This is a genomic window from Burkholderia sp. BC1 (genome assembly GCF_052683555.1).
In genome coordinates, this window is sequence record NZ_JBQYLP010000003.1 from 1 (window position 1) to 56,650 (window position 56,650).

Genomic DNA, 56,650 nt, shown 5'->3' on the forward strand with positions numbered 1-56,650 from the left:
AGCCATCTCGCCTGCAACTTCGGAAGTTGGTCCATTGATCAGCGTTTCCCTAGGCGGCGCTTCACGCAGGGCATGCATGGGTGACGGCAGCACGCGGCGCAGCAGCACGCCGCAGCGACGGCAGGATGAAGCGCACGACGCGCGCGCCGACGAGCAGTTCGATCTGTTCGGCGCGCTGCCGTCGTCGGACGATGCGCACGCGTCGTCACACGACGCAGCCGATACCGACGACGCACGGGCGCACGCGAGGCGTGCGCCGCGTGCGCCGAAGCCTGCCCGATCGAGCACCGCAGCCGACGCAGGCAGCGCCGCACGCCACGACGAAGCGGCCGCACCGCCGTCTACCGGCATGCTGTGGGACGATCCCGCGCCGCCGCCCGAACCGCGCAAGCGCGCGCGGCGACGCGGCGTGCCGCCTGCACCGGTCACGCCCGAAGTCGCCGCCGCGGCCGCCGCTTTGCCGCCGAACGTGCGGCTCGGCACGTCGTCGTGGTACTTCCCCGGCTGGAACGGCATCGTCTTCGACGGCGATTTCGCGCAGACGAAGCTGTCGCGCGAAGGGCTCGAAGCGTACGGCGCGCATCCGCTGCTGAAAAGCGTGAGCCTCGACCGGTCGTTCTACGCGCCGCTGTCCGTCGCCGACTATCTGCGCTACGCGCAGCAGGTGCCCGAGGATTTCCGCTTCGTCGTGAAGGCGCCCGCGTCGGTCACCGATGCGGTCGTGCGCGGCCATCGCGGCGAGCCGTCCGGACCGAATCCGACCTTCCTCGACGCGTCGCTCGCCACCGACGAGTTCGTGCGTCCGTGCCTCGAAGGACTCGGCAAGAAGGCGGGCGTGCTCGTGTTCCAGTTCTCGCCGCTGCCCGACCGGCTGCTGGCCGAGCCGGCCGCGCTGATCGAGCGGTTGTCGGCGTTCTTCGCGGCGCTGCCGCCGTTGCCGACCGAGGCCGACGGTCCGCGCTACGCGATCGAGATTCGCGACGCGAGCCTGCTCACGCCGCGCTTCATCCGCACGCTCGCCGCGCACGGCGTGCGCTACTGCGTGGGCCTGCACGCGCGGATGCCCGATCCGCTGCGCCAGGCAGCGGCGCTCGCGCTGCTCGACGGCGACGCGCCGGGGCCGCTGATCGTGCGCTGGAGCCTGCACGGCGGCTTCAAGTACGAACAGGCGAAAGCGAAGTACGAACCGTTCGACAAGCTCGTCGACGAAGATCCGGCCACGCGGACCGCGCTCGCCGAACTGGCCGCCCGCTATGCGCTCGCCGGGCAGCCGGTGATCATCACGATCAACAACAAGGCCGAAGGCTCCGCGCCGCTGTCGTGCATCGCGCTCGCGCGCGAGATCGCGGCATCCTGCGCGCGCTGGCGCAGCGAAGCCGCGTAGCGCGAGCGCGCCGCGCGACAGCGAGCGCAACGCCGCTTACGCGCCGCGCTGCGACTTCAGCCGATGCGCGAACTTCTGGCGGAACTTCGCGAGCTTCGGCCCGATCACGACCGCGCAATAGCCCTGCCCCGGATTGCGCGCGTAATAGTTCTGGTGATAGTCCTCGGCCGGCCAGTAGTTGCCGTCGAGCGGCACGACCTCGGTGACGATCGGCTGCCCGAACACCTGCTCGCGCTCGAGCTCGCGGATCACGTCGAGCGCGGTGTCGCGCTGCGCGTCCGAATGCGTGAACACGACCGAGCGGTACTGCGTACCGACGTCGTTGCCCTGCCGGTTCAGCTGCGTCGGATCGTGCGTCGCGAAGAAGATTTCCAGAATCTCGCGATAGCCGATACGCGACGGGTCGAACGTCACGTTGACGACTTCCGCGTGACCCGTGTCGCCGTCGCAGACGTCGCGATAGCCGGGATTGCGCGTATGACCGCCCGCATAACCGGACTGCACGGCCGTCACGCCGTCCACGTCGAGAAACACGGCCTCCGTGCACCAGAAGCACCCGCCTCCGAGCGTCGCCGTTTCAAGCATCTCGTTCGCCATCGAATCCACTCCTGTCAGTGAACGCAACCGGCATGCGCGCCGGCTCGTCCGATCGGTTTCGCCGTTCCGGACCCTTTCCGTCCGCAACGGCCGCTGCGGCAAGTATCGCACTCGCACGCGAAGCCGGCACGCCGCCGCGCGCCCGGCTCGCCGCGCGTTTCTCGACTACACTTAGGCACGCGTCGTCATCGCGCCCGGTGCAGCCATGCAGGCGTGCGCGACGATACGTTCGACGTCTGCCCGAACATCGTTCCGTCTGCGTGCGCAGCAGCCGGCCGCGATCGCGCGATTGCCTGCCGAAGCGCCGAATTGCCGAATTGCCGCGCCGACGCGCGCGCATCACCGAGGGGGCTTCTCATGAACATGCGGCCTGACCCGACGTTTCACGCATCGCCCGAGCTCGCGATGCAGGCACCGCCCGAAGCATTCGCCTATACGTTGTTGCTGAGTCCCGATTTTTCCAGACCCGACGCGCTCGCCGTGATCGACGTGCAGCGCGGCTCGCCGACCTACGGCAAGATCGTGCATACGGTCACGATGCCGAACACCGGCGACGAGTTTCACCACTTCGGCTGGAATGCGTGCTCGTCCGCGCTGTCGCCGCTCACGGGCCATGCGTTTCTCGAGCGCCGCTATCTGATCATCCCGGGCCTGCGTTCGTCGCGCGTCTACGTGATCGACACGAAGCCGCATCCGACGCAGGCGCGCATCCACAAGATCGTCGAGCCCGACGAGATCTTTCGCAAGACCGGCTATTCGCGCCCGCATACCGTGCATTGCGGCCCGGAAGGCATCTACGTCAGCACGCTCGGCGGCGCGGGCAAGGACGGCACCGACGGCGCGCCCGGCATCTTCATCATGGACTGCGAGACGTTCGACGTGCTCGGCCGCTGGGAGATCGATCGCGGGCCGCAGGACAAGCATTACGACTTCTGGTGGAACCTGCCGCGCGACTACATGGTGTCGAGCGAATGGGCGCTGCCGCCGCAGTTCGAGAACGGCATCGTGCCCGACGACCTGCTCGCGAACCGGTACGGGCACCGGCTGCATTTCTGGGATCTGCGCGCGCGGCGCAACGTGCAGACGATCGATCTCGGCGCGCATCATCAGATGGCGCTCGAAGTGCGGCCCGCGCACGATCCGGTGCGCGAATACGGGTTCGTCGGCGTCGTGATCGACACGACCAATCTCGAAGGCTCGATCTGGACGTGGTGGCGCGAAGGCGGCACGTTCCACGCGAAAAAGACCGCGACGATCGCACCCGAGCCGGCCGCGGCCGACGAATTGCCGCCGCTGCTGAAGCCGTTCGGCGCGGTGCCGCCGCTCGTCACCGACATCGATCTGTCGCTCGACGACCGCTTTCTCTACGTGTCGTGCTGGGGCACCGGCGAGATGCGTCAGTACGACGTATCCGATCCGCACCATCCGAGGCTCGCGGGCTCGGTACGGATCGGCGGCATCGCGCGCCGCGCGCCGCATCCGAACGGCCGCCCGTTCGCGGGCGGCCCGCAGATGGTCGAGATCAGCCGCGACGGCCGGCGCGTGTACTGGACCAACTCGCTCTACTCGACGTGGGACGACCAGTTCTATCCGGACGGCGTGCCGGCCGCGCAGGTGCTCGCCCACGCAGGCCCGGACGGCGGGCTGACGCTGGCCGACGACTTCTGGGTCGAATTCCCCGACGGCTATCGCGCGCATCAGATCCGGCTCGAAGGCGGCGACTGCTCGACCGACTCGTTCTGCTATCCGTCGGTCGGACGTTGAGCGGCGCGCTCGATCCGCACGCCGCGCCCCAGCTCGCGCTGTGGGCGGCCGTCGCTGCAAGCGGCGTCTATCACGGGCTCAATCCCGCGATGGGCTGGCCGCTCGCCGTCTCGAATGCGCTGATGGCGCGTCGCGCCGGCGCGCTCGTCGCGGCGCTCGGCTACCTCGCACTGGGGCATGCGCTCGCCGTCTTCGCGGTGATGCTGCCGTTCGGACTGCTTGCCGCGCTGCTCGCCTGGCAGGCGACGATCCGCATCGGCGCGAGCGCCGTCGTGATCGGCTTCGGCATCGCGCTGCTGATGCGGCGGCGCCACCCGCGAGCGCTCGCGCGGATCGCGCCGGCGCGGCTCGGCTTATGGTCGTTCGCCATCGCGATCGCGCATGGCGCCGGGCTGATGCTCGTGCCGATCTACCTCGGACTCTGCGGGCTCGATGACGATCCCGGTCATCGAGCGGCCGCCGCGCTCGCGGCGCTGCACGTCGGGATGGCGCTCACGGTGGCGGCAGTCCACGCGGCCGCGATGATCGCCACCGGCGGCGCGCTCGCGTGGCTCGTGTACCGCTACGTCGGGCTCGCGTTCGTGTCGAAGAGCTGGTTCAATCTCGACGCGGTATGGGCGTCGAGCCTGATCGTGATCGGCGCGCTGTCGCTCGGGTTTGCGGCGACGCAGTAAGGCGACGGCGGCCCGCGCCGCGCGCCCGCTTGCTGTGTTCGCTACGTCACGCTCGCGCCGCGACGCACGGCCGGACGCGGCCCGCCGGTCGCGATTCCGCTAAAATCGCGGCATGCGCACCACTTCCCATGCCACCGCCTCGCCGCCTTTCGTCCGTCGCGCCCGCCGCCGTTGCCGCGCGACGCATCCGTCCGCTTCGTCCGGAAGGGTGGCGCGATGAGCCGGGCCAATCCGCCGGACTTCGATTCGGCCGCCTTCCGCCAGGCGCTCGGCCAGTTCGCGACCGGCGTGACCGTCATCACGACGCGCGCGCCGTCCGGCCAGCTGATCGGCATCACCGCAAGCTCGTTCAATTCGGTGTCGCTCGACCCGCCGCTCGTGTTGTGGAGCCTCGCGCACAAATCGGCATCGATGCCGGTGTTCCGCAACAACAGCCATTACGTCGTGAACGTGCTCGCGGCCGCGCAGCTCGACCTATGCATGCGCTTTTCGAGCTACAAGGGCGACCGCTTCGAAGGCATCGCGCACGCGGCCGGCAACTCCGGCATGCCCGTGCTCGACGGTGCGCTCGCCTGGTTCGAATGCCACAACCGCAGCCGCTATGACGAAGGCGACCACGTGATCTTCGTCGGCGAAGTCGAACGCTGCGGCGTACGCACGCCGCAAAACGCGACACCGCCGCTCGTGTTCCACGGCGGCGGCTTCCACGGTCTCACACCGCTCTGATCGGGCCGGTGCGCGCGAGCCCGACCGGCGCACCCGCTTCATCCTTCAGCGTCTGCAGCACGATGTTCGAACGGATGTCCATCACGCCCGGCGCCTTGTAGAGCCGGTTCAGCACGAAATCGGAATAGTGCTTCAGGTTGTGCGCGAGCACGCGCAGCAGATAGTGGCTCTCGCCCGTCACGACGAACGCGCCGACCACCTCCGGCCATTCGCGCAACGCCTCCGCGAACCGTTCGTGCCACTGGTTCTCCTCGTTGCGCATCGACACCTGCACGAACGCCTCGAGCTCGAAGCCGAGCTTCTCGCGGCTCAGGCACGCGCGGTAGCGCTCGATGACGCCCTGCTCCTCGAGCAGCCGCATCCGTCGCAGGCACGCGGACGGCGACAGCGAAATCCGTTCCGCGAGATCGAGATTGCTGATTCTGCCCTCTTCCTGCAGCACGGCCAGGATCCGGCAGTCGGTAGCGTCCAGCGTGATCGCGTGCATTTTTGGTCCCCCTTTTCCCTCTGATTCGAATTATCTGCCGATCGGGCGGATTGTCCATGTTTATTTCGCAAGCACTTTCTGCAAGCGTCCGCCTATCATTCGAAGGATCGATTCATCGCTTCGTCATGCCATGGACATACTCTGGGACATCTCCCCGCCCATCAGTGCCGCCACGCCCGTGTGGCCGGGCGACACGCCGGTGTCGGTCGAGCGCGTCTGGCGGATCGAGGCCGGCTCGCCGGTCAACGTCGCGCGGCTGACGCTGTCGCCGCATACCGGCGCGCACTGCGACGCGCCGCTGCACTACGATGCCGACGGCGCGGCGATCGGCGCCGTGCCGCTCGACACCTATGTCGGCCCGTGCCGCGTGATCCACTGCATCGGCGCGTCGCCGCTCGTGCGGCCGGCCGATGTCGCGGCCGCGCTCGACGGCGTACCGCCGCGCGTGCTGCTGCGCACGTACGCGAATGCGCCGACCGCGCACTGGGACAGCGCGTTCTGCGCAGTCGCACCGGACACCGTCGATCTGCTTGCCGCGCACGGCGTGAAGCTGATCGGCATCGACACGCCGTCGCTCGATCCGCAGGAATCGAAGACGATGGACGCACACCACCGCGTGCGTGCGCACCGGATGGCGATCCTCGAAGGCATCGTGCTCGACGAGGTGCCGCCCGGCGACTATGAACTGATCGCCCTGCCGCTCAAATTCGCGACGCTCGACGCAAGCCCCGTGCGCGCCGTCCTGCGCGCGCTGCCCGCGCGCGCCGCCTGATTCTTTCGACCGACGAACCCACCATGATGATCAAGACCCGTGAAGATGCGCTCGCGCTCGATCGCGACGATCCGCTTGCCCCGTTGCGCACCCAGTTCGCGCTGCCCGACGGCGTGATCTACCTCGACGGCAACTCGCTCGGCGCGCAGCCTCGCGCGTCGGCCGCGCGTGCGCAACAGGTGATCGGCGCCGAATGGGGCGAAGGCCTGATCCGCAGCTGGAACACCGCAGGCTGGTTCGCGCTGCCGCGCCGCCTCGGCGACAAGCTCGCGACGCTGATCGGCGGCGCGCCCGGCGAAACGGTCGTGACCGACACGATTTCGATCAACCTGTTCAAGCTGCTGTCGGCGATGCTGCGCCATCAGGCCGAACGCGCGCCCGAGCGCCGCGTGATCGTGTCGGAGCGCTCGAACTTCCCGACCGACCTCTATATCGCGCAGGGGCTCATCGAGCAGCTCGGCGGCGACTACGAACTGCGCCTGATCGACGATCCCGCCGAGCTGCCCGACGCGCTCGGCCCGGACACCGCCGTCGCGATGATCACGCACGTGAACTACCGCACCGGCTACATGCACGACATGGCCGCCGTCACGCAGCTCGCGCACGATGCGGGCGCGCTGATGCTCTGGGATCTCGCGCACTCGGCCGGCGCAGTGCCGGTCGACCTGAACGGCGCGCATGCGGACGGCGCGGTCGGCTGCACGTACAAATATCTGAACGGCGGCCCCGGCTCGCCGGCGTTCGTGTGGGTGCCGCAGCGCCACCACGCGCATTTCTCGCAGCCGCTGTCCGGCTGGTGGGGCCATCGCGCGCCGTTCGCGATGCAGCCCGGCTTCGCGCCCGACGCCGGCATCGCGCGTTTCCTGTGCGGCACGCAGCCGATCGTGTCGATGTCGATGGTCGAATGCGGGCTCGACGTGTTCCTGCAGACCGACATGCACGCGATCCGCCGCAAGTCGCTCGCGCTGACCGACGCGTTCATCGCGCTCGTCGAGGCGCGCTGCGCGGGCCGCTCGCTGAAGCTCATCACGCCGCGCGCACACCATCAGCGCGGTTCGCAGGCGAGCTTCGAGCATCCGCACGGCTATGAAGTGATGCAGGCGCTGATCGCGCGCGGCGTGATCGGCGACTACCGCGAGCCGTACGTGCTGCGCTTCGGCTTTACGCCGCTCTATACGCGCTTCGTCGACGTGTGGGATGCCGTCGAAACGCTGCGCGAGATTCTGGACACCGACGCGTGGAAGGCGCCCGAGTACGCCGAGCGCGGCGCGGTGACCTGATCGCCGGCCGCCGCGGCGCGCGAGCAGCGCGCGCCGCGCCCCGTCATTCAATCCTGGAGACAGTCGTGAATTCTGGTCATATGCAGCCGCCCGGCAACGATGCGCCGGCGGGCTGCCCGTTCTCGGGCGCACGCGCGCAAGGTACGCAAGCCGCGCACGAAGCGCCGCACGTGCCGGGCGACGCCGGCGAGCAAGCCGGCTGGCACAACGCGCAGCTCGATTTCTCGAAGTCGATGAGCTACGGCGACTACCTGTCGCTGAATGCGATCCTGAATGCGCAGCACCCGCTGTCGCCCGATCACAACGAGATGCTGTTCATCATCCAGCATCAGACGAGCGAGCTGTGGATGAAGCTCGCGCTGTTCGAACTGCGCGGCGCGCTCGATGCGGTGCGCAGCGATGCGCTGCCGCCCGCGTTCAAGATGCTCGCACGCGTCTCGCGGATCCTCGAGCAGCTCGTGCAGGCGTGGAACGTGCTGTCGACGATGACGCCGTCCGAATATTCGGCGATGCGGCCGTATCTCGGCCAGTCGTCGGGCTTCCAGTCGTACCAGTACCGGCAGCTCGAATTCCTGCTCGGCAACAAGAACGCGCAGATGCTGCAGCCGCACGCGCACCGCCCCGACATCCTCGAACAGGTGCGCGCGACACTCGACGCGCCGTCGTTCTACGACGAGGTCGTGCGTCTGCTCGCGCGGCGCGGGTTCCCGATCGCGCCGTCGCGGCTCGACCGCGACTGGCGACAGCCGACGCAGCACGACGAAACCGTCGAGGCCGCGTGGCTCGAGGTGTACCGGCATCCGCAGCAGCACTGGGAGCTGTACGAGATGGCCGAGGAACTCGTCGATCTCGAGGACGCGTTCCGCCAGTGGCGCTTCCGGCACGTGACGACGGTCGAGCGCATCATCGGCTTCAAGCAGGGCACCGGCGGCACGAGCGGCGCGCCGTATCTGCGCAAGATGCTCGACGTCGTGCTGTTCCCCGAGCTCTGGCACGTGCGCACGACGCTGTAACGCGTCAAGCGCGCGCCGCCCGGCGGCACCCTGCGGCATCGGGCAAGCAGCGCGAATGCGTAGTGCGCATGCGCGCTGCGCGCCGTCACGACGACGTGCGGACCATCTCCTCGCGCTCGCGCGGCTGCGCCGGCTCGCGCGACAGCTTAGGGATATGCCGCCGCACGACCAGCAGCGCGACGCAGACGATGCCCATCGCGGCCGCCAGCATCGTCAGATACGCGGTCGCGCCGCCCGTCGTGATCACGAACGCACCGGCGAACGCGCTGAGGATCGCACCGAGCCGGCCGAACGCGAGCGCGCTCGCGGTGCCGGTCGCGCGCACCGCCGTCGGATAGATGTACGCGCACAGCGCATACATCGTCGACTGCACCGCGTTGACGAACAGGCCGTGCGCGCCGAGCCCGACGATCAGCCAGCGCGTATGGCTGCCCGCATCGACACTCATCAGCCACAGCGCGCTCGCCGCGCCGCCGACGCTGCACAGCACGAGCGGCCAGCGCGAACCGACACGTGAGATCGTCCATGCGCACAGCAGCGCGCCGATCACGCCGCCGAGGTTGTATGCGGTGAGCCCCGCGCCTGCGACCGACACGCTGAGCCCGCTCGCGGCGAGCATCGTCGGCAGCCAGCTGAAGGCCGCATACACGGCGAGCAGACACATGAAGAACGCGCACCACAGCGCGATCGTGTCGCGCGCCTGGCCGCCCGCGAACAGCGAGCGGAACCCGCCGCTGCCGCCCTGCGCCTGCGCGTCCTTCAGATCGGTGAACACTGTGCCCGGCGCGACCGGACGCTTCATGCGCGCCAGCAGCGCGCCGAGCTCGGCCCAGCGTGCGGGACGCCGCGCGAGGTAGCGCGGCGATTCGGGCAACGCCGCCGCCAGCACGAAGCCGAGCACGAGCGGCAGCGCGCCGCCTGCGAAGAACAGCGTGCGCCACCCGTAGCGCGGCAGCACCTCGTGCGCGAACAGGCCGGCGAGCATGCCGCCGAGCGGCACGCAGACGATCGTCGCGGTGACCATCATCGTGCGGCGCCGCGCGGGCGTGTATTCGGCGGTCATCGTGGTCGCGGTCGGCAATGCGCCGCCGATGCCGAGACCGGCGACGAAGCGCAGCGCGGCGATCGTCTCGACGTTGTGCGCGAGTCCGATCGCGCAGGTCGCCGCGCCGAACAGGAACACGCTGCCCAGCACCGCGCCGCGCCGGCCGAAACGGTCGGCGACGAGCCCCGCGCAGGCGCTGCCGATCCCCATCCCGATCAGCCCGGCCGCGACGGCCGGCGCGAAGGCGCCGCGCGTGATGCCCCATTCCTTGATCAGCACCGGAATCGCGAAGCCGATCAGCTGGCCGTCGAAGCCGTCGAGCACGATCGAGAGCGCGGCCAGCAGCACCACGCATTTCTGCATCGCCGTAAATGGACCGTCGTCGAGCGTCGCGCCGATGTCGACGGCGGGCGCGGTGGCGTCGTCGCGCGTGCTCATGCGTGCCTCCATCCCGCGCGCGGCGCAACCGTGCGCAGGCCATGCGCGGCGAAACTGCGGCAATCGAGTGCTTTCATCCTGTCTCCCTCCGATGCTTCCGGTCGGCCCGCGCCGGCGCTGCGGCGCCGATGCGGACCCTGTGCCTGGCACGCCAGCCTCGTGCCAGGCGCGATGACGATCCGGCGCCGTGGCCATGCCCGGCGCTCTTGTGTCTCGTCGCGCGGCGCAAGCCGGCCGCCGGCATGACGCTCAGCCTGCTTGCGCGTCGATCACGCGCACCAGGCTCAGCATCGTTTCGGTATGCGGGACCGCCAGCCCGACCTCGCGCGCGGCGGCGACCACCTTGCCGCCGATCGCGTCGATCTCGGTGCGGCGGCCCGCGAGTACGTCCTGCAGCATCGACGGGCGATGGCCGCGATGTTCGCGGATCGCATGCTCGACGTTGCGTGCGATGCGCGCCGCGTCGACCGCGATGCCCTTCGCCCGCGCGACGGCGGCCGTCTCGGCGACGATCGCCTGCGCGAGGCGCGGCCCGTCGTGATGTTCGCCGAGCTGGTCGACGGTGCAGCGCGTCACTGCGCAGAGCGTGTTGTGCGCCGCGTTGAACGCGACTTTCTCCCAGATCGCGGCCCACACGTCCGCATCGAGCGTGCAGGCGAGCCCCGCGCGCGATAGCGCGTCGGCCACCGCCGCCGCGAACGGGCTCGCCGCGCCGTCGGCCGTCATCATGCGGATCGTGCCCGCGCCGTGCGAGAGCACGTGCGCAGGCCCGGCCAGATCGGCCGGCCAGGTCGTGACGCCGACGAGGATCCGCTCGAGCGGCACGAACGCGTTGAGCGTCTCGACATTGCCGAGCCCGTTCTGCAGCGTCAGCACATGCGTGTGCGGCGTCAGCAGTGCGCGCACGCCGTCGAGTGCGACGCGCGTATGCAGCGACTTCGTGAAGACGATCAGCAGATCGAACGGTGTGTCGGCCGACGCATTCGCGGCCTCGGGCCGCAGCGCCTGCAACGTCGTGATGCGGCGCTCGCCGCGGTCGTCGTCGATGCGCAGCCCGTCGCGACGAATCGCGTCGAGGTGCGCGTCGTTGACGTCGATCAGCGTGACGTCCTCGCCGCTTTCCGCAAGCAGTCCGCCGAACAGCGAGCCCATCGCGCCCGCGCCCAGAATCGCGATTCTCATGGTTGGCGGCCTCTCAGAACGGATAGTGACGCGGCGCGGTCTGCACGGTGATCCAGCGCAGGTCCGTGAACGCCGCGATGCCGGCCTTGCCGCCGAAATGGCCGAAGCCGCTGTCCTTCACGCCGCCGAACGGCATCTGCGCCTCGTCGTGCACGGTCGGGCCGTTCACGTGACAGATGCCCGACTCGATGCGCGCGGCGACGCGCAACGCGCGCGCGACGTCGCGGCTGAACACGGCCGACGACAGGCCGAGCGCGTTGTCGTTCGCGCAGCGGATCGCGGCCACCTCGCCGTCGACGCGGACGATGCCCTTGACCGGGCCGAACGATTCCTCCGCATAGATGCGCATCGCGGGCGTCACGTGATCGAGCAGCGTCGCCGGGAACAGCGTGCTGTCGGCCTTGCCGCCGCACAGCAGCGTCGCGCCGTGCGCGAGCGCATCGTCGATCAGCGCGTTGCAGCGTTCGACGGCCTTCGCATCGATCAGCGAGCCGAGCACGACCGGCCCGTTGCGCGGATCGCCGAGCGGCAGCGACGCGGCCTTGTCGGCCAGCTTCGCGGCAAATGCATCGGCGATCGACGCATCGACGACGATCCGCTCGGTCGACATGCAGATCTGCCCGGAATTCGCGAACGCGCCGAACGCGGCGGCCGCGACGGCAGCATCGAGGTCGGCGTCGTCGAGCACGACGAGCGGCGCCTTGCCGCCGAGTTCGAGCACCGACGGCTTCAGATGGCGCGCGCACGCTTCGGCCACGATCCGGCCGACGCGCGTCGACCCCGTGAAATTCACGCGGCGCACGGCCGGATGCGCGATCAGCGCGTCGACGACGGCGCCCGCATCGTCGGGCGCGTTCGTCACGAAGTTGACGACGCCCGGCGGCAGCCCCGCGTCCTGCAGCGCCTCGACGATCAGCCCGTGCGTGAGCGGGCACAGCTCCGAGCCCTTCAGCACGACCGTGTTGCCGCACGCGAGCGGCAGCGCGAGCGCGCGCGTGCCGAGGATCACGGGCGCATTCCACGGCGCGATGCCGAGCACGACGCCGGCCGGCTGGCGCACGCCCATCGCGAGCGAGCCCGGCACGTCGGACGGGATCAGCTCGCCGCCGACCTGGGTGGTGAGCGACGCGGCCTCGACGAGCCCGCTCGCCGCGAGCTGCACGTTGAATTCCGCCCACAACGCCGACGCGCCCGTCTCCGCGGCCATCGCCGCGACGAACTGCGCACGCTTCGCGTCGAGTGCGTCGGCCGCCTTCAGCAGCAGCGCACGCCGCGTGCCGGGGCCGAGCGCGGCCCATTCTGGAAATGCACGGCCGGCCGCCTCGGCCGCCGCGCGCGCATCGTCGACGGTGCACGCGGGCGCTTCGGACGCGATCGCGCCGTCGAGCGGATTGCGGCGCACGAAGCTCGCGCCATCGGACGATTGGCGGCGTTCGCCGCCGATCAGCATCGATACGGTTTGCATGGTTTCTCCGGAAGGACGCGCGGCGCGCATCAGGCGATGTCCACGTCGACGAGGACCGGCGCGGTCGCACGCAGCGCGTCGGCCAGCGTGTCGCGCAGGCGCGCGGGATCGTCGACGCGCACGCCGCGGCAGCCGAACGCGGCCGCGAGCGCGACGAAATCGAGATCGGGCAGATCGGTGCCCTGCACGGGATCGTCGGGCCCGAAGCCGAAGACCGGCGCGAAATCCTGCAGCGCCGCGTAGCGGCGGTTGTTCAGGATCACGAACGTGATCGGCAGCCTGAGCTGCGCGGCGCTCCACAGCGCCTGGATCGAATACAGGCTCGAGCCGTCGCCGATCAGCCCGATCACGCGCCGCCCCGGCTGCGCCAGTGCGACGCCGACGGCGGCCGGCATCCCGTAGCCGAGCCCGCCGCTGTCCATCGTATAGAACGTGCCGCTCTGCGTGAACGGCAGGTGCGCCTGCATGATCGGCCGCGCACTCGGCGCTTCCTCGACGACGATGTCGTGCGCATCGCGCAGGTCGGCGAGCGTCTGCAGTACGAACGCGGCCGACATGCGCTCGCCGGCGGCCGGCGGTGCGACACGCTCGCGCGGTGCGCGCGCGGCCGGCATCGGCCGCTCGGCGGGCGCGGGCCGCGCGAGCAGATCGCGCGCCGCGAGCTTCAGATTGCCGACGACCGCGTCGCCCTGCGGCGTCCACGCGGCCGTGCCCGGATCGTCGACGAGCTGCACGAGCGTCGCGCCGGGCGGCACATGCGGGCCGAAACCCTCGATGTGGTACGTGAATGCGGGCGCGCCGAACGCGAACACGAGATCGTGCCCGTCGAGCCGCGCGACGATCTTCTCGCGAATCGCGGGCAGGAAGCCGGCGAACAGCGGATGGTCTTCGGGAAAGCTGCAGCGCCCCGACATCGGCGCGACGTAGACGCGTGCTCGATGCCGCTCGGCGAGCCGCACGGCCTCGTCCCACGCGCCCGCACGATCGAGCGCCGCGCCGACGACGAACGCGGGACGCTGCGCGGCATCGAGCGCGTCGCCGAGCCGCGCGAGCGCGTCGGGGTCGGGCCGCACGACCTGGCTCACCTCGCGCGCCGGCAGCAGTTCGGCCGGCTGATCCCAGTCGTCGACCGGGATCGACACGAACACGGGCCCGCGCGGCTCCTGCATCGCGATCCGGTACGCGCGCGCGATCGCGGCCGGCACGTCCTGCGCGCGCGCCGGCTCGATGCTCCATTTCACGTACGGCTTGGGCAGCTCGATGGCCTGCGCGGCGCCGAGGAACGGCTCGAACGGCAGGATCGCGCGCGCCTGCTGGCCGGCGGTAACGATCAACGGCGTGCGGTTCTTGTACGCGGTGAAGAGGTTGCCCATCGCGTTGCCGACGCCGGCCGCCGAATGGAGGTTGACGACCGCCGCATTGCCGGACGCCTGCGCGTAACCGTCGGCCATGCCGACGACGACGGCCTCCTGCAGCCCGAGCACATAGCGGAAATCGTCCGGGAAATCGCGGAACATCGGCAGCTCGGTCGAGCCGGGATTGCCGAATACGCGGTCGATGCCGAACTGGCGGAACAGATGGACCACGGCGTCGCGAACAGTGGTCGCGGGCGTGGCGGCGGCGTGCGGTTGACCGGACATGCGCGGCGTCTCCTCGAGAACGGATGGATCCCCACAGTATCGAAGTGCAGGCCATTCTCGGATACTGTATTTTTGGCGAAAACCCATACCGTTTGCGCATGACTTTCGATCTCCGCCAGCTTCGCGCCTTCACCACAATCGTCGCGTGCGGCAGCCTCGGCCGCGCGGCCGAGGCGCTGCACGTCACGCAGCCCGCGCTGTCGCGCATCCTGAAGCGTCTCGAGGAGCAGGTCGGCGCGCCACTGTTCGAGCGCCACTCGAAAGGCGTGCAGCTCACCGCGTTCGGCGAAGCGCTGCTGCCGCATGCGACGCTGCTGCAGCACGAGGCCGAGCACGCGCGCGAAGAGCTCGACGCGATGCGCGGCCTCGCGAAGGGCACGATCAAGGTCGGCGCGGTCGGCAGCATCGTGAGCCTCGTGTTGCCGATCGCGATCGGCCGCGTGCTCGATCGCTGGCCGAACCTGCGCGTCGAGATTCTCGAAGGTGTATGGGACCGGCTCGCCGAAGGGCTCTGCAAGCACGAGATCGATCTCGCGCTGTCGGCGCAGGCGCCCGACACCGAGGAGATCGTCGCGATTCCCGAATGCCGGTGGACCGATCGCAGCCATATCGTTGCCGCGCCGCACCATCCGCTGCGCGCGCTCGGCCGGCCGCCGACGCTCGCCGACACGCTCGACGCGCGCTGGGCGCTGCCGCCGCGCGGCACCGCGCCGTTCGACCAGGTACGCGCCACCTTCGATTCGCATGGGCTGCCGCTGCCCGACATCGCGGTCGAGACGCGTTCGGTCACGACGCTGAAGAGCCTCGTCGCGCATGCGGGCTTCCTCTCGTGGATGCCGGAGCCGATGTTCGGTGCCGAGCAGCGCGCGGGCACGATCGACGCGCTGCCGGTGCGCGAGGTGCTCGCGCGGCGCATGCTGACCGCGTTCCGGCGCCGTCACGGGATCCTGCCGGGGCCGGCGGCCAAACTGCTCGAGGAACTCGTCGCGCTGACGCGCGAAGGCGGCTGATCCGACCCATCGCGCGACGCCGGACGCCTCCGGTGCGGCGCACCATCGAAATGCCGGGTTGACGCCTTGACTTTCATTCGGCCGAATACGATCATTCGCTCACGCAACGAGCAAATGATCGTGTCGACGTAACGCGTCGCCATGAGACCCCGAGCCAACGCCGAACGCGGCGGCGTGCGCGCCGACGCGCGGACTGCGGCCGACTCGTAAAGCACGACGCCCTGGGGAAGCACTGACGCGCCAGCCGAGGCCGATCGCAAAGCATGAGGTCCGGCAAGCGCTGAAGCGCTAACCGAGGCCGACCGCGAAGCATGGGGCCCCGGCAAGCGCTGAAGCACCAACCGGAGCCGACCGCGAAGCATGGAGCCCCGGCAAGCGCTGAAGCGCCAACCGGAGCCGACCGCGAAGCATGGGGCCCCGGCAAGCGCTGAAGCGCCAACCGGAGCCGACCGCAAAGCATGGAGCCCTGGTAAGCACTGAAGCGCTAACCGGGACCGACAGGAGACACCGGATGACCGAATCGCCCTCCGCCCGCACGCCCGTGCTGCTGCACATCGGCGCGGGCTCGTTTCACCGCGCACATCAGGCGTGGTATCTGCATCGCGTCAACGAAGCCGTGCCGGCCGACCAGCGCTGGTCGCTCGTCGTCGCCAACATCCGCGACGACATGCGCGCCACCATGGACGCACTCGCCGCTCAGCACGGCGTCTACACGCTCGAGACCGTCACGCCGCAAGGCGAGCGCGAATACGAAACGATCCGCGCGATCGCGCGCGTGCTGCCGTGGTCGATCGATCTCGCCGCGCTGATCGACGCCGGCGCCGATCCGGCCTGCCGGATCGTGTCGTTCACCGTCACCGAAGGCGGCTACTACCTCGACGAACACAACCGGCTCGACGTCGCGAACGCCGATCTCGCGGCCGACCTGCAGGGCGCGCGCACGACGCTCTACGGCGCGCTCGCCGCGCTGCTGGCCGAACGCATGCGGCGCGGCGCGGGCGCGCTCACGCTGCAGAGCTGCGACAACCTGCGCAGCAACGGCGCGCGCTTTCGCGCGGGCATGCGCGAGTTTCTCGAACGCCGCGGGCAGACCGACGTGCTCGCGTGGTTCGATGCGAACGTCGCGTGTCCGAGCGCGATGGTCGACCGCATCACGCCGCGTCCGACCGCCGACGTGCGCGAACGCGTGCGCGCGGCCACCGGCATCGACGACGCATGCCCGGTGATGGGCGAATCGTTCATCCAGTGGGTGATCGAGGACCGCTTCGCGGCCGGCCGCCCGCGCTGGGAGCTGGCGGGCGCCGAACTCGTCGACGACGTGCATCCGTACGAGGAAGCGAAGATCCGCATTCTCAACGCGACGCACAGCTGCATCGCATGGGCCGGCACGCTCGCAGGCCACACGTACATCCACGAAGGCACGCACGACGCGTCAATCCGCCGCTTCGCGCACGACTACGTGACGCAGGACGTGATCCCGTGCCTCACGCCGAGCCCGCTCGATCTCGCGCGCTACCGCGACGTCGTGCTCGAGCGCTTCGGCAACCCGTACGTGCTGGACACGAACCAGCGCGTCGCGGCCGACGGCTTCTCGAAGATTCCCGGCTTCATCGCGCCCACGCTCGCCGAATCGTTCGCGCGCAGCGCAACGCCGGTCGCGACGGCCGTGCTGCCCGCGCTGTTCCTGCGCTTTCTCGAACGCTGGGCGCGCGGCGCGCTGCCGTACACATACCAGGACGGCGTGATGGACGACGGCGCCGCACGCGCGATCGTCGGCGCCCCCGATCCGGTCGCCGCGCTCGCCGCGAGCCGCGCGCTGTGGGGCTCGATGGCCGGCAGCGCAGCGCTGACCGATGCGCTGCGCGCGGGTCTCGCGCGCGTCGACGCATGGCTCGCCGCGCGCTGATGCGCGAGCGCGCGTGCGCCGGCCGGCCGCGGCGCGCGATGCGGGCGAACCGCCGTTGGCATGCGGCCGGCCGCGGGGCTAAAGTAGCGGCTCCTGACTGACGGAACGGATCGCTATCTATGTATCTCGGCATCGACCTCGGCACTTCGGAAGTGAAAGTGCTGCTGCTGGCCCCGGACGGCTCGGTCGTCGGCACGGCCGGCACGCCGTTCACCGTATCGCGGCCGCATCCGCGCTGGGCCGAGCAGCATCCGGAAGACTGGTGGCAAGGCACGCTCGCGGCGCTCGCGACGCTGCGCGAACGGCATCCGGACGCATTCGCGCAAGTGCGCGGCATCGGCCTGTCCGGCCAGATGCACGGCGCGGTGCTGCTCGGACGCGACGATCGCGTGCTGCGTCCGGCGATCCTCTGGAACGACATGCGCAGCGCCGACGAATGCGCGCTGCTCACCGGGCGCGCCCCCGATCTGCATGCGCTCGCCGGCAATCTCGCGATGCCGGGATTCACCGCGCCGAAGCTGCTCTGGGTCGCGAAGCACGAACCGCAGGTGTTCGCGGCGACGGCATGCGTGCTGATGCCGAAGGACTACCTGCGATTCCGGCTGACCGGCGCGAAGGTGTCCGATCCGTCCGACGCGGCCGGCACGCTGTGGCTCGACGTCGCGCGCCGCGACTGGTCCGACGCGCTGCTCGCCGCGTGCGACATGACGCGCGACCAGATGCCGCGCATCGTCGAAGGCAATGCGCCGTCCGGCACGCTGCGCGCGGACGTCGCGCGCACGCTCGGGCTGTCCGAGGCGGTCGTCGTCGCGGGCGGCGGCGGCGACAACGCGACGAGCGCGCTCGGCATCGGCGCGATCCATGCGGGCGACGGCTTCGTGTCGCTCGGCACGTCGGGCGTGCTGAGCGTCGTCGGCGATCGCTTCATGCCGAACCCCGCCTCGGCCGTGCACGCGTTCTGCCATGCGATCCCCGATCGCTGGCAACTGATGAGCGTCGTGCTGTCGGCCGCGAGCTGCCTGCGCTGGGTCTGCAAGCTGACCGGCACCGACGAGCCCACGCTGCTCGCCGAAGTCGAAGCGCTCGACGCGGGCGCGCTCGCGACCGCGCCGCTGTTCCTGCCGTACCTGTCCGGCGAGCGCACGCCGCACAACGATCCGTATGCGCAAGGCGTGTTCTTCGGGATGACGCATGCGACCGAGCGCGCGCATCTCGGCTATGCGGTGCTCGAAGGCGTGACGCTCGGCCTCGCGGACGGCCTCGACGCGCTGCATGCGGCCGGCGTCGAAACCGATCGGCTGTCGCTGATCGGCGGCGGCGCGCGCAGCGCGTTCTGGGCGCAACTGATCGCCGATGCGCTCAACGTCCGCACGCGCCGGCACGGCGGCGGCGAGACGGGCGCCGCGCTCGGCGCCGCACGGCTCGGCTGGCTCGCGGTCGGCGCCGATCCCGAGGCCGTGCTGACCAAGCCGCCGGTGCGCGCCGACTACACGCCGAACGCCGCGCGTCACGCGCTGCTGCGCGAGCGCCTCGATGCGTTTCGCGCACTGTACCGTCACGTGCGTCCGCTTTACGAACCGTCGCGCACGCGTCTCGCGTGAGCGCCCGCTGCCGCGCGGGTGCCGAACGGCGGCCCGCGCCGCATGCGGTACAGTGGATCCCGTTGCGCCGCACCGCCGGCCCGTTCCGAACCGAATCGCTATCGTGTCCAAGTCTTCAGAAAAACTCGATCTCGCCACGCGCGCCGCGTGGCTCTATTACGTCGCGGGCGACACGCAGAACGAAATCGCCGAGAAGCTGCAGGTGTCGCGCCCGGTCGCGCAGCGCCTCGTCGCCTTCGCGATCGAGAAGAACCTGATTCGCGTGCGCGTCGATCACCGACTGGCCGACTGCCTCGATCTCGGTGCGCAGTTGTCGAAGCGCTACGGGCTCTCGATGTGCGAAGTCGTGCCGGTCGATGCGGACGCGCCCGATGCGATCGACCGCAAGCTTGCGGTCGCCGGTGCGCAGGTCATGGAACGCTATCTGAACGAGACGCGGCCGATGGTGATCGCGGTCAGCAGCGGCCGGACGCTGAAGGCCGCGGTCGCGCAGATCGCGCAGCTCGACCGCCCGCAGCACCGGCTCGTGTCGATGGTCGGCGCGATCGCGGCCGACGGCTCGTCGAACCGCTACGACGTCGCGCAGTACATCTCCGAGAAGACGGGCGGCAAGCACTTCCTGCTGCCCGCCCCGCTGTTCGCCGACAGCGACGCCGAGCGCGCGCAGTGGTGCAATCACCGGCTCTACCGGATCGTCGATGCGCTGTCCGCGGAAGCCGACGTCGCGTTCGTCGGCGTCGGCAACATCGGCCCGCACTGCCCGCTGTACGAAGACGGCTTCATCACCGAGCAGGAACGCGACGAGATGATCGCGCGCGGCGCGGTCGCCGAACTGCTCGGCGTACCGATCGATGCTCAAGGCCGGCTCGTCGACGTGTCGACGAGCGCGCGCGTGACGAGCGTGCCGCTCGAGACGCCGCCCAAGCGCCCGACGATCGCGTTCGCGGGCGGCCCGAAAAAGCGCGACGCGGTGATCGCCGCGCTGCGCGGGGGCTGGGTGTCGGGGCTCGTGACGGACGAGACCTGCGCGCGCGCGGCGCTCGACGCGACGCTCTGACGCCGCGCCGCGCGGCCCGCAGCCGTCATGCCGCGCGCTGCGCCGCCGCAAACGCATGCCCGCGCGCACGCCATGCGCCGAGCGCGGCCGCGCTCAGCAACGCGACGAGCACCCACGGAATCGGGCCGGCGCCCGCCGCGTCGAGCAGCATGCCGCCCGCGATGCCGCCGCCGGCGATCGCCAGATTCCATACCGTGACGAGCATCGACTGCGCGACGTCGGCCGCGTCGCCCGCCGCCTGCGCCGCAGCCGTCTGGAACAGCGTCGGCGCGCCGCCGAATGCGATGCCCCACAGCGCGACGCCCGCATAGACGATCACCATCCCGTTGCCGGCGCCGAGCATCAGCGCCGCAAGCGCGAACAACGCGATGCTCGCGAACGTGAGCCGCCGCTGCGCGGCGCCGATCCACGCGCCCGTCAGCCCGAGCCCGCCCAGCGACGCGACACCGAACACGAACAGCACCGCATCGACCTGCGCACCCATCCGTTCACCCGCGAGAAACGGCGCGATGTACGTGTAGAGCATGTTGTGCGCAAGCACGTACGCGAACATCACCGTCAGCACCGCACGCACGCCCGGCATCTTCAGCACCGCGAGCACGGGCTCGCGCGAACCGGCCGGCTGCCCCGGATAGTCGGGCAGGCGCAGCCGCACCCATCCGATCAGCGCGAGCGCCGCTATCGTGATGCCCGCGAACGCGACGCGCCAGCCGACTGCCGCACCGAGCGCGGTGCCGGCCGGAATGCCGATCGACATCGCGACCGGCACGCCGAGCATCGCGACCGCGATCGCGCGGCCGCGCAGGTGCTCGTCGACCATCCGGCTCGCGTAGCCCGCGAGCAGCGCCCACAGCAACCCGGCCGCCATGCCGGCGACGAAGCGCGCGGCGAGCGTGAGCACGTAGTACGGCGACACGGCCGTCAGCGCGTTCGACACGACGAAGCCGGCCAGCGCGGCGATCAGCAAACGGCGGCGCGCGATCCCGCGCGTCGCGGCAACCAATGGAATCGCGGCGACGATCGAGCCGAGCGCATAGACCGTCACGAGCTGGCCGATCAGCGCCTCGGTCACGCGCAGGTCCGCGCTCATCAGCGGCAGCATGCCGGCCGGCAGCGCTTCGGTCAGGACCGTGATGAAGCCGGCCGTCGCAAGCGCGAGCAGATTCGCGACCGGCAGACGCGCGCGGTCGCCGGCCGCCGTTGCGGACATCGATACGCATTCGCTCATGCCGCCCTCCCCGCGCCGTAGACCGCATCGCGCACATCCGTGACGAATCGGCCGTCCGCGCCCTCGTACAGCGTGTTCGTCAGCGCGACGACCGTGAGTCCGGCCGCGCGATCGACGAACCACGCATGCCCGTATGCGCCGCCCCAGCGCCACGTGCCGACCGACTCCGGCGACTGCGCGGCGACGGGATCGCGCAGCACCGAAAAGCCGAGCCCGAAGCCGAAGCCCGGCGCGTCGGGCACGTCGTGCGCGCCCGGCTGGATGCGCGCCATCTCGTCGACCCACTCGGGCGCGAGCCAGCCGTCGCGGCCGGTGCGCAGCGCGTCGAGCAGCGCGACGCAGTCCGCCGCGCAGCCGATCATGCCGGCGCCGCCCGACGGCCATGCGTCGCGATCGAACGCACGCGCCGGTTCGAAGCGGATGCCGACCGTGCCGTCGCGCGGCGGTACGACCTCGACGGCCGCCATCCGGCGCGGCGCGCCTGCCGTACTCACGTACGGCGTCGCCACGCGCGCGGCATCGGGCGCGACGAACGCGGTCGCGGTCATGCCGAGCGGTGTCGTGACGAGTTCGGCGACCGCCTCGGCGAGCGGCCTTTCGTGGACGGCCTCGATCAGCGCACCGACAACGTCCGTCGCGAGCGAATAGCACCACGACGTACCGGGCGCGAACTGCAGCGGCACGCTCGCGATGCGCCGCACGTTCTCCGCGAGCGACACGGGCGTACGGTCCATGCCGTCGGATACGCCGGCTCGCGCATACGGGCCGTCGTCGTCGGGTTCGAGAAAGCGATAGCCGAGACCCGCCGTATGCGACAGCAGATGCCGCAACGTGATGCGGGCCGGCGTGCCGTCGCGCAGCGTCGGCCGGAACTCGGGCAGCCAGCGCGCGACCGGTTCGTCGAGCGCGATGCGGCCGGCCGCGACGAGCCGCATCGCGGCGGCCGTCACGATCGGCTTCGTGACCGATGCGAGCCGGAACAGCGTGTCCTCGCGCATCGGCGTGCGCGCCTCGCGGTCGGCAAGGCCCGCCGCGCGCGTGTAGCGCAACTCGCCGTCGCGCGCGACCATCACGACCGCGCCGACGATCCGTTCGTCCGCGAGCGCGCGCTCGAGCGCGCCGTCGAGCCGCACGTCCAGCGCGACGTCGGCCTCGCTGTCGCGGGCAATCACAGGCAGGGATGACATGGCAATGACCTCGATGAGCGAACGAACGCTCATCGTAGGGAGCCGGCAAACGAAGAAAAACTGGGCTAGAGTTCCGGACAATCCGGACATCGACGTCCGCAATCGGGAATCTGCATGGAGAATCTGGGCGGCTTCTTCGTCTTCGTTCAAGTCGCGGAAACGCGCAGCTTCGTCGCGGCCGGCCGCGCGCTCGGCATCTCCGCGTCGGCGGTCGGCAAGCGCATCGCGCGGCTCGAAGCGCGGCTCAACGTGCGGCTCTTTCACCGCAGCACGCGCAGCGTCACGCTGACGGCCGAGGGCGCGCGCTTTCTCGAACGATGCCGGCGCGTGATCGCCGAAATCGATGCGGCCGAGCGCGAGCTCACGCAAAGCGTCGAAGCGCCGCGCGGGCGGCTGCGCGTAAGCCTGCCGACGATCGGCACGCTGATGCTGCCGGTGCTCGCCGGCTTCATGACGGCGTATCCGGAGATCGAACTGGATCTCGATTTCAGCGACCGGCTCGTCGATGTCGTCGACGAAGGCTTCGATGCGGTCGTGCGCACCGGTCGTCCGGCCGATTCGCGGCTCTCGTCGCGGCTGCTCGGCCATTTCCGCCAGCATCTGGTCGCGTCGCCCGATTACCTCGAACGGCACGGCACGCCGCGCACGCCGGCCGATCTCGTGCGCCATCGCTGCCTGCACTACCGGTTTCCGGCCACCGGCAAGCTCGAGATCTGGCCGCTGCGTCCGTCGCGTTCGCACACGCCGCCGGACGTGCCCGTCTCGATGGTCAGCAACAACGCGGAAACGCGCCTCTGCTTCGCGTTGCGCGGGCTCGGCATCGCGTGCCTGCCCGAGTTCTTCGTGCGCGAGCCGATCGATGCCGGCACGCTGCGCACGGTGCTCGACGATTACGTCGCGAGCCGCACGCCGGTGTACGTGCTGTGGCCGTCAGGCCACCATCCGACGCCGAAGCTGCGCGCGTTCGTCGACTACCTCGTCGAGCATCTGCAGCTGTGACGCGCGCCGCGCGTCAGGCCGCCTTCGCATGCACGCCGAGCCGGCGGAACGCGTGGCCCTGCTCGTCGAACAGATGGCAGTGCTCGGCGTCGGCGTGCATGTGCAGCACTTCGCCCGTGCGATAGGTGTCGAGCGGCGGAATCCGCGCGATCAACCCGTCCGGCGCGACGGGCGATTCCGCGTACAGATAGGCGGCGTCGCCGAGCGATTCGACCGTCATCGTCTTCGCGGCGACGCCGTCCGCCGCCGCACCGACCTTCAGATGTTCGGGCCGCACGCCGACCGTCACGGGCGCGCCGCGCTGCACGCCGGTCGCGTCGACCGCGACGCGCTGCGTATCGCCGCTGTCGAAGCGCACGAGCACGCCGCCCGCATCGGCGGTCTCGACCGTGCCCTTCAGGAAATTCATCTTCGGCGAGCCGATGAAGCCCGCGACGAACAGGTTCGCCGGCGCGTGATACAGCGCGTTCGGCGTGCCGACCTGCTGCACCGCGCCGCCCGACAGCACGACGATCTTGTCCGCGAGCGTCATCGCCTCGACCTGATCGTGCGTCACGTAGATCATCGTCGTCTTCAGCTCGTCGTGCAGCCGCGCGAACTCGAGCCGCATCTTCACGCGCAGCGCGGCGTCGAGGTTCGAGAGCGGCTCGTCGAACAGGAATACCTTCGGCTTGCGCGTGATCGCGCGGCCGATCGCGACGCGCTGCCGCTGCCCGCCCGACAGCTGCTTCGGCTTGCGGTCGAGCAGATGGTCGATATGCAGGATCTTCGCGGCCTGCTTCACGGCCTGGTCGATCTCGGGCTTCTTCGCGCCCGCGAGCTTCAGCCCGAACGCCATGTTGTCGTACAGCGTCATGTGCGGATACAGCGCATACGACTGGAACACCATCGCGATCCCGCGCTTCGCGCTCGGCACGTCGTTGACCTTCACGCCGTCGATCAGCAGGTCGCCGCTCGAAATGTCCTCGAGCCCGGCGATCATCCGCATCAGCGTCGACTTGCCGCAGCCGCTCGGGCCGACGAACACGACGAATTCGCCGTTGGCGATGTCGAGATTCACGTTGCGCAGCACTTCGTTGTCGTCGTAGCGCTTCGCGATGTTGCGCAGGAGCACGCTTGCCATGGTCTGTCTCCGTTTCGTTCGTGATGCGCCGCACGGAACGCAGCGCAATCGTTGCTAGTTCGGCAGCACCGCGCCCGTCGCCTGCCAGCGCGCGACGTAGCCGGGCAGCTCGTGCATGTCGTCGAATACGTGGCGTGCGCCGATGCTGCGCAGCGCGTCGCTCTGCGCGGCCGGCGCATGCCCGCCGCCGACGAATGCGAGCACCGTCATGCCGGCCGCGGCGGCCGCGGTGATCCCGGTCGCGCTGTCCTCGACGACGAGGCACTGCGCGGGCGCGACGCCGAGCGCGTGCGCGGCCGCGAGATAGACGTCGGGCGCGGGCTTCGGCCGCGCGACCGCATCCGCGCAGAACAGCCGGTCGCCGAAGAAGCGCGCGAGGCCCGTGCGCGCGAGCGCCGCTTCGACGTAGCCGCGATAGCTGTTGCTCGCGCAGGCCTTCGGCAGCTCGATCGCCGCGAGCGCCGCGTCGATGCCCTCGACCATCGGCGCATGCACGGCCGCCGCTTCGACGGCGCGGCGAATCGCGTCGACGTCGTCCGCCGACAGCGTGCGGCCGACCGCTTCGCTCGCGCCGGCCAGCACGCGCTCGATGCGCAGCCCGAGCAGCGGCATCACGGCCGGCCGCGCATCGACGCCCGGCCAGCGCGCCTCGAGCTCGCGCACGAGCACGTCGGCGGCGACGGCCTCGCTGTCGATCAGCACGCCGTCGCAGTCGCAGATCAGCACGCTCGCGCGTTCGTCGGCCGCGCTCACTTGACCGCTCCGAACGTGAGCCCGCGCACCAGCTGCTTCTGCGAGATCCAGCCGACGATCAGGATCGGCGCGACGGCGAGCAGCGACGCCGCGGACAGCTTCGCCCAGAACAGGCCCTCGGGGCTCGAGTACGACGCGATGAATACCGTCAGCGGCGCCGCGTTCGAGCTCGACAGGTTGATGCTCCAGAACGCCTCGTTCCACGACAGGATCACGAGCAGCAGGGCCGTCGACGCCAGCCCGGGCAGCGCCATCGGCATCAGCAGATAGACGATCTCCTGCCAGGTCGACGCGCCGTCGATGCGCCCCGCTTCGAGAATGTCCTTCGGAATCTCGTTGAAGTACGTGAAGGTCATCCACACGGCGATCGGCAGATTGATCAGCGTGTAGACGATCACGAGGCCCGACACCGTGTCGAGCAGCCCCGCGTTCTTCCAGAGCAGATAGATCGGCACGAGCACGCCGACCGACGGCATCATCTTCGTCGACAGCATCCAGAGCAGCACCTTCTGCGTGCGGCGGTTCGGAAAGAACGCCATCGCGTACGCGGCCGGCACCGCGAACAGCAGGCTGATCAGCGTGACGCCGGCCGAGATCAGCACCGAGTTCCACGCGAACGCGAAGTAGTTGCTGCGCGCGAATACCTCGCGGAAGCTGTCGAGCGTCGGCACGAAGAACAGCGTCGACGCGTAGGCCTGCTGCTCGGTCTTGAACGCGGTGATCGCCATCCAGAAGATCGGGAAAAACAGCAGCAGCGCGATCAGCCACGCGAGCGTGCCGGGCAGCGCGCGGCGCACGAGGTCGAACGCCGCCGGCGTGCGGCGGCTTTCGATGGTCAGGTCGCTCATTTCTCGTACTCCCCCTTCAGGTTGCGCGCGAGCATCCGCACGAGGAAGAACGACACGACGTTCGCGACCACCACGGCGATGATCCCGCCTGCGGACGCGAGGCCGACGTCGAACTGCTGCAGGCCGAGCGCATAGATCAGGTACGACAGGTTCGTGGTCGCATCGCCGGGGCCGCCGCCCGTCGTCGTGTAGATCTCCGCGAAGATCGACAGCAGGAAGATCGTCTCCATCATCACGACGACCGCGATCGCGCGCTTCAGATGCGGCAGCGTGATGTAGAAGAACATCGCGATCGGGCCCGCGCCGTCGATGCGCGCGGCTTCCTTCTGCTCCTGGTCGAGCGACTGGATCGCGGTGAACAGGATCAGGAATGCGAACGGCAGCCACTGCCACGCGACGATCATGATCACGGCGGTGAGCGGGTAGTCGGCGAACCAGTCGATCGGCTGCATGCCGAGCGCGCGCATCGCGTTCGCGACGAGCCCGTACACCGGGTGCAGGATCATGTTCTTCCAGATCAGCGCGGAGACCGTCGGCATCACGAAGAACGGCGCGATCGCAAGCAGCCGCGCGATGCCCTGCCCGTAGAACTTGCGGTCGAACAGCACGGCCATCAGCACGCCGCCGATCACCGTGATCGCGAGCACCGCGCCGATCAGCACGAGCGTATGCCAGATCGCGGGCAGGAACGACGGATCGGTCGCGAGGAAGCGGTAGTTGTCGAACCCGGCGAAGCCCTTCACGTCCGGATTGAGCAGGTTGTAGCGCGAGAACGAATACCAGATCGTCATCGCGAGCGGAATCGACATCCACAGCAGCAGCACCGCGACGGACGGCGACACGAGCCAGCGCGCGCCGCCGCCGGCACGGCGCGCCGCGCCGGGCGACGACGACGCGTCGCCGACCGACGACGCGTGATTCAGGGGAAGACGCAAATGACGCATGATCGGAGTCCCTCCGGTTGAGACGCGGGCGCGAACGGCCGGCCCGCGTTACCGCTTCGGCGAGGCGCGCCGCACGCGTTCGCGCACGGCGCGCGTCGCGTTACTTCCTGTAGCCGGCCTGCCGCACCGCGCGGTCCGCGGCGGCCTGCCCGGCCGCGAGCGCCTGGTCGACCGTCATCTGCCCCGCGACCGCGCCGGCGATCGCCTGGCCGACCACGGTGCCGAACGACTGGAACTCGGGAATCCCGACGTACTGGACGCCCGTGTACGGCACCTTCTTCAGCGACGGATCGTTCGGATCGGCCGTCTCGATCGCCTTCAGCACGAAATCGGAGAACGGCGCGGCGGCCTTGTACTCGGCGCGCTGATAGGTCGACGCGCGCGTGCCCGGCGGCACCGACGCCCAGCCCTCGTCCTTGCCGACCATCTCGATGTACTGCTTCGAGGTCGCCCACGCGACGAACTTGCGCGCGGCGTCCTGCTGCTTCGACGTCTTCGGGATCGCGAGCGCCCACGCCCACAGCCAGTGCGAGCCCTTCGGCGTGACGGCGACCGGCGCGGCCGCGAAGCCGATCTTGTCGGCGACCTGCGACTGCTGCTTGTTGTAGAGCATGCCGGCCGCGACCGTCGCGTCGATCCACATCGCGCATTTGCCGGACGCGGTCAGCGTCAGGTTCTCGTTGAAGCCGTTCGAACTCGCCCCCGGCGGGCCGTCCTTCTTCAGCAGGTTCACGTAGAACGTGATCGCCTTCTTCCATTCCGGCGAGTTGATCTGCGCGTTCCAATTCTCGTCGAACCAGCGGCCGCCAAACGTGTTCACGACGGTCGACACATAGGCCATGTTCTCGCCCCAGCCGGCCTTGCCGCGCAGGCAGATCCCGTAGATGCCCTTCGACTTGTCGGTCAGCTTGTCCGCGAATTCGGCGATCTGGTCGTAGGTCGGCTGGTCGGGCATCTTCAGCCCCTTCGCCGCGAACAGGTCCTTGCGGTAGAACGTCATCGAGCTCTCGACGTAGAACGGCAGCGCATACAGCTGGCCGTTGTACGACAGGCTGTCGCGCGCCGTCTTCACGATGTCGTTCAGATCGTAGTCGGCCGGCAGCCCGGTGATCGGCGCGAGCCAGCCGCGCTTGCCCCACTGCGGCGTCTCGTAGGTGCCGATCGCCATCACGTCGAACTGCCCGCTGCCGGTCGTGATGTCCGTCGTCGCGCGCTGGCGCAGCACGTTTTCCTCGAGGATCACCCAGTTCAGCTTGATGTCCGGGTTCGCCTTCTCGAAGGCCGGCGACAGCTTCTTCAGCTCGATCATGTCGGGGTTGTTCAGCGTCGCGATCGTCAGCGTGCCGGCGGACGCGGCGCAGGCCGCCGTCGCGAGCGCGGCCGACGCGACACAGCGGGCGGCGGCGAGCATCTTTCCTTGCATGGCATGTCTCCTGTGATTGTTCGATGTTGCGTCGTTTCCTTCGCGGCCCGTCATGCCGGCCGCTGCATTCCGCACGCGCGCGCGTAGTGCGCGATCACGTCGCGTATCCGGTGGCGCACCCACGCGCGCGGCTCCCGTGCGAGCGCGCCCGCGCGGCATGCCGCGTAAACGTCCGGCAGCCATTGCGCGACGAGCGTCTCGGGCACCGGCTGCCGCGCGAGGTTGCCGAACAGCCGCTCGACCGCCGCGGCAACGGTCGGCTGCAGCCAGTAGTAGCGGATGCGGTCGCTGTAGCTGAACTGGCGCGCGAGGCGCTGCTCGGCTTCGTCGCCGCGGTAGTACGGCGCCCAGTGCTCGGGTTGCGCGCGCATCGCATCGTCGACGACGTCGCGCAGGCGCGAGCGCTGCGCCGCGTCGTCGATCAGCGCGTCCTCGATGAAGCTCAGCGCGAACAGCGCCTCGCGCAGCGCAAACGTCAGCGCCGGCCCGACCTTCAGGATCGCGAAATGGTCGCGCACGAGCGCCGCGAGCGCATGCTCGGTCTGGTAGTCGGTCGAGTGCGCCTCGAACACGAGGCGCGGCGTGCGCAAGATACTCGCGCCGAGCGATGCGGCCTTCGCGCTGTCGTAGTCGAGCACGCGGCGATCGTCGAAGTCGACACCCGGCTGCGCGACGATCGCGACGACGCGCGTCCAGGCATCGTCGAGGCCGGCCGCCGCGAAGGCCGCGCGATGCGCGTCGAGCGTCGCGGCCACGCTGTCCGCACGCGTGACCGCGATACGTGCGATCGCGTCGCCACCCGATTCGCCGCCGGGCGTCGGCACCTCGGTGCCGATCACGTAGACGGGCGCGACGCCCGCCCGCGCGCCGGCTTCTTCGGCCGCGCGGCACAGCTGCGCGGCGCGCGCGGCGATCGTGCGGTCGTCGAGCGAGGGCGGATCGTCCGCGCACGGCATGCTAGCGTCGAGATGGATCTTTTCGAATCCGGCTTCGACGTACGCCGCGACCATCGCGGCGGCCTCGCGCATCGCGTCGGCCGCGCGGCGATGCCGCCACGGGTTCGGGCCGAGATGATCGCCGCCGAGCACGAGCGCCGACGCCGCAAGCCCGCACTGCGCGGCGATCGCGTCGACGTCGCGGCGGAAATCGGCGGGCGTCATGCCCGTGTAGCCGCCGACGTGGTTCACCTGGTTGCAGGTCGCTTCGATCAGCAGCGGCGAGCCGTCCGCGCGGGCGGCCTCGCATGCCGCTTCGAGCACGAGACGGTGCGCGCTGCAGACCGCATAGATGCCGCGCTGCGCATCCGCGCGATTCGCATCGAAGATCATGCGCAGCACGGCCTGCGCGTGCGCGGCGTGCGCGCGTTCGACGGTCGTCGTCATACCGGACATCCGACACCCCGCTCGGTCAGAAAACGCTCGATTTCGGCCGCGTTGCTGTTGCCTTCCATCGGCCCGCGCCGCGTGACCGCGATCGCGCCGGCCGCGTTCGCGCGGCGCAGCGCCGCATCGAGCGGCACGCCGGCGACGAGGCTTGCGACCAGCGTGCCGCCGAAGCAGTCGCCGGCGCCCGTCGGATCGACTTCGTCGACCGCGTACGCCGGCGCCTCGACGCGATGCGCGCGCTCGAACGCGACGCTGCCGGTCGCGCCGCGCTTGAGCACGACGCGCTCGAGCAGCGGATGCGTCGCGAGCAATGCGGCGATCGCGCGTTCGGGCGGCTGCGGGCCGCAAAAGAACGGCAGATCGGCTTCGCTCGGCAGGAACAGATGGCATGCGGCCAGCATCTCGTCGAGCGCCGCGCGCATCGGCCGGAAACTCAGCATCTCGGGCCGCACGTTCGGATCGAACGAGACCTTCGCGCCCACGCGCGCGGCTTCTATCACGCCGCGCCGCACGGCTGCGATCGCCGATTCGCTGGTCAGCGACGAGCCCATCACATGAAAGTAGCGGCAGCCGTCGAACATCGACGTGTCGACGTCGGACGCATCGAGGCACGCGGCCGCGCTCGTCGACAGCGTATAGACGAAGCTGCGCGAGCCGTCGTCGCGATACGCGACGAACGCGGTGCCGGTCGGACGCGCGACGCGGCGGATGCGCGCGACCTCGACGCCGTCGTGTGCGAGCCGCGCGACGATCGCGTCGCCGAACGCGTCGCGCCCGACGCAGCCCGCATAGGCGACGCGTGCGCCGAGCCGCGCGGCCTGGTCGGCGAAGATGGCGGGCGCGCCGCTCGGGAACGGGCCGGCGAACAGCCCCGGCGTATCGAACGACTGACCGCGCTCGGTGGCGACAAATTCGGCGAGCAGTTCGCCCGCGACGACGATCTCGGCCATCATCCGCGCCCTCGTGCGGCGACGCGCGCGCACGGCGCGCTGCGCGCCTGTTCGACAGGGGGCCGGCGGACGGCGCAGGCGAGCGGCCTCATGTCAGCTCATCCAGTTGCCGCCGTCGACGTTCAGCGTCTGGGCGGTGATGTAGTCGGCATCGGCCGACGCGAGAAACAGCGCGGCGCCGGTCAGATCGGCCGGCACGCCCATGCGGCCGAGCGGCACCGCTTCGCCGACGAGCCGCTTCTTTTCGCCGAGCGGCCGGTTCTCGTAGCGCGCGAACAGTGCGTCGACCTGCTCCCACATCGGCGTGTCGACGACGCCCGGCGCAATGCCGTTGACGTTGATCCGGTGCGGCGCGAGCGCGAGCGCGGCCGACTGCGTATAGCTGATCACGGCCGCCTTCGTCGCGCAGTAGTGCGAGACGAGCGCCTCGCCGCGACGGCCGGCCTGCGACGACATGTTGACGATCTTGCCGCCGCGCCCCTGCTCGACCATCCGCTGCGCGACCGCCTGCATCAGGAAGAACATGCCCTTCACGTTGACCGCGAAGAGCCGGTCGAACACGTCCCACGATTCGTCGAGGAGCGGGCGCATGTCGAACAGCGCCGCGTTGTTGAACAGGATGTCGACGCCGCCGAACCGCTCGACCGCGGTCGCGACGATGCGCTCGATGTCGTCGCGGCGCGTGACGTCCGCGGTGACGGCCGCCGCGCGGCCAGGATGCGCTTCGATGAGCCGTGCGAGCGAGCCGCCGGCCGGTTTCACGTCGACGAGCACGCAGCGCGCGCCTTCGTCCAGATAGCGTTGCGCGACCGCTTCGCCGATGCCGCTGGCGGCGCCCGTCAGGATCGCGACCTTGTCTTCCAGTCTCACGCGTTGTCTCCGGTTCGTTCTGCTGTACGACGGCCGCGAAGTGAGCGAACGCTCGCGACCCGAACAATTGCTCTGTTAGTGGTCGAATGATCGAATACGCGATTCGCGCTGTCAAGGCGGAGCGACAGCTTTCGATGATGCGCCGCCGCACGGCGGCGTGCGGCCAAGACGCGGCGACGGAGGCGCGACAACGCGCGTGACGCGTCGATGCGGTGCGGCGGAGGCGGCGCAAACGCGGCTGGATGGCGCGCGCAAGCAGAAACGGGGCGGAAATCGGCGCTGCACGGCAGCGCGATACGTTATATCATCGCCATACTTTGTTTGATCGCCTGCTTGACGCCATGGCTACCTCCTCCTCCCTCGCCGCCCGGCTGTCCCGGGCCGACGCCTTCGCCGCCGAGCACGGGCTCGCCTGGACGCCGCTGCGCCGCCAGGTCTACGAGCGCGTGCTTGCCGCGCAGCGTCCGATCGGCGCATACGACCTGCTCGCCGAACTCGAGCCGACGCGCGGCCGCGTGCCGCCCACGACCGTCTACCGCGCGCTCGACTTCCTCGTCGAGCACGGCTTCATCCATCGCATCGAGTCGAAGAACGCGTTCTTCGCGTGCTGCGAAATCGGCGTGCCGCACGAAGGCCAGTTCCTGATCTGCGACGCGTGCGGCGACACCGTCGAAATTCCCGGCGGCGAGCTCGCAAAGCAGCTGTCGTCGACCGAGCCCGCGCACGGTTTCGAGGTTCATCACCAGGTCGTCGAGCTGAGCGGCCTGTGCGGCCACTGCAAGCGCAAGCCTGCCCAGCGCTGACGTCGATCGCGCGGCGCATGCGCCGCCCCTTCCAACGAGGAGTTCCATGTCCATTGCCCTGAAGCGCGCGCCGCTGCGCGCCCTGTCGCCCGTTCGTCGTTCCCCCGCGTCGCGCGCGCTGCGCTGGCTCGCCGCCGGCATCGCCGCGCTGTCGCTCGCGGCGCCCGCGCTCGCGCAGGCCGCGCCCGTCAATGTCGTCGCCGCGGAGAATTTCTACGGCGACGTCGTCACGCAGATCGGCGGCAGCCACGTCGCGGTCACCAGCATCCTCAGCAATCCCGATCAGGATCCGCACCTGTTCGAAGCGAGCCCGAAGACGGCCCGCGCGCTGCAGCACGCGCAGCTCGTGATCTATAACGGCGCCGCCTACGATCCGTGGATGGGCAAGCTGCTCGGCGCATCGAAACAGGCAAAGCGCGCGACGATCGTCGTCGCCGATCTGGTCGGCAAGAAGGCCGGCGACAACCCGCACCTCTGGTACGACCCGGCGACGATGCCGGCCGCCGCGCACGCGATCGCGACCGAGCTCGGCCGCGCCGATCCGGCCAACAAGGCCGACTACGACGCGAACCTGCAGAAATTCATCGCATCGCTGAAGTCCGTCGACGACAAGATCGCCGCGCTGCGCGCGCAGTACAAGGGCGTGCCCGTGACGGCCACCGAGCCCGTGTTCGGCTACATGGCCGACGCGATCGGCCTCGAGATGCGCAACCAGCGCTTCCAGCTCGCGACGATGAACGACACCGAGGCGAGCGCGCAGGACGTCGCCGCATTCGAGAAGGATCTGCGCGACAAGCGCGTTCGCGTGCTGATCTACAACAGCCAGGCCGAGGAAGCGATGACCAAGCGGATGCTGAAGATCGCACGCGACAGCGGTGTGCCGACGGTCAGCGTCACCGAGACGCAGCCGGCCGGCAAGACCTTCCAGCAGTGGATGGCCGCGCAGCTCGACGCGCTCGGCCATGCGCTTTCCACCGGCAAGCCATGACACCGAATCCCCACGCACTCGCGCTCGATCGCGTCACGCTCGAACTGGGCGGACGCACGATCCTGCGCGATGTCAGCTTCTCGATCGAACCGGGCGAATTCGTCGGCGTGCTCGGGCCGAACGGCGCGGGCAAGACGACGCTGATGCGCGCCGTGCTCGGGCTCGTGCCCGTCGCCGGCGGCACGCTGTCGGTCGGCGGCCTGCCGGTCGCGCGCGGCAACGCGTCGATCGGCTACATGCCGCAGATCCGCAGCGGCCTCGCGAACCGCCGGATGCGCGGCTACGACTTCGTCGCGATGGCCGCCGACGGCCATCGCTGGGGGCTGCCGCACACGAGCGCCGCGACGCGGCGCGACGTCGATCGCGTGCTCGATCTCGTCGGCGGCCGCGCGCTGTCGCGCCGGCCGCTGTCGGAACTGTCGGGCGGCGAGCGCCAGCGCCTGCTGCTCGCGCAATGCCTGCTCGGCAATCCGAAGCTGCTGCTGCTCGACGAGCCGCTGATCAGCCTCGATCCGAACCACCAGCGCGGCGTCGTCGAACTCGTGCGCAAGGTCCAGCGCGAGCTCGGCATCACCGTGCTGTTCTCCGCGCACGAACTGAACCCGCTGCTCAACGCGCTCGACCGCGTGCTATACCTCGGCAACGGCGTCGCGGCGCTCGGCACCGTCGACGAGGTGATCACGAAGCCCGTGCTGTCGCGCCTCTACGGATCGCCGATCGACGTGATGCGCGTAAACGGCAAGATCTTCGTGATGTCGGGCGACGTCGAGATCGAGAAGCACGACCACGAACACGAGGACGACGGCGGCCATGCGCACGGCAGCGGCCACGGTCATCACGCTCATCACGGACAGGCGCACCCCGGGCATTCGCACGATGTTTGATTACGATTTCATGATCAACGCCTTCGCGGCGTCGGGGATCGTCGCGGTGCTCGCGGGCATCGTCGGCTACTTCCTCGTGCTGCGCGGGCAGACCTTCGCCGGCCACGCGCTGTCGCACGTCGGCTTCACGGGCGCGACGGGCGCCGTGCTGTTCGGCATCTCGCCGATCTGGGGCATGGTCGGCTTTACACTGGCGACCGGCGTCGCGATGGGCGCGCTCGGCGAGCGGCTCGCGGGCCGCGACGTCGCAATCGGCGTGATCCTGTCGGGTGCGCTCGGCTTCGGCCTGCTGTTCCTGCATTTCTACACATCGTTCGCGACGCAGGTCACGGCGCTGCTGTTCGGCAACGTACTCGCGGTCAGCCACGACACGCTCGCCGTGCTGGCCGGCATCGGCGCGGTGAGCCTCGTCGCGCTCGCGCTGATCGCGCGGCCGCTGCTGTTCGCGTCGCTGCAGCCCGAGCTAGCCGAAGCGAAGGGCGTATCGCTGCGCACGGTATCGGTGCTGTTCCTCGCGGTGTGCGCGCTCGCGGTCGCTGCCGCGACGCAGATCGTCGGCGTGCTGCTCGTGTTCACGCTGCTCGTCGGCCCGGCCGCCGCCGCGCAGAACGTGTCGACGCGCCTGTCGACCGGTGTGCTGCTCGCCGCGCTGTTCGCGCTGTTCGAAGCGTGGCTCGGCATCGTGCTCGCGTATCACACCGACTGGCCGACGAGCTTCTGGATCACCGCGCTGTCGGGGCTCGTGTACGGCGCGAGCCTGTTGCGGCGGCGCTGAACGGCGCGGCCTGCGTTGGGCGGGCCATCGAGGCAATCGAACGAAAAACGCCGGCATGCCCGAAGGCAGTGCCGGCGTTTTTTATCGGCGCCGCGTCGCACGATGCGACGTGCCGCGTACGTGACACGCGGCGGCTCAGCGCATCAGCACGCGCGCATGATGCGCGATGTGATCGGCGATGAACGTCGAGATGAAGTAATACCCGTGATCGTAGCCCGGATGGCGGCGCAGCGTCAGCGGCTGTCCCGCCTTCGCGCACGCGGCCTCGAATACGTCCGGATTCAGCTGGTTCGCGAGGAACTGATCGGCGAGACCCTGGTCGACGAGGATGCCGTCCGCGAATTTCGGTGCATCCGCACGCGCGACGAGCTCGCTCGCGTCGTGCTGCTTCCACGCTTCGCGATCCGCGCCGAGGTAGCCGGAGAACGCCTTCTCGCCCCACGGGCAGCGCGTCGGCGCCGCGATCGGCGCGAACGCCGACACCGACCGGTACAGGTCCGGATGACGCAGCGCGAGCGTCAGCGCGCCGTGCCCGCCCATCGAGTGGCCGAAGATGCCGAGCCGCGCGCCGTCGATCGGCAGCTCGGCCGTGACGATCTCGCGCAGCTCGCCGGTCACGTACGACTCCATCCGGTAATGCGCGGACCACGGCGCTTCGGTCGCGTCGACGTAGAAGCCCGCGCCGACGCCGAAATCCCACGCGTCGGTCTCGCCTGGCACGCCCGCGCCGCGCGGGCTCGTATCGGGCATCACGAGTGCGATGCCGTGCTGCGCCGCATACTGCTGCGCGCCGCCCTTGATCGCGAACGTCTCTTCGGTGCAGGTGAGCCCGGCGAGATAGAACAGCGCCGGCACAGGGCCGTGCGCAGCCTGCGGCGGCAGATAGACCGAGAACTTCATCGGCAGGCCGATCGTCGTCGAATCGTGACGATAGAAGCGCTGCTCGCCGCCGTGGCACGCATGCGATGAAACGAGTTCGAGCATGATCGCGCTCCGTCGGTCAGTACAGCACGACCGAGCGGATCGACTCGCCCTTCTTCATCAGGTCGAAGCCTTCGTTGATCCGCTCGAGCGGCAGCGTGTGCGTGATCAGGTCGTCGATGTTGATCTTGCCTTCCATGTACCAGTCGACGATCTTTGGCACGTCGGTGCGGCCGCGCGCGCCGCCGAACGCGGAGCCCTTCCATTCGCGGCCCGTGACGAGCTGGAACGGACGCGTGCTGATTTCCTCGCCGGCCGCGGCCACGCCGATGATGAACGACTGGCCCCAGCCCTTGTGCGTGCACTCGAGCGCCTGGCGCATCAGCTTCACGTTGCCGACGCATTCGAACGAGTAGTCGGCGCCGCCGTCGGTCAGCTGCACGATGTGGTCGACGACGTTCTCGACTTCGTTCGGGTTGATGAAGTGCGTCATGCCGAACTTCTTCGCGAGTTCGACGCGCTTCGGATTGATGTCGACGCCGATGATCTTGTCCGCGCCGACCATCTTCGCACCCTGGATCACGTTCAGGCCGATCCCGCCGAGACCGAACACGACGACGTTCGCGCCGGCCTCGACCTTCGCCGAGTACACGACCGCGCCGACGCCCGTCGTCACGCCGCAGCCGATGTAGCAGATCTTGTCGAACGGCGCGTCCTCGCGCACCTTCGCGACCGCGATCTCGGGCACGACGATGTAGTTCGAGAACGTCGAGGTGCCCATGTAGTGGAACAGCGGCTTGCCGTCGAGCGAGAAGCGCGAGGTCGCGTCGGGCATCAGCCCCTTGCCCTGCGTCGCGCGGATCTTCTGGCAGAGGTTGGTCTTGCGCGACAGGCAGAACTTGCACTCGCGGCATTCGGGCGTGTAGAGCGGAATCACGTGATCGCCCTTGCGCACCGTGCCGACACCCGGACCGACGTCGACGACGACGCCCGCGCCTTCATGGCCGAGGATCGCCGGGAAGATGCCTTCCGGATCGGCGCCCGACAGCGTGTAGTAGTCGGTGTGGCAGATGCCCGTCGCCTTCACCTCGATCAGCACCTCGCCCGCACGCGGGCCTTCGAGATCGACTTCCTCGATCGTCAGCGGCGCGCCCGCCTTCCATGCAATCGCTGCTTTCGTCTTCATCGTGTGACTCCTTGTTGAATGTCGGTCCGGCGCGGCGCGCCGCCGCGTCGACTCCGGTTCCATTCCGCGCCGCGCAGCATCGCGCGCCGGCCTGCGGAAAAATCGGGTGCTCGCCATGATCGCGCGTCGCGGCGCGCCGTGCGTGCGCTAATCAGTCGCCGGCTTGCCACGATGCGTCATCGGTGGCGCAAAACGACAAGTGCCCGAGTTTAAACGCCCGTCGCGAACCACGCATCGGTGCGCGTGTACAGATCGACGAAGCGCGCGTGCCGCGTGGCCAGTGCGCGATCGTCGCGCGGCACGGCGACCGGCGACGCGGCCGGTGCGAGCGCGGGCAATGCCGATTCGTTCCAGTGGCCGATCGCGAGGCCCGCGAGCAGCGCGGCGCCGCGCGTCGCCGCATTCGGACATTCGAGCGCGTCGAGCGACGCACCGAGCGCATCGGCCAGCAGCTGTCGCCAGCGCGGATCGACAGAGCCGCCGCCCGCGACGCGCAACGACGCGACGGGATCGTCACGGTTCGCATCGCGAATCGCGTCGAGCCCTGCACGCAGCGCGAACGCGACGCCTTCGAATGCGGCACGCATCATCGCGCCGCGCGTGTCGCCGAGCGCGAGGCCGAGCCAGCCGCCGCGCGCATCGGGATTCATCCACGGCGAGCGCTCGCCGGTCAGATACGGCAGGAAGCAGAGCCGCTCGGACGGCGGCTGCGTGAACGCGTCGTCGTAGGCGGCGGCCCAGTCCGGATAGCCGAGCCAGCCGCGCACCGCTTCGAGCGCGAGGCCGACGTTCTGCATCGCCGCCATCGTGTAATAGGCGCCGCCCGCCGCTGCACGATAGCGATGCAGCCCGCGCCGCGCAGGCGGCAACGCGTCGGCGAGCACGACGATCTGGCCGCCGCTGCCCGTCGTCAGCAGCGCGTCGCCGGACGCGACGAGCCCGCTGCCGAGCGCCGCGCACGCGGTATCGCCGGCGCCGGTCGCGAGCGGCACGCCGGCCGGCAGGCCGAGCGCGGCAGCGGCTCGCGCGCCGAGTGCGCCGCAGCGCGCGGCGGACGCGCGTACGGGCGCGAAGCGGTCGGCCGGCAACGCGAGCGCATCGATCCGCGCGCGATCCCACGCGCCGTCGGGCGACGCGAGCGCCGTCGCGCACGCATCGCTCGGATCGGCCGCGACCTCGCCGCCGAGCGCGACGCGCAGCCAGTCCTTCGGCTGCACGGCCCAGCGCGCGGCACGCAATGTGTCGGGCTCATGTGCGGCGAGCCAGCACAGCAGCGGGCCGGCCATTCCAGGCGCGACCGGATTCGGCGCGCCCGGCCAGCACGCCGCCTCCGCTTCGCGCGCCGCGCGCGTGTCGGGCCACAGCAGCGCCGGCCGCACCGGACGCGCGGCCGCGTCCATCAGCACGACGCCGTGCATCTGGCCCGACAGGCCGATCGCCACGACCTGCGCGCGTTCGTCGGCCGGCAAGCGCGCGGCCGCGCGCACGAGCGCGTCCCACCACGTCGCGGGCGCGATCTCGGCCCAGCCCGGTCGCGGCGACGACAACGGATACGGTTCGCTCGCGACCGCGCGCTCGATGCCCTCGGCATCGATCGTGACGAGTTTGACGGAGCCGGTGCCGAGGTCGATGCCGAGCAGACGCATGACGGGATCAGGATTCGAATGAACGGATGTCGATGATAGCGGGATCGTGATGCGCGTCCGGATTTCCGCGATGCGCGCCGCGTGCGCGGCGGGGCGCAGCAGCCGGTTGCACCGCGCGGCAAAACGGCGGTTCGCGGGTTAACCCGATGCGCTTTTCGCGCAGGCGATTTCGGGACTATGCGGATCGCGCGATACACATCATAAGGTCGCGGATATTTGACATGGGGGCCGCCCAATTTTGGACGGCTATAAAACCGTAGAACCTCACTCCAGCGGCGTTTCCCCATGATCGACACCTCGTCTCATGCCGAATTGGCATATCGAACCAGCAAAGAACGGAATAGAACCCAGTGCTCTTGTGACACCGGTGCATTCCGCATAACTTCGTATCACCCCGAAAACAAGATCATGGAGTGAGACAGATGCAATCGAACACGGTCCATCCGTGCGATGAGGTGTTGCCGACCGGCAAGCTTGTAACACTCGGCCTGCAGCACGTCCTCGTCATGTACGCCGGCGCCGTCGCCGTGCCGCTTATCGTCGGCGGCGCGCTGAAGCTGCCGAAAGACCAGATCGCGTTCCTGATCAGCGCCGATCTGTTTTCGTGCGGCATCGCCACGCTGATCCAGACGCTCGGCCTGTGGATCTTCGGCATCCGCCTGCCCGTGATCATGGGCTGCACGTTCGCGGCCGTCGGCCCGATGATCGCGATCGGCACGAACCCCGGCCTCGGCATTCTCGACATCTTCGGCTCGACGATCGCGGCCGGCATCATCGGCATCGTGCTCGCGCCGATGATCGGCAAGCTGCTGCGGTTCTTCCCGCCCGTCGTCGTCGGCACCGTGATCTCGGTGATCGGGCTGTCGCTGATGGAAGTCGGGATCAACTGGGCGGCAGGCGGCGTCGGCAACCCCGAATACGGCAGCCCCGTCTACCTCGGCCTGTCGCTGCTCGTGCTCACGCTGATCCTGCTGATCAACAAGTACGGCCGCGGCTTCGTCGCCAACATCTCGGTGCTGCTCGGGATCGTCGCGGGCTTCGTGATCGCGTTCGCACTCGGCCGCGTGAACACCGACGGCGTATCGGTCGCGCCGTGGGTCGGCTTCGTGATGCCGTTCCACTTCGGCTGGCCGCACTTCGATCCGCTGTCGATCGCGACGATGGTCACGGTGATGTTCGTCACGTTCATCGAATCGACGGGGATGTTCCTCGCGGTCGGCGATATGGTCGAGCGCCCGGTCGATCAGGATCGTCTCGTGCGCGGGCTACGCGTGGACGGCCTCGGCACGCTGATCGGCGGCATCTTCAACTCGTTCCCGCATACGTCGTTCTCGCAGAACGTCGGCCTGATCGGCGTGACGGGCGTGAAAAGCCGCTTCGTGTGCGCGACCGGCGGCGTGATCCTCGTGCTGCTCGGCCTGTTCCCGAAGATGGCGCAGGTCGTCGCCTCGGTGCCGCCGTTCGTGCTCGGCGGGGCCGGCATCGTGATGTTCGGGATGGTCGCCGCCAACGGCATCAAGGTGCTGTCGAAGGTCGACTTCGTGAAGAACCACCACAACCTGTTCATCGTCGCGGTCAGCATCGGCATGGGCCTCGTGCCCGTCGTGTCGCCGCACTTCTTCTCGAAGCTGCCGCCGGCGCTCGCCCCGATCCTGCATAGCGGCATCCTGCTCGCGTCCGCGTCGGCCGTGATCCTGAATCTCGTGTTCAACGGCGTGAAAGGTGAGAAGGACGCGAAATGCGAAATCCGCCGCGCCGGCCACGACTTCGACGGACAGGCCGTCGACGCGCATCACTGAGCGAACGCATGCGCCGCGACGCGGCGCCGCGATCGACGCAAATGCCACGGGTCGAACCGTGGCGTTTTTTTTATTGGTAATTCCTACCCAGACCGGACCAAAATGGATTTGATTTCAAGGGTGGGAGTTGCCTTCAGAAGCTTGCACAGCAAGGGTCTGAGGTCGTCGTCCCGATGGTTGAAACGGTAGCAAACTTCAGCCAGGTAAAGATGAAAGAATTTTTGGGGCACGCCGCGGTACGGATAGAGCCAATTCTTGGCGTAGCTCCAGAAGCCTTCGATACCGTTGATGTGATCGCGCCCGACCGGTTTGCCTTTCTCTTTGCGCACGATCACATGGTCGCCGCGTAGCCTAAGGGTGGCGTACGCCTGCCATGCATCGGTGTAGTACAGCGAGCCTTCTCGCGTATGTGCCTGGATCTGCTCCATGATCGCTACCTGGTCATGCGTTGCGATCGGGGCGGCTTTGACTTCGCCATTGCGTTTGACGATGCCGAAGACGACGACTTTACCCGCTGCACCCCAACCACGTTTGCCGTGGCGAGCCCCGCCAAACGTGGTTTCGTCGCATTCCAGCGCCCCGCCAAACGGCTCGCGCAGTTGCTCTTGCTGAGCCATGCATGCACGAATCAAACGATAGAAGCGCTCGCGTGATTTGGCGCTGATCGAGGTATCAAACCGCTGCCGATAAACCGGCACGCCCAGCACGAACAACTCCAGCAAGCGCGTCTTCTGCCGACTGCTCAGGCGCACCGAATCCCAGACCGACGTCCAACTGAATTTCTTGCCACAGCTACGGCACTTGTACCGTCCATCGGACAATTCATAGGGCCTGCTCGTCGCGCATTCAGGACAGCGTTTCATCGTCGGACCAGCATAACTCCGGTCCGGTCTGGGTAGGAATTACCTTTTTATTTTGAGTGCTGTGAAGATCGGGCGTCGGCGTGCGGTCGTGCGATTGCTCCAGCGCGCGGGCGCGGCACCGGGCACACGGACGCGCGCGTCGACGAGTGCGAGCATGACTTGCGCATTAGCATCACGCACGCGCCGCATAAAAAAAACGCCACGAACTCACGTCCGTGGCGTTTCCATCGACTACCGGCGCGGCGATCCGCAATCGCGACCCGGCAGCGTCTCGTCGAAGCGAAGCGAGCGACGCGCGCGCCGCCCGCTCTTACGCTTACCCGTTCGTCGCCGCAGCCGACGCCGACGCAGGCGCCGAGGCCTTGTCGTAGTCGACCGTCTGATCGGGCGCGCGCGGCGTCTCGCCGGCCCGCTCGATCCAGCCGCCGCCGAGCGCACGGTACAGATCGACGAGGTTCGTCCAGCGCGCGAGCCGCGCGTTGATCAGCGCCTGCTGCGCGGTGTACAGATCGGTCTGCGCGGTCAGCACGGACAGATAGCTGTCGACACCGTTCTTGTAGCGCAGGTCCGACAGATCGAAGCGGCGCTGCTGCGCATGCGTGTTGCGCTCGAGCGCGGCGATCTGCTGATCGTACGTGCCGCGCGCGGCCAGACCGTCGGCCACTTCGCGGAACGCGCTCTGGATCGCCTTCTCGTAGTTCGCGATCTCGATGCGCTTCTGCACGTTCGCGAGGTTCAGGTTCGCAATGTTCTGCCCGCCTTCGAAGATCGGCATCGTGATCTGCGGCGCGAACGACCACGCCGCAGTGCCGGCCTTGAACAGCCCGCCGAGCGTCGGGCTCGCGGTGCCGAACGCGCCCGTCAGCGAGATGCGCGGGAAGAATGCCGCGCGCGCCGCGCCGATGTTCGCATTCGCGGCGAGCAGCGTCTGCTCGGCCTGCATGATGTCCGGACGGCGCGTCAGCAGATCCGACGGCAGCCCGGCCGGCACGTCGGCGAGCAGGTTCTGCGCATCGAGCGGCAGCCCCGGCGGCAGATCGTCCGGCAGCGGCTCGCCGATCAGCAGCACCAGTGCGTTGAGCGCCTGCGCACGAGCGCGCGCCTGCGCCTGCTGGTTCGCGAGCGCCTGCTCGACGACCGTCTGCGCCTGACGCAGCTCGAGCTCGGAGCCCGTGCCGTTGTCGAACTGCAGCTTCGTCAGGTCGTACGAGGCCTGCGCCGTCTTCAGCGTGTCTTCCGTGACCTTCAGCAGATCGTCGGTCGACAGCAGCGTCAGATACTGATCCGCGACCTGCGACACGAGCGAGATCTCGGCAGCCTGCCGCGCATACGCGGTCGACAGATACTGCGCGAGCGCCTGGTCCTTCAGGCTCTGCACGCGGCCGAACAGATCGAGCTCCCACGACGCCGACAAGCCGACGTTGTAGACGCGCGAGATATACGGCGCACCCGTCTGCGACACGCCCTGCGGCACGCGCTGGATATTGCCGGTGCCCGTGCCGTCGAGCGTCGGGAACAGGCCCGCGCGCGTGATCTGATACTGCGCGCGCGCCGCCTCGATGTTCAGCACCGACACGCGCAGGTCGCGGTTGTTCTTCAGCGCGATCTCGATCAGCCGCTGCAGGCGCGGATCGACGAAGAATTCGCGCCAGCCGATGGCGGTCGCCGCCTGGCCGTTCGCGCTGCGCGCGCCGGCAGCGCCCGGCTGCGTCGCATAGACGCCGCCGGACGGAAACGCCTGCGCGACGGGCGCGTCGGGCCGCGTGTAGTGCGGCGCCAACGTGCAGCCTGCGGCAAGGAGCGCGACCGCGATTGCAGTCAAAGCGTGTTTTTGCATCATCACTGTCCCTTGTTGCCTTCGTCGCCGTTGCCCGGCTTCTCTTCGTGGTGCGAGTGCTCCTGAGCCAGGCGCAGCGCCTCGTCGACGTCTTCCTTCTCGCCGCTGAAGATCGCACGGATCTTCACGAAGAACATCGGGATCATGAAGATCGCGAGGAACGTCGCGGTGATCATCCCGCCGATCACGCCCGTACCGATCGCGTGCTGGCTCGCCGAACCGGCGCCGTTGCTGATCGCGAGCGGCAGCACGCCGAGAATGAACGCGAGCGACGTCATCAGGATCGGACGCAGCCGCAGACGCGCCGCTTCGAGCGCGGCCTCGATCGGCCCCATCTTCTCCGTCATCTGCAGTTCGCGCGCGAACTCGACGATCAGAATCGCGTTCTTCGCGGACAGACCGACCGTCGTCAGCAGGCCGACCTGGAAGAACACGTCGTTTTCCAGACCGCGCAGCGTCGCGGCGAGCAGCGCGCCGATCACGCCGAGCGGCACGACCATGATCACCGAGAACGGAATCGACCAGCTCTCATACAGCGCTGCCAGACACAGGAACACGACGAGGATCGAGATCGCATACAGGATCGGCGCCTGCGAGCCCGACTGGATTTCCTGGAACGACAGACCCGTCCACGAGTAGCCGATGCCGGTCGGCAGCTTCGTCGCGAGCGCTTCCATCGCAGCCATCGCCTGACCGGTCGACTTGCCCGGTGCGGCCTGGCCTTGGATTTCCATCGCCGAGATACCGTTGTAACGCTCGAGCTTCGGCGAACCGTACGTCCAGTGGCCGGTCGCGAACGCGCCGAACGGCACCATCCCGCCCGAGCCGTTGCGCACGTACCAGATGTTCAGGTCTTCCGGCGTCATCCGGAACGGCGCGTCGGACTGCACGTACACCTTCTTGATCCGGCCGTCGGTGTCGAGGAAGTTGTTCACGTACTTCGACGCCCACGCGATCGAGAAGGTCTGGTCGATCGCATCCGCCGTCACGCCGAGCGCGTTCGCCTTCTCGCGATCGATGTCGACCTTGTACTGCGGCGTATCGTTCAGGCCGTTCGGACGCACGCCCTGCAGCGTCGGATCCTTCGCGGCCATGCCGAGCAGCTGGTTGCGCGCGGCCATCAGCGCGTCGTGGCCGAGACCGGCGTTGTCCGTCAGCTCGAAGTCGAAGCCGGCGGCCGTGCCGAGTTCCGGAATCGACGGCGGGTTGAACGGAATGACGATCGCGTCCTTGTAGCCCGAGTAGCGGCCGAACATCCGGCCGATCAGCGCCTGCACCTTCTGGTCCGCGTGCTGACGCTGCGCGTAGTCCTTCAGGCGCACGAACACGAGACCGGAGTTCTGGCCGCGGCCCGCGAAGCTGAAGCCGTTCACCGTAAACGCCGATTCGACGATGTCCTTCTCGTCCTTCAGCAGATAGTCGGTGATGTTCGCGAGCGTCTTCGCCGTGGTTTCCTGCGTCGAGCCGGACGGCGTCTGCACGATCACGAACATCAGGCCCTGGTCTTCATCGGGCAGGAACGACTTCGGCAGCCGCACGAACAGCAGGCCGACCGCGACGATCACGACCAGATAGATGATCAGCCAGCGGCCCGAACGCTTGATCACGTGGTGCACGCCGACGTGGTACTTGTCGCGGCTCGCGTTGAAGGTGCGGTTGAACCAGCCGAAGAAGCCCTTCTTCTCTTCGTGATGGCCTTGCGGGATCGGCTTGAGGATCGTCGCGCACAGCGCCGGCGTGAGAATCAACGCGACGAGCACGGACAGCACCATCGCGGACACGATCGTCAGCGAGAACTGCCGGTAGATCGCGCCGACCGAACCGCCGGAGAACGCGACCGGCACGAACACGGCCGACAGCACGAGCGCGACGCCGACGAGTGCGCCGGTGATCTGGCCCATCGCCTTGCGTGTCGCCTCCTTCGGCCCGAGCCCCTCTTCCGCCATCACGCGCTCGACGTTCTCGACCACGACGATCGCATCGTCGACGAGCAGACCGATCGCGAGCACGAGGCCGAACATCGACAGCGTGTTGATCGAGAAGCCGACGAGCGACATGATCGCGAACGTACCGAGCAGCACGACCGGCACCGCGATCGTCGGGATGATCGTCGCCCGCAGGTTCTGCAGAAACAGATACATCACGAGGAACACGAGCACGATACCTTCGAGCAGCGTCTTGACCACTTCCTCGATCGACAGCTTCACGAACGGCGTCGTGTCGTACGGATACTTGACGACGAGCCCGTGCGGGAAGTACTTCGACAGCTCGTCGACCTTCGCACGCACGGCCTTCGCGGTCGCGAGCGCGTTCGCGTTCGTGGCGAGCTGGATGCCGAGCGCCGCGGACGGCTGGCCGTTGTACTTCGTGTCGAAGTTGTAGTTTTCGGCGCCGAGGCCGATCTGCGCGACGTCCTTCAGACGCACCTGCGAGCCGTCCTGGTTCACCTTCAGCAGGATGTTGCCGAACTCGGCCGGCGTGCGCAGCAGCGTCGCCTCGGTGATCGTCGCCTGCAGCAGCGTGCCGGGCTTCGCGGGCGTGCCGCCGATCTGGCCGCCGGCGACCTGCACGTTCTGCGCGCTGATCGCGTTCGTCACGTCGATCGGCGTGAGCCCGTAGTTCGTCAGCTTGACCGGGTCGAGCCACACGCGCATCGCGTACTGCGAGCCGAACAGCGTGACGGTACCGACGCCGTTCAGACGGCTGATCGGATCCTGCACGTGCGACGCGACGTAGTTCGCGAGGTCGTAGCGGTTCATGCTGCCGTCTTCGGAGTTGAACGCCAGCACGAGCAGGAAGCTGCTGCTCGACTTCGTCACCTTCAGACCGAGCTGCTGAACCACCTGCGGCAGAATCGGCGTCGCGAGCGACAGCTTGTTCTGCACCTGGACCTGCGCGATGTCCGGGTTGGTGCCCGGCGCGAAGGTCAGCGTGATCGTCGCGGTGCCCGAGTCGTCACTGGTCGACGACATGTACAGGAAGTTGTCGAGCCCGCTCATCTGCTGCTCGATCACCTGCGTCACCGTGTCTTCCACCGTCTTCGCGGACGCACCCGGATAGTTCGCGCTGATCTGGATCGACGGCGGCGCGATGGTCGGGTACTGCGCGATCGGCAGCGTGAAGATCGCCGCAACCCCGGCCAGCATCAGGATGATGGCGATCACCCACGCGAAGATCGGGCGATCGATAAAAAACTTTGCCATGAAACAGGCTCCCTGTTATTGCGCGCCCGAAGCGGCGGCGGACGACCCCGCGGCGGCGCTAGCCGGCGCGCCCGACGCGCCGGCACTCGATGCTGCGGCGGCCGATGCTGCGGCGGCCGAAGCCGGTGCGGCGGCGGCCGGCGCGGCGGCACCCGACGCGCCGTTCGGCGCCGACGCGAGCTGCGCCGGAACGGCCTTCACGGTCGCGCCCGGACGCACCTTGTCGACACCCTGCACGATCACGCGATCGCCGGGCTGCAGCCCGCTTTCGACGACCCAGTTCTGACCTTCGATGCGCGTCGCGGCGAGCGTGCGCGGCTCGACCTTGTTGTTCGCGTTGACGACCATCGCGACCGCCTGGCCCTTCTGGTCGTGCGTGACGCCGATCTGCGGCACCAGGTACGCGTTGTCGTTCACGCCTTCCTCGATACGCGCGCGCACGAACATCCCCGGCAGCAGGACCTTGCCCGGGTTCGGGAACACCGCGCGGATCGTGACCGAGCCGGTCGTCTGGTCGACCGTCACGTCGGAGAACTGCAGCTTGCCGGGCTGCGAATAGGTGCGGCCGTCCTCGAGGATCAGCGACACCTTCGCGGCACCGGGGCCGGTCGTCTTCAGACGGCCGCTCTGCACGTCCTGACGCAGCTTCAGCCCCTCGAGGCTCGACTGCGTGAGGTCGACGTACACCGGGTCCAGCTGCTGCACGGTCGACATCAGCGTCGCCTGGCTTGCCTGCACGTACGCGCCCGGCGTCACCTGCGAGATGCCGACGCGGCCGGTGATCGGCGACACGACGTCCGTGTAGCCGAGGTTGATCTGCGCGGTCTCGACCGACGCCTTGCCGGCCGCGACGTCGGCGGCGGCCTGCCCTTGCGCGGCCACCGCGTTGTCGTAGTCCTGCTTGCTGACCGCGTTCGCGGCCACCAGCACCTTGTAGCGCGCGACGAGCGCGTTCTGCGTGGCGAGGTTCGCCTGCGCCTTCGCGAGCGTCGCCTTCGCGCTGTTCAGCGCGGCGATATACGGTGCCGGGTCGATCTTGTAGAGGCGCTGACCGGCCTTGACGTCGCTGCCTTCGGTGAATTCACGGCGCAGCACGATGCCGTCGACCCGTGCGCGGACCTGCGCGACGAGGAACGCGCTGGTGCGGCCAGGCAGTTCGGTGAAGACCGGTACGGCCTGCGGCTGGACCGTGACGACGCCGACTTCCGGCGTTTGCGGCGGCGGTGCCGATTCTTTTTTCCCGCACGCGGCCAGGAAAACGGCGGCCGTCGCGACAGTGAGTAAGCGGTATGGAACCCGTTCGACGCGCATGGAGCGACCTCTGTGTATAACCAATGGAATGAGTGCGGCGCCCGACCCCGGAGCACGGCACGGATGCGCCTCGCGGCGCAGATCGAACACCTGAATTACTGGACTGCTGGATACAACAAGCGGCACGAAACCTCCGTGCCGGCAAGGCGCCGCAAACTGCGGACTGGTACTTTGGCGGGAATCAGCAGAGTGGGATATTAACTGATTGCCACTTTGGTCATTCGATCGTAGGGTGGTATTGTATATACATTCATGGATGTATGTAAAAAGACAGTCCGCGCCGTGCCAAGCGCGAAGTCTTACGAATTGTTACCAGTCGCAAGCATAGCCCGTTCGGGCGCGCGCGACGAGGGGCCCGGCCCCGGTTTATCACTCATCGAATCAGATTCAGGCCTGCACATGGTCAGACGCACCAAGGAGGAGGCACTCGAGACGCGCAACCGCATTCTCGATGCCGCCGAGCACGTGTTCTTCGAGAAGGGCGTATCGCACACGTCGCTGGCGGACATTGCGCAGCACGCGGGCGTGACGCGCGGTGCGATCTACTGGCACTTCGCGAACAAGAGCGACCTGTTCGACGCGATGTTCGACCGCGTGCTGCTGCCGATCGACGAGTTAAAGCGGATGCCGGCGGACGCGCCGGGCAGCAATCCGCTCGAGAAGGTGCGCAAGATCCTGATCTGGTGCCTGCTCGGCGTGCAGCGCGATTCGCAGCTGCGCCGCGTGTTCAGCATCCTGTTCATGAAGTGCGAGTACGTGGCCGACATGGAGCCGCTGCTGTTGCGCAACCGCGCGGGGATGAGCGAGGCGCTGCACGCGATCGACGCCGATCTCGCGATGGCCGTGCGGCTCGAGCTGCTGCCCGAGCGGCTCGACACGTGGCGCGCGACGCTGATGCTGCATACGCTCGTCAGCGGCTTCGTGCGCGACATGCTGATGCTGCCGGACGAGATCGATGCGGAAAAGCATGCGGAGAAGCTGGTCGACGGCTGCTTCGACATGCTGCGCTGCAGCCCGGCGATGCTGAAGGACGACTGAGGGCGAGGCGGGTAGTCAGTCGTGCGGCCGGCTGGTCTCGGTTTCGGCTTCGGCTTCGGCTTCGGTTTCGGCTTCTGCTTCGACTTCGGCCTCGCCTTCGCCTTCGGCATCAGCTTCAGTCCCGGCCTGGCTTGCCGCCCCGACACCCGCTACCACCCATGGCCCGATTCGCGTTCTTCGCTAGAATCGGGCCATCGTCATTCCGGAGCCCCGCATGACCACCGCTTCGTCGCCCGCCGCGACCGTCGTCGCCGTCGTCGCCTACGACGGCATCAGCCCGTTTCATCTGTCGGTGCCGTCGGTCGTGTTCGGCAAGGAGCGCGATGCGGCCGACTCGCCCGCCTTCGAATTCCGCGTGTGTTCGGCCGATCGCGGCCCGCTCGCGACGACGGGCGGCTTCACGATCGTCGCACCCTACACGCTCGACGGGCTGCTCGACGCGGACATCGTGATCGTGCCAAGCTGGCGCGACGAGGACGAAACGCCGCCCGACGAACTGCTCGAAGCCGTTCGCGCGGCCGCCGCACGCGGTGCCCAGCTGGTCGGCCTCTGCCTCGGCGCGTATGTGCTGGCCGCGGCCGGCCTGCTCGACGGCCGCCCGGCGACCACGCACTGGGCGTGGGCCGACGATTTCGCGCGACGCTTTCCGCGCGTGAAGCTCGATCCCGACGTGCTCTACGTCGACGACGGCAACCTGATGACCTCGGCCGGCACGGCCGCGGGCCTCGACTGCTGCCTGCACGTCGTGCGGCGCCGCTTCGGCTCCGACGCCGCGAACCGGATCGCGCGCCGTCTCGTGATTCCGCCGCACCGCCAGGGCGGCCAGGCGCAGTACGTGCCGCAGCCGGTCGCCGCGCATCCGCGCGATACGCGCCTTGCCGCGCTGCTCGACTGGGTCCGCGCGAACCTCGACGCCGCGCATAGCGTCGATTCGCTCGCGGCGCGCGTGCTGATGAGCCGGCGCACGTTCACGCGCCACTTCCGGCAGGCGACCGGCACGACCGTCACTGCATGGCTGCAGGCCGAGCGCCTCGCGCGCGCGCAGCATCTGCTCGAAACCACCGGTCAGTCGATCGACGCCATCGCGCAGGCGGCCGGATACGGCTCGAGCGTGTCGCTGCGTCAGCATTTCGCCGGTGCGCTCGGCACGTCGCCGTCCGCGTATCGGAAACAGTTTCGCGGCACCGGCAGCGACGCGCGGCCGTGACGGCGAGCGCGTCGCCGGCAGGCTGCGCGAGTGCGATCAGCCGCCGTTGAACCAGCGCGCGACGTAGAGCAGCAGCGCGACGAACACGATCATCGCGACCCACGCCCACAGCGGCACCGGCCCGGCATGGCGATGATGAAGCGCGCCGGCAGCGCGGCCGCCCGACGCGCCGGCCAGATGCGGCGACGCGGGGCGCTTCGCGGCGGCCGTCAGTGCGGCCGGACGCAGGAACACGTGCGGGCGGCGTGGCGCGGCCGCGCGCGCGCGATTCGGCGCGAGCCCGTGCTTCGCCTGCACGATCGCGCAGAATTCGCGGAAGAAGTCGTCGATGCAGTCGCGCAACGCGTTCTCGATCTGCCGCGCCGGCAGTTCGGCGAGCGGGCCCGTCGCGGTCGCCCAGACGAGGTACTCGATGCGGGTCGCGTTCCCGGCGTCGTCCGGCGTCAGCACGACGTCGATCTGGCCGCGCAGCACGCCGAGGCCCTCCGCGCGCGCATGGAAACCGAGCATCCGGCGCGGCCGCCCTTCCGCGTCGCCGTGCTCGGCCGCGACGTGCACGCGCACCTCGTAGCGCGCGCGCAGCGTGCCGTGCGGCACCGTGATCGTCAGCGCGAATTCGTCGCGCGCCAGCTTCACGAACGATTCGCAATGGTCGACGCTCGCGCGCAGCAGCGCGACGTCCTCGAGCGCGTCGCGCACGACGGCCGGCGCAAGCGCAACGCATAACGTGTCGTTCAGTTCCATAACGCCTCCGCGATCGGCGCGCGACGCTTCACGACGTTTCGACGAGACTGTCGATCCGCGCGACGTCGAACGCGACGTACTGCGCGAGCGCGAGCGCCGCCGCCGCCGGCGACTCGTAGCTCCATGCGGCGTCCTCGATCACGCCGTCTTCCGTTTGCAGATTGAAGTAGACGGCCGCGCCCTTCACCGGACACGTCGCCGTCGTGGCCGAGCGCACGAGCCGGCTCATGTTGACGTCGCCGCGCGGCAGATAGTGGACGTCCGGCTGCCCGGCTTCGCGCACGGTCAGTGCGCCGTGCGAGTCCGCGTACGTGATGCCGCGATGGATCACGCGCACGCGATGGCGGTTCAGCACGATTTCGAGGCGAGGGGCGGCGGCATCGGACATCGTTTCTCCTTCGGGCGAAGCGGCGCGCGGCCCGCGCGCAGGAAACGAAAAAGCCACGGCGCGAACGCCGTGGCTTTCATTATGGGCGAAACTTCGTGCGATTGCGCGATCGGGGCTGCGGCCCGCGTTACTGCGCGCTCCACTGGAACGCGGCCTTCGCGCCGCCTTTTGCGCCGACCGTGACCGCCCGCGTTTCGTCGCTGCCCTGATACGACGCGTGCACCGTGTAGCGTCCGGGCGGCAGCTTCACGAGCATGTAGGGCCCGCGCGCGTCGGTCTTCAGCACCTCGGTGCCCTTGCCGTCGACGATCCGCACGTGGACGTCGGCCAGATATTCGCCGCCCTTGCCCGTGAAGCGCAGCGCGAGCGGCCACGCCGATTCGTTGCGCTCGAACGCCGTCGACTGATCCTTGCCGATGCCGCCCGACACGAAGCTGATGTCGCCTTGCTGGGTCGCTTCGGGCAGGCCGTCCGACGACTGCGCGTACGCGCCGGTCGCGGCGGCTGCGAGGCCGGCGCTCAGCGCGACGGCGACGGCAATTCGGGACACGTTGCGTAGATATTGCATGGCTCTCTCCTTTGGGTCGGAACACATATGGGGGCCGCGGCGATGCGCGGACGTCGGCGGCGCCCGCCGCGGCCGGCCGACCCGGCCCGCGGCGCGCGCACGGTCAGCTCAGGTCGACCGGCACGAAGATTTGTGCATTATCGCGCTGGATCAACAGAGCAAGACTGTTGCCCGCGCTCTTGACCGCTTCGCGCAGCTGCTCGGGGCTCGTGACGGGGCGACCGTTCACGGCCAGGATCACGTCGCCCGGCTGAATGCCGGCGCTCGCGGCCGGGCCGCCGGCCTGCTGGACGATCAGCCCGTGCGACAGGTTGTCGGCGCTGCGTTCCTGCGGCGTCAGCGGCCGCACCGCAACGCCGAGGCGCCCCTGCTCGACCGGGCCGCCGTCGTTCGACGCGAGCTTCGCGTCGGTCATCGCGCCGAGCGTGACGGTGACGGACTGCTTCGCCTTGTCGCGCCAGATCTGCAGGTCGGCCTTCGAGCCCGGCTTGAGGTTCGCGATCTGCGACGGCAGCGTCGTCGAATCGACGACCGGCGTGCCGTTGACCGACAGGATCACGTCGCCCGGCTGCAGGCCGGCCTTCGCGGCCGGGCCGTTCGGATCGACCGAGCTGACGAGCGCACCGTCCGGCTTCGCGAGCCCGAACGAGCTCGCGAGCGTCTGGTTCAGCCCCTGCACCGCGACGCCGAGCCGGCCGCGGCTCACGTGCCCGGTCTTCACGAGCTCGTCCTTCACCTTGATCGCTTCGTTGATCGGAATCGCGAACGACAGGCCCTGGAAGCCGCCCGTCTGCGAATAGATCATCGAGTTGATCCCGATCACCTCGCCCTGCAGGTTGAACAGCGGGCCGCCCGAGTTGCCGGGGTTGACCGGCACGTCGGTCTGGATGAACGGCGTGTAGTTCTCGTCGGGCAGCGCGCGCGACTTCGCGCTGATGATGCCCGACGTGACCGTGTTGTCGAAGCCGTACGGCGAGCCGATCGCGACGACCCACTGGCCGACCTTGCTCTGCGCCGGATCGCCGATCTTCACGGTCGGCAGGCCGGTCGCGTCGATCTTCAGCACCGCGACGTCGGACTGCTTGTCGGAGCCGACGACCTTCGCCTTGTACTCGCGCTTGTCGGTCAGCTTCACCGTGACGACGTTCGCGCCGTCGATCACGTGCGCATTCGTGAGGATGTATCCGTCCGGGCTGATGATGAAACCCGACCCGAGGCTCGCGCTCGGCTGGTCGTCCGGCTGTGCGTCGCCGCCCATGCCCGGCACCTGTCCATAGAAGCGCTTGAAGAACTGGTAGAACGGATCGCTCGGGTCGATCGGCAGCTGCGGCTGCGGCACGCGCCGCGCGACCTGCTTCACGACGTGCTTCGCGCTGATGTTGACGACGGCCGGACCGTAAGTCTCGACCAGCCCGGAGAAATCGGGGATGCCGGTCTTCGCGGCGGCTTCGGCCGGCATCATCGCCGCCGCGTGCGCGGGCGCGATGATCTGCGGATCGGCGCGGCGCGTGCCGGCGACGTAGCCGGCGGACAGCGCGGCGGCCACTGCGACGACGACGGCGCTGCGCGCAAGGAATCGGGTGTTCATCGTAGGACCTCCTCTTTTGTTACGTCGCAGCGTAACGATGCTGACTTAAAGGAGGCTTAATCAGCCTTAAGCGCAACTTAAGCCGCCTGCCGCGCGCCTTACGCCGAAGCGGGCTGCGGCGGCGCCTGCGCGGGCATCTCGGCGTCGCGGAACACGACGCTGACGAGCAGGCCGCCCGCCGCCGCGTCGCCGAGCGACACGGTCGCGCCCTGCTGCGCGGCAACGCGCTTGACGATCGCGAGGCCGAGCCCGCTGCCCGACACGTCGGTGCGCGCGCGCGCCGAGCTGTCGCGATAGAAGCGGTCGAACACGCGCTCGCGCTCTTCGGCCGGAATGCCAGGGCCGCTGTCGCCGATCTGCACGCACGCGCGGCCGGCCGCGTCGCGCGTCAGCGAAACGTCGATGCGCCCGCCGTCGGGCGTGTACTTGACGGCGTTGTCGAGCAGGTTGCCGAACATCACGCGCAGCGCGCCGACGTCGGCGACGACGGTCGCCGCGCGCGTTTCCTCGAAGCCGAGGTCGATGTTGCGCCGCTGCGCGAGCGGTGCGTGCGCGGCCACGCATTCGGCGAGCAGCGTCTGCAGGTCGACCGGCTCGCGCACCGCGCCCGCGTCGGGTTCGGCGCGCGCGAGCGCGAGCAGCTGCTCGGCGAGCCGCGTCGCGCGCGTGACGCCGTGCTGGAGATCGTCGAGCGCCTCGCGGCGCGCGGCATCGTCCTTCGCGCGGGCGACGAGCTGCGCCTGGATCTGCACGGCCGCGAGCGGCGTGCGCAGCTCGTGCGCGGCATCGGCGACGAACGCCTTCTGCGTGTCGAGCGCGCCCGACAGCCGCGCGAGCAGCCCGTTCAGCGCGCGCACGAGCGGCTGCACCTCGAGCGGCAGCCGCGCGTCGGGCAGCGGATCGAGCGCCTCGGGCCGGCGCGTTTCGACCGCACGCGTCACGCGGCCGAGCGGCGCGAGCCCGCGGCCGACGATCATCCAGACGGCCGCGCCGAGAAACGGCAGCAATACGATCAGCGGCCAGAGCGTGCGCAGCGCGACGTTCGCCGCGAGGCGGTTGCGCACCGACAGCGGCTGCGCGAGCTGCACGACGTTGTCGCCGACGATCGCGCCGTACACGCGCCACTCGCCGCGATCGGTGCGCTCGGTCGAGAAGCCGAGCTCGGCGCGCGGCGCGATCGGCGCACGCGGATGCGAGAAGTACATCAGCACGCCGTTGCGATTCCAGATCTGGATCACGATGCCTTCGTCGCCGTTGGTGCGCGAGCCGAACACCTGCGAGAACGGCTCCGACGGCAGCGCCGCGGCGATTTCCTGGAGCTGGTAGTCGAACAGTTCGTTCGCCTCGGCCAGCGCCTGCCGGTAGATCAGCCAGCCCGCGACGCTCACGCCTGCGACGACGATCGCGAGCAGCCAGATCAGCAATTGATGACGAATCGACCTCACGCGTCAGCTTTCCTTGACGACCATGTAGCCGAGCCCGCGCACGTTGCGGATCAGGTCCGAACCGAGCTTCTTGCGCAGCGCGTGGATATAGACCTCGACCGTGTTGCTGCCGATTTCCTCGCCCCAGCCGTACATCTTCTCCTCGAGCTGGCTCTTCGACAGCACGGCGCCCGGCCGCGCGAGCAGCGCCTCGAGCAGCGCGAACTCGCGCGCGGACAGCGCGACCGGCGCGCCGTCGAGCGTCACCTGGTGCGATGCCGGATCGAGCGTCAGCGCGCCGTGGCGGATCAGCGACTCGCTGCGCCCGGCCTGCCTGCGGATCAGCGCGCGCATCCGCGCGCCGAGTTCGTCGAGATCGAACGGCTTGACGAGATAGTCGTCGGCGCCCGCGTCGAGGCCCTTCACGCGATCGGCGATCGCATCGCGCGCGGTGACGATCAGCACCGGCAGCGACAGCCCGCGCGCGCGCAGCGTGCGCAGCACGTCGATGCCGTCGCGCTTGGGCAGGCCGAGATCGAGCAGCAACAGGTCGTAGGACTCGCCGCCGAGCGCCGTCAGCGCCGACTCGCCGTCCTGCACCCAGTCGACCGCGAAGCCGTCCGAGCGCAGCGCCTTGCGCACGCCCTCGGCAATCATCCGGTCGTCTTCGACAAGCAGAATCCGCATCGGAATCGCATCCATGGGACGAGTGACAGATGCCGCCCATTGTAGCGCCGCGAATCCTGCGCGCGACCGCGCGCGACCTCCGCGATTTCGTCGTACTTGTCGCACTTGTCTCTACAATGTGCGCTTCGGCGCGCCGCGCGCCTTGCCCGAGCTCCCGCTTTTCCGTATTCGTCCATGCCGATTTCCGCTCTCTCCACCCGGTTCGCCCCGCGCGCACGCGTCTGCCTGCGCGCGGCCGCCGTCGTCGCCACCTGCACGGCGCTCGCGTTCGCGCCCGCCGCACACGCCCGCAAGAAACCCCACAAGGACGCGCGACGCGCGCCGGTCGTCTCGGCGGCCGCGCGCGACGCCGGCCTGCCGGCGTCCGTGCTCGTCGCACTGCAGCGCGCGAAGGTACCGGCGTCGGCGATGAGCGTCGTCGTCGAGCGCGTCGGCGATCCGCAGCCGCTGATCGCATGGAACGCGAACCGGCCGATGCTGCCCGCGTCGACGATGAAGCTCGTCACGACGTTCGCGGGCCTGTCGATCCTCGGCCCCGACTTCCGCTGGCGCACGACCGCGTATGCGGACGGCCCGGTCGATCCGGACGGCACGCTCCAGGGCAACCTCTACATCAAGGGCACCGGCGATCCGAAGCTCGTGCCCGAAGAGTTGATCGACCTCGTCGACAAGATCCGCAAGGCCGGCATCAAGCGCGTCGCGGGCGGCCTCGTGCTCGACAAGAGCTATTTCGCGGCATCGACGCGCGACCTGCCGTCGTTCGACGACGACGTGAGCGCGCCGTACAACGTCGGCCCCGACCCGTTGCTCTACGCGTTCAAAGCCATCTCGTTTACGGTCACGCCGGGCGAAGACGGCAAGGTCGCCGTCGACGTGCTGCCGCCGCTCGCGAACCTGTCGATCGACAACCAGCTGTACGAAGGCAGCGGCTCGTGCGCGAACGCGGCGGCCGCGGCGCGCCCGACGCTGAACGCCGACGGCGCGATGCTGACCGCGTCGTTCGCCGGCGACTACCCGCTGCGCTGCGGCGCGCGCACGA

49 protein-coding genes (1 of these 49 cut by a window edge) are annotated in these 56,650 nt (G+C 69.1%); 20 read left to right on the forward strand and 29 right to left on the reverse strand.

Annotated features, from left to right (window positions below; genetic code table 11):
* The first annotated feature begins 76 nt into the window (after positions 1 to 76).
* On the forward strand, positions 77 to 1,384 hold the full coding sequence (locus ACSHSS_RS02270; RefSeq protein ID WP_445544520.1) for a DUF72 domain-containing protein: 1,308 nt from the start codon (positions 77 to 79) through the stop codon (positions 1,382 to 1,384).
* Positions 1,385 to 1,420: 36 nt separating this feature from the next.
* On the opposite strand, the gene msrA is transcribed toward ACSHSS_RS02270, so the two are convergent.
* Complete coding sequence (msrA, locus tag ACSHSS_RS02275; RefSeq protein WP_006411420.1) at positions 1,421 to 1,981, reverse strand: peptide-methionine (S)-S-oxide reductase MsrA; 561 nt, start codon at positions 1,979 to 1,981, stop codon at positions 1,421 to 1,423.
* Positions 1,982 to 2,338: 357 nt separating this feature from the next.
* On the opposite strand from msrA, the gene ACSHSS_RS02280 reads away from it, so the two are divergent.
* The 3 genes from ACSHSS_RS02280 to ACSHSS_RS02290 all read left to right on the forward strand — a co-directional run bounded on the left by ACSHSS_RS02280 (position 2,339) and on the right by ACSHSS_RS02290 (position 5,145).
* A complete protein-coding gene (locus tag ACSHSS_RS02280; RefSeq protein ID WP_006398469.1) occupies positions 2,339 to 3,745 on the forward strand; it encodes a selenium-binding protein SBP56-related protein in 1,407 nt (468 codons plus the stop codon).
* Positions 3,742 to 4,419 (forward strand): hypothetical protein, encoded by a 678-nt coding sequence (locus ACSHSS_RS02285; protein ID WP_012212824.1) that lies wholly within the window; start codon positions 3,742 to 3,744, stop codon positions 4,417 to 4,419. Before ACSHSS_RS02280 ends, ACSHSS_RS02285 begins: the two co-directional genes overlap by 4 nt.
* Before the next feature lie 216 nt (positions 4,420 to 4,635).
* Complete coding sequence (locus tag ACSHSS_RS02290; RefSeq protein WP_006398466.1) at positions 4,636 to 5,145, forward strand: flavin reductase family protein; 510 nt, start codon at positions 4,636 to 4,638, stop codon at positions 5,143 to 5,145.
* Here ACSHSS_RS02290 and ACSHSS_RS02295 read toward each other — a convergent pair.
* Positions 5,132 to 5,632, reverse strand: coding sequence for an Lrp/AsnC family transcriptional regulator (locus tag ACSHSS_RS02295; RefSeq protein ID WP_006398465.1), 501 nt, complete (start codon positions 5,630 to 5,632; stop codon positions 5,132 to 5,134). The genes ACSHSS_RS02290 and ACSHSS_RS02295 overlap by 14 nt on opposite strands.
* Before the next feature lie 130 nt (positions 5,633 to 5,762).
* Between ACSHSS_RS02295 and kynB the strand changes: the two genes are divergently transcribed.
* From kynB to kynA, 3 genes are all read left to right on the forward strand, one after another.
* Positions 5,763 to 6,404: an arylformamidase gene (gene kynB / locus ACSHSS_RS02300; protein ID WP_006398464.1), complete on the forward strand. Its 642-nt coding sequence runs from the start codon at positions 5,763 to 5,765 to the stop codon at positions 6,402 to 6,404.
* Between the two features lie 26 nt (positions 6,405 to 6,430).
* Positions 6,431 to 7,684: a kynureninase gene (kynU, locus tag ACSHSS_RS02305; protein WP_445544565.1), complete on the forward strand. Its 1,254-nt coding sequence runs from the start codon at positions 6,431 to 6,433 to the stop codon at positions 7,682 to 7,684.
* An 80-nt stretch (positions 7,685 to 7,764) separates the two neighbouring features.
* Positions 7,765 to 8,697, forward strand: a complete 933-nt coding sequence (gene kynA, locus ACSHSS_RS02310) for a tryptophan 2,3-dioxygenase (protein WP_006398462.1) — start codon at positions 7,765 to 7,767, stop codon at positions 8,695 to 8,697.
* 85 nt (positions 8,698 to 8,782) lie between these two features.
* On the opposite strand, the gene ACSHSS_RS02315 is transcribed toward kynA, so the two are convergent.
* The 4 genes from ACSHSS_RS02315 to mdlC form a co-directional block, all read right to left on the reverse strand.
* Positions 8,783 to 10,180 (reverse strand): MFS transporter, encoded by a 1,398-nt coding sequence (locus ACSHSS_RS02315; protein WP_445544521.1) that lies wholly within the window; start codon positions 10,178 to 10,180, stop codon positions 8,783 to 8,785.
* Between the two features lie 249 nt (positions 10,181 to 10,429).
* Positions 10,430 to 11,362, reverse strand: a complete 933-nt coding sequence (locus ACSHSS_RS02320) for a ketopantoate reductase family protein (RefSeq protein WP_445544522.1) — start codon at positions 11,360 to 11,362, stop codon at positions 10,430 to 10,432.
* Between the two features lie 13 nt (positions 11,363 to 11,375).
* A complete protein-coding gene (locus tag ACSHSS_RS02325) occupies positions 11,376 to 12,827 on the reverse strand; it encodes an aldehyde dehydrogenase (RefSeq protein WP_445544523.1) in 1,452 nt (483 codons plus the stop codon).
* 29 nt (positions 12,828 to 12,856) lie between these two features.
* Positions 12,857 to 14,467 (reverse strand): benzoylformate decarboxylase, encoded by a 1,611-nt coding sequence (gene mdlC, locus ACSHSS_RS02330; protein WP_445544524.1) that lies wholly within the window; start codon positions 14,465 to 14,467, stop codon positions 12,857 to 12,859.
* A 98-nt stretch (positions 14,468 to 14,565) separates the two neighbouring features.
* Here mdlC and ACSHSS_RS02335 point away from each other — a divergent pair, with 98 nt between their 5' ends.
* From ACSHSS_RS02335 to ACSHSS_RS02350, 4 genes are all read left to right on the forward strand, one after another.
* On the forward strand, positions 14,566 to 15,477 hold the full coding sequence (locus ACSHSS_RS02335; RefSeq protein WP_445544525.1) for a LysR family transcriptional regulator: 912 nt from the start codon (positions 14,566 to 14,568) through the stop codon (positions 15,475 to 15,477).
* Between the two features lie 511 nt (positions 15,478 to 15,988).
* Positions 15,989 to 17,383, forward strand: coding sequence for a D-arabinitol 4-dehydrogenase (gene dalD, locus ACSHSS_RS02340; RefSeq protein ID WP_445544526.1), 1,395 nt, complete (start codon positions 15,989 to 15,991; stop codon positions 17,381 to 17,383).
* Positions 17,384 to 17,502: 119 nt separating this feature from the next.
* The gene (xylB, locus tag ACSHSS_RS02345; protein WP_445544527.1) at positions 17,503 to 18,984 is read left to right on the forward strand and encodes a xylulokinase; all 1,482 of its coding nucleotides are present in this window, start codon (positions 17,503 to 17,505) and stop codon (positions 18,982 to 18,984) included.
* Positions 18,985 to 19,087: 103 nt separating this feature from the next.
* Positions 19,088 to 20,041, forward strand: coding sequence for a sugar-binding transcriptional regulator (locus ACSHSS_RS02350; RefSeq protein ID WP_445544528.1), 954 nt, complete (start codon positions 19,088 to 19,090; stop codon positions 20,039 to 20,041).
* A 25-nt stretch (positions 20,042 to 20,066) separates the two neighbouring features.
* On the opposite strand, the gene ACSHSS_RS02355 is transcribed toward ACSHSS_RS02350, so the two are convergent.
* Together ACSHSS_RS02355 and ACSHSS_RS02360 are read right to left on the reverse strand one after the other, a co-directional pair.
* Complete coding sequence (locus ACSHSS_RS02355; RefSeq protein ID WP_445544529.1) at positions 20,067 to 21,269, reverse strand: MFS transporter; 1,203 nt, start codon at positions 21,267 to 21,269, stop codon at positions 20,067 to 20,069.
* Positions 21,266 to 22,456, reverse strand: coding sequence for a serine hydrolase domain-containing protein (locus ACSHSS_RS02360; protein WP_445544530.1), 1,191 nt, complete (start codon positions 22,454 to 22,456; stop codon positions 21,266 to 21,268). The genes ACSHSS_RS02355 and ACSHSS_RS02360 overlap by 4 nt, the downstream gene beginning before the upstream one ends.
* A gap of 114 nt (positions 22,457 to 22,570) precedes the next feature.
* On the opposite strand from ACSHSS_RS02360, the gene ACSHSS_RS02365 reads away from it, so the two are divergent.
* Positions 22,571 to 23,455 (forward strand): LysR family transcriptional regulator, encoded by an 885-nt coding sequence (locus tag ACSHSS_RS02365; protein WP_060099438.1) that lies wholly within the window; start codon positions 22,571 to 22,573, stop codon positions 23,453 to 23,455.
* A 13-nt stretch (positions 23,456 to 23,468) separates the two neighbouring features.
* Here ACSHSS_RS02365 and ACSHSS_RS02370 read toward each other — a convergent pair whose 3' ends face one another.
* From ACSHSS_RS02370 to ACSHSS_RS02405, 8 genes are all read right to left on the reverse strand, one after another.
* Positions 23,469 to 24,578: an ABC transporter ATP-binding protein gene (locus ACSHSS_RS02370; protein WP_105764123.1), complete on the reverse strand. Its 1,110-nt coding sequence runs from the start codon at positions 24,576 to 24,578 to the stop codon at positions 23,469 to 23,471.
* Between the two features lie 54 nt (positions 24,579 to 24,632).
* The gene (locus tag ACSHSS_RS02375; RefSeq protein WP_035952236.1) at positions 24,633 to 25,331 is read right to left on the reverse strand and encodes an HAD family hydrolase; all 699 of its coding nucleotides are present in this window, start codon (positions 25,329 to 25,331) and stop codon (positions 24,633 to 24,635) included.
* Positions 25,328 to 26,179: a carbohydrate ABC transporter permease gene (locus tag ACSHSS_RS02380; RefSeq protein WP_105767865.1), complete on the reverse strand. Its 852-nt coding sequence runs from the start codon at positions 26,177 to 26,179 to the stop codon at positions 25,328 to 25,330. The genes ACSHSS_RS02375 and ACSHSS_RS02380 overlap by 4 nt, the downstream gene beginning before the upstream one ends.
* Entirely contained in the window at positions 26,176 to 27,123 is a 948-nt protein-coding gene (locus ACSHSS_RS02385) for a carbohydrate ABC transporter permease (protein WP_006398446.1), read from the reverse strand. Before ACSHSS_RS02385 ends, ACSHSS_RS02380 begins: the two co-directional genes overlap by 4 nt.
* 100 nt (positions 27,124 to 27,223) lie before the next feature.
* Positions 27,224 to 28,546 carry an ABC transporter substrate-binding protein gene (locus ACSHSS_RS02390; RefSeq protein WP_006398445.1) on the reverse strand — a complete coding sequence of 441 codons (1,323 nt, stop codon included), beginning with the start codon at positions 28,544 to 28,546 and terminating at the stop codon, positions 27,224 to 27,226.
* Between the two features lie 50 nt (positions 28,547 to 28,596).
* Positions 28,597 to 29,937 carry a D-tagatose-bisphosphate aldolase, class II, non-catalytic subunit gene (locus ACSHSS_RS02395; RefSeq protein ID WP_445544531.1) on the reverse strand — a complete coding sequence of 447 codons (1,341 nt, stop codon included), beginning with the start codon at positions 29,935 to 29,937 and terminating at the stop codon, positions 28,597 to 28,599.
* Positions 29,925 to 30,881: a sugar kinase gene (locus ACSHSS_RS02400; protein WP_445544566.1), complete on the reverse strand. Its 957-nt coding sequence runs from the start codon at positions 30,879 to 30,881 to the stop codon at positions 29,925 to 29,927. Before ACSHSS_RS02400 ends, ACSHSS_RS02395 begins: the two co-directional genes overlap by 13 nt.
* A gap of 93 nt (positions 30,882 to 30,974) precedes the next feature.
* Positions 30,975 to 31,751, reverse strand: a complete 777-nt coding sequence (locus ACSHSS_RS02405; RefSeq protein WP_006406468.1) for an L-iditol 2-dehydrogenase — start codon at positions 31,749 to 31,751, stop codon at positions 30,975 to 30,977.
* Between the two features lie 341 nt (positions 31,752 to 32,092).
* Between ACSHSS_RS02405 and ACSHSS_RS02410 the strand changes: the two genes are divergently transcribed.
* From ACSHSS_RS02410 to ACSHSS_RS02425, 4 genes are read left to right on the forward strand one after another with little or no spacing between them, the layout of a single operon-like run.
* On the forward strand, positions 32,093 to 32,554 hold the full coding sequence (locus ACSHSS_RS02410) for a Fur family transcriptional regulator (RefSeq protein ID WP_006398440.1): 462 nt from the start codon (positions 32,093 to 32,095) through the stop codon (positions 32,552 to 32,554).
* A 46-nt stretch (positions 32,555 to 32,600) separates the two neighbouring features.
* Positions 32,601 to 33,542, forward strand: a complete 942-nt coding sequence (locus ACSHSS_RS02415; RefSeq protein ID WP_105841259.1) for a metal ABC transporter solute-binding protein — start codon at positions 32,601 to 32,603, stop codon at positions 33,540 to 33,542.
* Positions 33,539 to 34,426 carry an ABC transporter ATP-binding protein gene (locus ACSHSS_RS02420; protein WP_105767862.1) on the forward strand — a complete coding sequence of 296 codons (888 nt, stop codon included), beginning with the start codon at positions 33,539 to 33,541 and terminating at the stop codon, positions 34,424 to 34,426. Before ACSHSS_RS02415 ends, ACSHSS_RS02420 begins: the two co-directional genes overlap by 4 nt.
* The gene (locus tag ACSHSS_RS02425) at positions 34,419 to 35,201 is read left to right on the forward strand and encodes a metal ABC transporter permease (RefSeq protein WP_105767861.1); all 783 of its coding nucleotides are present in this window, start codon (positions 34,419 to 34,421) and stop codon (positions 35,199 to 35,201) included. Before ACSHSS_RS02420 ends, ACSHSS_RS02425 begins: the two co-directional genes overlap by 8 nt.
* 135 nt (positions 35,202 to 35,336) lie before the next feature.
* Here ACSHSS_RS02425 and fghA read toward each other — a convergent pair whose 3' ends face one another.
* The 3 genes from fghA to ACSHSS_RS02440 all read right to left on the reverse strand — a co-directional run bounded on the left by fghA (position 35,337) and on the right by ACSHSS_RS02440 (position 38,954).
* Positions 35,337 to 36,185, reverse strand: coding sequence for an S-formylglutathione hydrolase (gene fghA / locus ACSHSS_RS02430; RefSeq protein ID WP_445544532.1), 849 nt, complete (start codon positions 36,183 to 36,185; stop codon positions 35,337 to 35,339).
* Between the two features lie 16 nt (positions 36,186 to 36,201).
* Entirely contained in the window at positions 36,202 to 37,308 is a 1,107-nt protein-coding gene (locus tag ACSHSS_RS02435; RefSeq protein WP_006406473.1) for an S-(hydroxymethyl)glutathione dehydrogenase/class III alcohol dehydrogenase, read from the reverse strand.
* A gap of 209 nt (positions 37,309 to 37,517) precedes the next feature.
* Positions 37,518 to 38,954: a xylulokinase gene (locus tag ACSHSS_RS02440; protein ID WP_445544533.1), complete on the reverse strand. Its 1,437-nt coding sequence runs from the start codon at positions 38,952 to 38,954 to the stop codon at positions 37,518 to 37,520.
* A 422-nt stretch (positions 38,955 to 39,376) separates the two neighbouring features.
* Between ACSHSS_RS02440 and ACSHSS_RS02445 the strand changes: the two genes are divergently transcribed.
* Positions 39,377 to 40,753, forward strand: coding sequence for a nucleobase:cation symporter-2 family protein (locus ACSHSS_RS02445; RefSeq protein ID WP_006398432.1), 1,377 nt, complete (start codon positions 39,377 to 39,379; stop codon positions 40,751 to 40,753).
* 83 nt (positions 40,754 to 40,836) lie between these two features.
* Here ACSHSS_RS02445 and ACSHSS_RS02450 read toward each other — a convergent pair whose 3' ends face one another.
* The 4 genes from ACSHSS_RS02450 to ACSHSS_RS02465 form a co-directional block, all read right to left on the reverse strand.
* Positions 40,837 to 41,475 carry an IS1595 family transposase gene (locus ACSHSS_RS02450; RefSeq protein ID WP_445544534.1) on the reverse strand — a complete coding sequence of 213 codons (639 nt, stop codon included), beginning with the start codon at positions 41,473 to 41,475 and terminating at the stop codon, positions 40,837 to 40,839.
* A gap of 457 nt (positions 41,476 to 41,932) precedes the next feature.
* The gene (locus ACSHSS_RS02455) at positions 41,933 to 43,456 is read right to left on the reverse strand and encodes an efflux transporter outer membrane subunit (RefSeq protein WP_012212800.1); all 1,524 of its coding nucleotides are present in this window, start codon (positions 43,454 to 43,456) and stop codon (positions 41,933 to 41,935) included.
* On the reverse strand, positions 43,456 to 46,656 hold the full coding sequence (gene bpeB, locus ACSHSS_RS02460; RefSeq protein WP_006414803.1) for an efflux RND transporter permease BpeB: 3,201 nt from the start codon (positions 46,654 to 46,656) through the stop codon (positions 43,456 to 43,458). Before bpeB ends, ACSHSS_RS02455 begins: the two co-directional genes overlap by 1 nt.
* 15 nt (positions 46,657 to 46,671) lie before the next feature.
* The gene (locus ACSHSS_RS02465) at positions 46,672 to 47,967 is read right to left on the reverse strand and encodes an efflux RND transporter periplasmic adaptor subunit (RefSeq protein ID WP_445544535.1); all 1,296 of its coding nucleotides are present in this window, start codon (positions 47,965 to 47,967) and stop codon (positions 46,672 to 46,674) included.
* Positions 47,968 to 48,366: 399 nt separating this feature from the next.
* Here ACSHSS_RS02465 and ACSHSS_RS02470 point away from each other — a divergent pair, with 399 nt between their 5' ends.
* Both ACSHSS_RS02470 and ACSHSS_RS02475 read left to right on the forward strand, forming a co-directional pair.
* Positions 48,367 to 49,005: a TetR family transcriptional regulator gene (locus ACSHSS_RS02470; RefSeq protein WP_006398425.1), complete on the forward strand. Its 639-nt coding sequence runs from the start codon at positions 48,367 to 48,369 to the stop codon at positions 49,003 to 49,005.
* 214 nt (positions 49,006 to 49,219) lie between these two features.
* Entirely contained in the window at positions 49,220 to 50,212 is a 993-nt protein-coding gene (locus tag ACSHSS_RS02475) for a helix-turn-helix domain-containing protein (RefSeq protein ID WP_445544536.1), read from the forward strand.
* A gap of 36 nt (positions 50,213 to 50,248) precedes the next feature.
* On the opposite strand, the gene ACSHSS_RS02480 is transcribed toward ACSHSS_RS02475, so the two are convergent.
* The 6 genes from ACSHSS_RS02480 to ACSHSS_RS02505 form a co-directional block, all read right to left on the reverse strand.
* Complete coding sequence (locus ACSHSS_RS02480) at positions 50,249 to 50,956, reverse strand: CoxG family protein (RefSeq protein ID WP_006411440.1); 708 nt, start codon at positions 50,954 to 50,956, stop codon at positions 50,249 to 50,251.
* 28 nt (positions 50,957 to 50,984) lie between these two features.
* Positions 50,985 to 51,344: a DUF427 domain-containing protein gene (locus ACSHSS_RS02485; RefSeq protein ID WP_006398422.1), complete on the reverse strand. Its 360-nt coding sequence runs from the start codon at positions 51,342 to 51,344 to the stop codon at positions 50,985 to 50,987.
* Between the two features lie 127 nt (positions 51,345 to 51,471).
* Complete coding sequence (locus tag ACSHSS_RS02490) at positions 51,472 to 51,912, reverse strand: carboxypeptidase-like regulatory domain-containing protein (protein WP_006398420.1); 441 nt, start codon at positions 51,910 to 51,912, stop codon at positions 51,472 to 51,474.
* Positions 51,913 to 52,015: 103 nt separating this feature from the next.
* Positions 52,016 to 53,500 (reverse strand): DegQ family serine endoprotease, encoded by a 1,485-nt coding sequence (locus ACSHSS_RS02495; RefSeq protein ID WP_006398419.1) that lies wholly within the window; start codon positions 53,498 to 53,500, stop codon positions 52,016 to 52,018.
* Between the two features lie 98 nt (positions 53,501 to 53,598).
* Positions 53,599 to 54,945, reverse strand: a complete 1,347-nt coding sequence (locus ACSHSS_RS02500) for an ATP-binding protein (RefSeq protein WP_006398418.1) — start codon at positions 54,943 to 54,945, stop codon at positions 53,599 to 53,601.
* Positions 54,946 to 54,948: 3 nt separating this feature from the next.
* A complete protein-coding gene (locus tag ACSHSS_RS02505; protein ID WP_006398417.1) occupies positions 54,949 to 55,611 on the reverse strand; it encodes a response regulator in 663 nt (220 codons plus the stop codon).
* 174 nt (positions 55,612 to 55,785) lie between these two features.
* Here ACSHSS_RS02505 and dacB point away from each other — a divergent pair, with 174 nt between their 5' ends.
* Positions 55,786 to 56,650, forward strand: the 5' portion of a protein-coding gene (gene dacB / locus ACSHSS_RS02510; RefSeq protein ID WP_445544537.1) for a D-alanyl-D-alanine carboxypeptidase/D-alanyl-D-alanine endopeptidase. 668 nt of this gene lie beyond the right edge of the window; the window shows 865 of its 1,533 coding nt (coding positions 1–865); the start codon lies at positions 55,786 to 55,788; its stop codon lies beyond the right edge, outside the window.

What these genes read in the sequence shown, in the direction of transcription:
- ACSHSS_RS02370 (WP_105764123.1), bottom strand. Translation starts at nt 24,578, where the DNA reads ATGGCAAGCGTGCTCCTGCGCAACATCGCGAAGCGCTACGACGACAAC.
- ACSHSS_RS02495 (WP_006398419.1), bottom strand. Translation starts at nt 53,500, where the DNA reads ATGAACACCCGATTCCTTGCGCGCAGCGCCGTCGTCGTCGCAGTGGCC.
- bpeB (WP_006414803.1), bottom strand. Translation starts at nt 46,656, where the DNA reads ATGGCAAAGTTTTTTATCGATCGCCCGATCTTCGCGTGGGTGATCGCC.
- ACSHSS_RS02380 (WP_105767865.1), bottom strand. Translation starts at nt 26,179, where the DNA reads ATGAGCGACCTGACCATCGAAAGCCGCCGCACGCCGGCGGCGTTCGAC.
- ACSHSS_RS02395 (WP_445544531.1), bottom strand. Translation starts at nt 29,937, where the DNA reads ATGTCCGGTATGACGACGACCGTCGAACGCGCGCACGCCGCGCACGCG.
- ACSHSS_RS02445 (WP_006398432.1), top strand. Translation starts at nt 39,377, where the DNA reads ATGCAATCGAACACGGTCCATCCGTGCGATGAGGTGTTGCCGACCGGC.
- ACSHSS_RS02325 (WP_445544523.1), bottom strand. Translation starts at nt 12,827, where the DNA reads ATGCAAACCGTATCGATGCTGATCGGCGGCGAACGCCGCCAATCGTCC.
- kynB (WP_006398464.1), top strand. Translation starts at nt 5,763, where the DNA reads ATGGACATACTCTGGGACATCTCCCCGCCCATCAGTGCCGCCACGCCC.
- ACSHSS_RS02435 (WP_006406473.1), bottom strand. Translation starts at nt 37,308, where the DNA reads ATGAAGACGAAAGCAGCGATTGCATGGAAGGCGGGCGCGCCGCTGACG.
- ACSHSS_RS02420 (WP_105767862.1), top strand. Translation starts at nt 33,539, where the DNA reads ATGACACCGAATCCCCACGCACTCGCGCTCGATCGCGTCACGCTCGAA.
- ACSHSS_RS02360 (WP_445544530.1), bottom strand. Translation starts at nt 22,456, where the DNA reads ATGTCATCCCTGCCTGTGATTGCCCGCGACAGCGAGGCCGACGTCGCG.
- ACSHSS_RS02290 (WP_006398466.1), top strand. Translation starts at nt 4,636, where the DNA reads ATGAGCCGGGCCAATCCGCCGGACTTCGATTCGGCCGCCTTCCGCCAG.
- ACSHSS_RS02280 (WP_006398469.1), top strand. Translation starts at nt 2,339, where the DNA reads ATGAACATGCGGCCTGACCCGACGTTTCACGCATCGCCCGAGCTCGCG.
- kynU (WP_445544565.1), top strand. Translation starts at nt 6,431, where the DNA reads ATGATCAAGACCCGTGAAGATGCGCTCGCGCTCGATCGCGACGATCCG.
- ACSHSS_RS02485 (WP_006398422.1), bottom strand. Translation starts at nt 51,344, where the DNA reads ATGTCCGATGCCGCCGCCCCTCGCCTCGAAATCGTGCTGAACCGCCAT.
- ACSHSS_RS02355 (WP_445544529.1), bottom strand. Translation starts at nt 21,269, where the DNA reads ATGAGCGAATGCGTATCGATGTCCGCAACGGCGGCCGGCGACCGCGCG.
- ACSHSS_RS02385 (WP_006398446.1), bottom strand. Translation starts at nt 27,123, where the DNA reads ATGCGTCATTTGCGTCTTCCCCTGAATCACGCGTCGTCGGTCGGCGAC.
- ACSHSS_RS02490 (WP_006398420.1), bottom strand. Translation starts at nt 51,912, where the DNA reads ATGCAATATCTACGCAACGTGTCCCGAATTGCCGTCGCCGTCGCGCTG.
- fghA (WP_445544532.1), bottom strand. Translation starts at nt 36,185, where the DNA reads ATGCTCGAACTCGTTTCATCGCATGCGTGCCACGGCGGCGAGCAGCGC.
- dalD (WP_445544526.1), top strand. Translation starts at nt 15,989, where the DNA reads ATGACCGAATCGCCCTCCGCCCGCACGCCCGTGCTGCTGCACATCGGC.
- ACSHSS_RS02505 (WP_006398417.1), bottom strand. Translation starts at nt 55,611, where the DNA reads ATGCGGATTCTGCTTGTCGAAGACGACCGGATGATTGCCGAGGGCGTG.
- ACSHSS_RS02415 (WP_105841259.1), top strand. Translation starts at nt 32,601, where the DNA reads ATGTCCATTGCCCTGAAGCGCGCGCCGCTGCGCGCCCTGTCGCCCGTT.
- ACSHSS_RS02365 (WP_060099438.1), top strand. Translation starts at nt 22,571, where the DNA reads ATGGAGAATCTGGGCGGCTTCTTCGTCTTCGTTCAAGTCGCGGAAACG.
- ACSHSS_RS02425 (WP_105767861.1), top strand. Translation starts at nt 34,419, where the DNA reads ATGTTTGATTACGATTTCATGATCAACGCCTTCGCGGCGTCGGGGATC.
- ACSHSS_RS02480 (WP_006411440.1), bottom strand. Translation starts at nt 50,956, where the DNA reads ATGGAACTGAACGACACGTTATGCGTTGCGCTTGCGCCGGCCGTCGTG.
- ACSHSS_RS02295 (WP_006398465.1), bottom strand. Translation starts at nt 5,632, where the DNA reads ATGCACGCGATCACGCTGGACGCTACCGACTGCCGGATCCTGGCCGTG.
- ACSHSS_RS02440 (WP_445544533.1), bottom strand. Translation starts at nt 38,954, where the DNA reads ATGCGTCTGCTCGGCATCGACCTCGGCACCGGCTCCGTCAAACTCGTC.
- ACSHSS_RS02270 (WP_445544520.1), top strand. Translation starts at nt 77, where the DNA reads ATGGGTGACGGCAGCACGCGGCGCAGCAGCACGCCGCAGCGACGGCAG.
- ACSHSS_RS02470 (WP_006398425.1), top strand. Translation starts at nt 48,367, where the DNA reads ATGGTCAGACGCACCAAGGAGGAGGCACTCGAGACGCGCAACCGCATT.
- ACSHSS_RS02475 (WP_445544536.1), top strand. Translation starts at nt 49,220, where the DNA reads ATGACCACCGCTTCGTCGCCCGCCGCGACCGTCGTCGCCGTCGTCGCC.
- ACSHSS_RS02455 (WP_012212800.1), bottom strand. Translation starts at nt 43,456, where the DNA reads ATGATGCAAAAACACGCTTTGACTGCAATCGCGGTCGCGCTCCTTGCC.
- ACSHSS_RS02335 (WP_445544525.1), top strand. Translation starts at nt 14,566, where the DNA reads ATGACTTTCGATCTCCGCCAGCTTCGCGCCTTCACCACAATCGTCGCG.
- ACSHSS_RS02465 (WP_445544535.1), bottom strand. Translation starts at nt 47,967, where the DNA reads ATGCGCGTCGAACGGGTTCCATACCGCTTACTCACTGTCGCGACGGCC.
- ACSHSS_RS02410 (WP_006398440.1), top strand. Translation starts at nt 32,093, where the DNA reads ATGGCTACCTCCTCCTCCCTCGCCGCCCGGCTGTCCCGGGCCGACGCC.
- ACSHSS_RS02320 (WP_445544522.1), bottom strand. Translation starts at nt 11,362, where the DNA reads ATGAGAATCGCGATTCTGGGCGCGGGCGCGATGGGCTCGCTGTTCGGC.
- mdlC (WP_445544524.1), bottom strand. Translation starts at nt 14,467, where the DNA reads ATGTCCGGTCAACCGCACGCCGCCGCCACGCCCGCGACCACTGTTCGC.
- ACSHSS_RS02390 (WP_006398445.1), bottom strand. Translation starts at nt 28,546, where the DNA reads ATGCAAGGAAAGATGCTCGCCGCCGCCCGCTGTGTCGCGTCGGCCGCG.
- ACSHSS_RS02400 (WP_445544566.1), bottom strand. Translation starts at nt 30,881, where the DNA reads ATGGCCGAGATCGTCGTCGCGGGCGAACTGCTCGCCGAATTTGTCGCC.
- msrA (WP_006411420.1), bottom strand. Translation starts at nt 1,981, where the DNA reads ATGGCGAACGAGATGCTTGAAACGGCGACGCTCGGAGGCGGGTGCTTC.
- xylB (WP_445544527.1), top strand. Translation starts at nt 17,503, where the DNA reads ATGTATCTCGGCATCGACCTCGGCACTTCGGAAGTGAAAGTGCTGCTG.
- ACSHSS_RS02315 (WP_445544521.1), bottom strand. Translation starts at nt 10,180, where the DNA reads ATGAGCACGCGCGACGACGCCACCGCGCCCGCCGTCGACATCGGCGCG.
- kynA (WP_006398462.1), top strand. Translation starts at nt 7,765, where the DNA reads ATGCAGCCGCCCGGCAACGATGCGCCGGCGGGCTGCCCGTTCTCGGGC.